We start from the raw sequence: 57671 nt of genomic DNA, 5'->3' as shown, positions 1-57671 counted from the left end.
TATAGTGTAGGTTGAATGTCGGATTTGTCGTCACGCCAAAAAGCGGGGATCTCGACGCTGTTAGTTTCGCTAACCGCGGTGGCGGGATTGGCGGGCATTTCGTTGAGCAAAGGCGGCGGCACGAGCACCCGCTTTTCGCCGGGCGACATGGTGGTGCAGATCGGCGGATCCGTGCGTAACCCGGGCACTTACAAGCTCGCGCCGGGGGCACGCATGGAGGATGCGGTTGCGCAGGCAGGCGGCCTGCGAAAGGACGCCGACCAGGATGGCGTGAACTTGGCAAAGCGAGTTCGCGATGGCGAGCGGATTTATGTTCCGAGCCTCGGCGAAGAGACTCCACCGGCGATGACCTACGTTCCGGATGGCGCGGCGACCCCTTCCTATAGTCCGCCGCGGAATTCGGGACCGACCGGTCCCATATCCATAAACACGGCGAATCAGGCGGATTTGGAATCGTTGCCCGGGATCGGCCCGGCTATGGCCACGCGCATTTTGCAGTACCGCGTGCAGATCGGCGGGTTCCGCACGATTGAGCAGCTCAACGATGTCAAGGGCATCGGCGACAAGACGCTGGCCAAGCTTCGACCATATTTGAAGCTGTAATTTCGTTCGGCACCCTAATGATTATTTAGAACCCAATCGGTCCATAAATACTTTAACCGGTTTGAGTTTGGCGGTCGTACCGGTTTTGGCGCGGACAATCACTCGCAGTTCATTGGTGGTGAATCCTTGGGTTTCAAGCAAGCGGCAATTACCAATGGTTGTGCCCTCGGCCAGCTTGACCCACTGATTGTTGATGTTGGCCTCCAGCCGGAATGCGCGCACCGCCTGCCCTTGACTCATGTCTTCGCGGAGTTCGATTAGGTTGCCCGTCACCGCTCGTCCAAAATTCACTCTTCCATCTTTGGGTGAGGTGGTGGCGATTGGCCGGAACGTTTCGTCGCGCCACTTGCGGAACTGTTGCAACGCCGCGACATCTGGGGCGGCGATTTGGCCGGTTCGATCCGGCGGAACGTTCAAGAGCAAGTTGCTTCCTCGCCCGACGGACTTGAGCCACAGGCTCCGCAGCTGAGCCAGGTTCTTCACTTTGCTATCCTCCTCAGGGTGATAAAACCACCCCGGACGGATGCTGACATCGCACTCGGCGGGCCGCCACACATCGCCATCCTCGTGGCCCGTGCCGAGCTCGACCGTGTGCGGCGTCGCCATTTCGAATCGGTCGCTACGCACCGTGTTCCAATTCGTCAGGCTCGCCTCGCCCGACTCGTTGCCGACCCAACGGATGTCCGGCCCGGCGTCGGAGAACATCACCGCGTCCGGCTGATTCTTGCGGACAATGCCCTGGAATCGCGGCCAATCGTACACTTGCCGCTTGCCGTTCGGCCCTTCGCCGTTCGCGCCGTCGAACCACACCTCGAATAGCTCGCCATAGTTGGTGGTGATCTCCTCCAACTGTCCGGCGTAAGCGTCGTTGTATTCCGGCGTGCCATAGAGCGGGTGGAACCGGTCCCACGGCGAGAGATATAACCCCAGTTTCAGGCCATACCGGTCGCACGACTTACGGAGCATGGCAATGAGGTCGCCGCGCACCGCGCTCTGCGTGATGTTGTGGGCAGAAAACTTGGTCGGCCACAAGCAGAGCCCATCGTGATGCTTGGCGGTGAGAATCACGGCGCGCATTCCGGCTCCCTTGAATGTCCGGCACCACTGATCGGTGTCGAGAGCGGTAGGCGCGAACAGGCTGGGAGACTCGTTGCCCAGACCCCATTCGCGATTGGTGAACGCGTTCACGCCAAAGTGTACAAACGCGTAGTAGTCCAGCTCGTGCCAGGCCGCCTGACTCGCGGTGGGAACGGGATTGGCCATCATGGCAGCGACGAATGCAAGGGCAGCCAACATTTTGAAACCATTTGCCTCCTAACTATTCAATAAACGAATCTTCGCTCGGCGGACGCTTGAGGAACGCCTCGATAAAGCCGTCGATGTCGCCATCCAAAACGGCGGTGGTGTTGCCGGTTTCGTGGCCAGTGCGGTGATCTTTCACCAATGTATACGGTTGAAGCACGTAGCTGCGAATCTGGCGACCCCATTCGGCGGGGCCGCTGTCGCCCTTCAGATCGTTCATTTTGCCGAGGTCGATCAGTCGCTGGCGCTCGGCCAATCGGGCGGCCAAAACGCTCATCGCGGCCGCGCGATTTTTGTGCTGGCTGCGCTCGTTTTGGCAGTTGACGACGATGCCGGTCGGGATGTGCGTGAGGCGCACCGCTGATTCCGTCTTGTTAACGTGCTGACCGCCCGCGCCACCGGCGCGGAGGGTTTCAACCTTTAGGTCGTCGGGGTTAATCACGACATCGGACTCCTCGACTTCGGGCAGAACCTCGACTTTGGCAAAGCTCGTGTGCCGCCGCGCCGCGCTGTCGAACGGCGAAATGCGCACCAGGCGATGCACGCCGCCTTCGGCTTTCAGGTAGCCGTAGGCGTTGGTGCCCGAGATCATGATCTGCACGCTGCGGTAACCGGTGACATCGCCGAGGGTTTCGCTCAGCAATTCGTACTTAAAGCCTTTGCGCTCGCACCAGCGCAGGTAGAGCCGGTAGAGAATGCTCGCCCAGTCGCAGGCTTCGCTTCCGCCAGCACCAGCGTTGATTTCCAAGATCGCGTTACGACCATCGTGTTCGCCGCTCAGCAGAGTTTCGAGTTCGTAGGCGTCCAGGTCCTTTAGGAACTTCGCGGACATTTGGACCACTTCGGTTCCTAATTCCTCGTTTGGCTCCAACTTTAGCAGTTCGCTTAGCTCAATTAGGTCGTCGCAAGTCTTGCTGAGTTTGTCATAAGGTTCCACTCGGTTTCTTAATCCCGAGAGAACCTGTAGAGTCTTGTTTGCGCTCGTGGGATCATCCCAAAAGGTCATGCTTGCGCTTTGCTCCTCCAGTTCAGCGATCTGCTTTTTCAGACGCGGCTGATCGAGGTGGTTGCGAATCATATCCAGCTTCGCGCGCGCCTCTTGAAGTTCGGAAAACTGTTCCGGAGTGAGCATGCCGACTTAGACCTCCACCACTGTGGGGACGACGAGCGGCCGCATCTTGGCCTTGCGATTCACGAAGATGCGAACCGTCTCGGCCGCCACGCGCTTGACGCTCGTCACGTCGTGCAAGTCGCTCGGCTTAAGCTCGTCGAGCGCTTCGGCGAGCACTTCCACGGCATCTTGCACAATCTTGTCCGGCCCAGCGAAGCCGCGCGTTTCGATCGTCGGCGCACCAAGAATCGCGCCGCGCTCCACGTCAACAGCGATAATCGGAATGAGGATTCCGTCCTTCGCAATCGAAAGGCGATCGCGCAGCACGTCATCGTCAATTCCCGTGTTGCCCGCGTTGTCCACCAGCACTTGACCGCAGGGCTGCAACTCACCCATCCAGGCGTCTTTGTCATCAAATTCCAAGGGATAGCCGTCGGTCATGGTGAAGATGCGGTGGTCGGGATAGCCCATGCGCTGCCCGAGTTGGCGATAGACAAACTGGTGTCGCGGCTCGCCGTGCACGGGCGCCAGGTAGAACGGCCGCGTCAGGTTGATCATCATCTTGATCTCCTCTTGATACGCGTGTCCGCTCACGTGCACCGGGTCGGTGTCGTCGTAAATTACGTTCGCTTCCAAGCGGAACAAGCGGTTGATGACCCGCCAAATCGCGCCCTCGTTCCCGGGAATCGGGCGCGCCGAATAGACAATCGTGTCCCCCGCCTTCAGGCGCAAGCGGCTATATTCCTCGCGCGACATCTGGCTCAGGGCGGCCATCGGCTCGCCTTGGCTTCCGGTCGAAAGGATCACCAGCTTGTTATCGGGAATGTTGTGCGTCTGATCGAGCTTCACCCACGTGTCCGCCGGAATCTTGATGTACTTCAGCTTATTGCAAAGGTCAATCGTGTTTTCCATGCGACGCCCGGCCACGGCCACCTTGCGACCGGTTTGGTGCGCCACAGTAAACGCCTGTTGCATGCGGTGAATGTTGCTGGCAAACGTGGTGAGCAACACGCGGCCCGGCGCGTTGAGAAACGCCTTTTGCAGACCCGCCGAAACGGTTGTTTCGCTAGGACCCCAGCCCGGACGATCCACGTTCGTGCTGTCGCTAAGCAAGCAAAGTACGCCTTGCTTGCCGAGTTCGCTCAGCCGCGTAATGTCGGTGAGCTTGCCGTCGACCGGCGAGAAATCGAACTTGAAGTCGCCCGTAAACAGCACGACGCCGAGCTCGGTGTGCACGGCCACGGCCCCGGATTCGGGAATGCTGTGCGTGATGCGGATGAGCTCGAATTCGAGCTTGCCGACCTTGACCATTTCGCCGAACTTCACAGTTTGGAAGTCCAGAGTACGCACGTCAAGCTTGTCTTCCAGCTTCATTTTGAGCATGGCGAGCGTAAACTCGGCGCCGTAGATCGGGCACTTAATGTCGCGCATAAGGTAGCTCACCGCGCCGATGTGATCCTCGTGCGCGTGAGTCAACACGAGACCGCGAATCTTCTCCTTGTTTTGGCGAAGGAACGTGAAGTCGGGGATGACAATGTCAACGCCGGGCATTTCTTCGTTCGGGAACGAGAGGCCGCAGTCGACGATGAGGATGTCATCGCCTTGGATGACAGCCGTGCAATTGCGGCCAATTTCGCCGCTTCCGCCTAAAGGCAGAATTCTGAGTTTTGGTTCTGTATTCATGAATTAGAAACTGAGTGGCTGAAAAGCCAGTGAGTAAGTGACCGGGTTGAGATATTGCATCCCGGCGGGAATGGCGGCCTTGGGGTCCAACTTGCGACCGTGGCTTGCCGTGCAGTAGCCACTAAACCCGCCAAAGCTAGGTACGAGCGCCTGGTACGATTCCACGACCGGGAATACTTGACCAAACAGTCCCTTAATATCTTCGAGCGAGTAGGGGCAGAAAACCAGGTTATCTGCCTGAGTGACAAGCAGCCCTTGCGGCTGCAACAAACGAGCTAAGTCTTGATAAAACTCCTTGGTGAAGAGCATCTCGCTGATTTCGCCTTCTTCATCTTCGTAAGTGTCCGTCGAATCCACGACGATAAGGTCGTAGGGTTTAAGGTCTTGCTTAACAAACGGAAACGCATCGGCGATGTGCAGGTGCACACGTGGATCGTCAAATGCGCCCGCGCTCAGCGAAGGCAAATGTTGCCGACAGGTATCCACGACCAGCTGGTCGATTTCAACCATGTCAATGTGCGTCATGCTCGCGCTTCGGCACAGTTCGCGAATCACGCCACCATCGCCTCCGCCGACCACGAGGGCGCGGCTCGGACGGTCCAGGTTCATCAACGGAATCTGGACGAGCCCTTCGTGGTAGGCCTTTTCATCGAACTCGGTGAGCTGAATGTGGCCATCCAAAAGGAGCATGCGCCCGAAGATTTCCGTATCAAAAATCTCAATGGATTGGTAGGGTGATTGGCCGCGAAAAATCACATCGCGAACTTCCACCGTCTGCGACAATTTCTCTCCGCGAATGGGGAAAGTAAATGCCGTCAAGTCAGTTGGCATGACCAATAGATTACCCGATTTGACCCTTTCCCCCAATCCAAAACCCTGCTAAAGTAGCGTTGTGGATTGGCTCCAGCGCGAACTCAACGAGGAGGAGATGAAGCTGATGACCCGCCGGCAACTGTTTAGCCGCGTCGGCTACGGCATCGGCTGGCTCGCCCTTGCGCACCTTATGGATGGCCAGGCGCTCGCCGCGCCCAGCATGCTCGATGTCCGCGGCCCGCACTTCGCACCGAAAGCCAAGCGAGTGGTGTTCATGTTTATGGCCGGTGCCCCTTCGCAGCTCGACCTCTTCGAGCCGAAGCCGGTGCTCATGGCCAACCACATGAAGCCGTGCCCCGACGAATACATCAAGGACGAGAAGTTTCCGTTCATCGTCGGCAAACCGAACCTGTTGGGCTCGCCTTATAAGTACAAACAGCACGGTCAGAGCGGCGCGTGGATCAGCGAAGTACTGCCCCACATCGCCCAGATTGCCGACGACATCACGATTGTCCGTAGCATGAGCACCGAGCAGGTGAACCACGCCCCCGCGCAGATTTTCATGAACACCGGGTTCCACTTGCCGGGTCGGCCAAGCATGGGTTCGTGGATGACCTACGGCCTGGGCACCGACTCGAAGGACCTGCCCGGCTTCCTGGTGCTTCTCTCCGGCCAAAACAACCCCGATGGCGGCAAATGCCTTTGGTCTAGCGGCTTCCTGCCGACGCTCTATCAAGGCGCAGAATTCCGTGCGAAGGGCGATCCGGTGATGTTTCTCAACAACCCCGATGGCGTTTCGGACGCCATGCGGCGGCGCGCGCTCGACACGCTCAAGGAGATGAATCAGCAGAACTTTGAGATGGTGGGCGACCCGGAGATTGCCACGCGCATTAACTCCTTTGAAATGGCGTATCGCATGCAGTCCAGCGTGCCCGACCTCGTGGACCTCAAGCAGGAATCGCAGGCGACCCTCGACATGTACGGCGCCAAACCCGGCGAGCAGAGCTACGCGAACAACTGTCTGTTGGCCCGCCGCATGCTGGAGCGCGGCTCGCGATTTGTGCAGCTTTATCACCGCGGATGGGATTCGCACGGGACCGGCGAAGGCGACGACCTGATGCACAGCTTCCCGCATCGGTGCCGCGAGGTAGACCAAGCCTCCGCCGCGCTGGTGAAAGACCTGAAGCAGCGCGGAATGCTCGACGACACGCTTGTCATTTGGGGCGGCGAATTCGGCCGCACTCCCATGAACGAGGCGCGGCACGGGTCCACCTACCTCGGGCGCGACCACCATGGTCGGGCGTTCACCATTTGGATGGCGGGCGGCGGCACCAAGGCGGGAGTCACCGTGGGCGAAACCGACGATATTGGTTACAACATCACCGCCGACCCGATTACTGTGCACGACCTGCACGCGACGATTTTGCACCTGATGGGGCTCGACCACACCAAGCTGACCTACCGATTCCAAGGTCGCAACTTCCGACTCACCGATGTGTTCGGCGAGGTCAAGGAGAAGCTGCTGCGATGAAACACGCCTACGGACTACTGGCGTTGGCCGCCGCCTTGCCGATCGCCGCGACCACCGTGCAGACCACGACCGCCAAGCCGCGCGTTTCGTTCAATGCCGAGATCGCGCCCCTATTCCGCGCGAATTGCCTCGGCTGTCATGGCGTCGAATCACCGGCCGCCGGGCTCAATCTCACCTCGACCAAAAGCATCGCACGAGTGGTGGTGCCCCACAATCCCGGCGCGAGTGTGCTTGTTCATTCCTTGCGTGGAATCAAAGGCAAGAATCTGATGCCCAAAGGCTTCCCAGCCCTGGCTCCGGCGCAAGTCGAATTGGTCTCGCGATGGATCAGTGAGGGCGCGCACTTCACCGACCCCGTGGACTTCGCGACGGAAGTGCAACCGATCCTTAAGGCCGCGTGTTACTCGTGCCACTCCGACGATCCCAAAGCCGGTCTCGACCTGCGCGACGCGAAGCAGCTGCTGGCTCAGCTCTCACCGGGGAATGCCGAAAAGAGCAACCTGTTTCGGCGGGTGATGGGTTACGACGGCAAGCCGCAGATGCCGCGCGGATTCCCGGCGCTGCTCCCCGCGCAAAGCGATACGCTCCGCCGCTGGATCAACGAAGGCGCGAGCTTCGCCGCGCAAGCCCGAGCCAAACCGAAGCATTGGGCGTATCGGCCATTGACCATGCCGGCGGTGCCCAAGGTTGCGGGCGTCACTCAGCCGATTGACGCCTTTGTGCGCCAACGGCTCGCCACCGAAAAGCTCGCACCGAGCCCGGCCGCCGATCGTTACACGCTGCTGCGACGAGTCTCGCTGGATATCACCGGGCTGCCGCCGAGTCCGGCGGACATCCGCGAGTTCCTGCGCGACACTTCGCCAGGCGCGTACGAAAAGGTCGTGGACCGGCTCCTCGCGAGCCCGCAGTACGGTGTGCGGCAAGCCCGGCCTTGGCTGGATTTGGCCCGCTACGCCGACTCCAATGGGTTCGAAAAAGACGAATCGCGCGTGATTTGGCCTTGGCGCGATTGGGTGGTCAATGCCCTGAACGCGAACATGCCGTACAACCAGTTTGCGATTGAGCAACTCGCCGGTGACCTACTGCCCAACGCGACCCAAGAGCAGCGCATCGCGACCGGGTTCAACCGCAACACGATGCAGAATATGGAGGGCGGCGTGGACGAAGGCGAGGCGATGTATAACGTTTTGATCGACCGCGTCAACACGACCGCGACGGCGTTTATGGGCAGCACAATGGCCTGCACGCGGTGCCACGACCACAAGTTCGACCCGCTCACCCAAAAGGACTACTTCGCGATGTACGCGTACTTCAACAAGCCGAACGTCCGCAAGGTCGGCGAGGGCTTTGAGGAGACCTGGTACGAAGACGAACTACCGGTTTACCAACCCGGCCAACGGGAGGCGATCGAGAAACTCCGCGCTGCTCGCCAAGCCGAGACCAATCCCGACCGCGCGAGGCAACTGGACGCCCAGATTCGGCAAGCCGAGCAAGCGGTGGTCAAGACCCTGGTGATGCGCGACGACCCGAGCATCGGCATCCCGAAGACCTACATTAAGCGGCGCGGCGAATACAAAGGCGATTCGGTGCCGGTGCAACCGGCGACCCCGGCCACGTTCGGCGCGACCCCCGCCGGTTTGCCGAAGAATCGCCTCGGCCTTGCCCGGTGGTTGGTGTCGCCGCAAAACCCGATGGCCGCGAGGGTCCACGTCAATCGCATTTGGGAGCAGGTCTTTGGCCGCGGCATCGTCGAAACGACCGAGGACTTCGGGACCCGCGCGAGCGACCCCTCACACCCCGAACTGCTGGAGTGGCTCGCCGCCGACTTCGTGCGCGGCGGTTGGGATCAAAAGCGGCTTCTAAAGACCATCGTCATGTCGGCGACGTATCGCCAGTCATCGCGAGTTTCTCCCTCGGCCCTGGAGCACGACCCGCAAAACGTGCTACTGGCGCGGGGTCCGCGCTTCCGCATGGAGGCGGAAATGATCCGCGACACGGCCCTCTTCAGCGCCGGTCTGTTGTCGCTCAAACGTGGCGGGCCTAGCGTGATGCCGCATCAACCCGATGGCGTTTGGAACACGCCTTACAGCGGCGAAACTTGGCGGCAGAGCACCGGTGCCGACCTCTATCGTCGCGGGCTCTACACCTTCGCCAAGCGCACCTCGCCCTATCCCAGCTTCGGCACGTTCGACGCGCCGAGTCGCGAGGAGTGCACAATCCGCCGCATCCGCACGAACACGCCGATGCAGGCGCTGGCCCTGATGAACGACCCCATGATGGTGCAGGCGTCGCGTGCGCTCGGGGCTCGCATGGCGGGCACGGCGGGCTCCATCGAGCACAAGCTCGGCACCGGAATGTTGTGGGCGCTGTCGCGTCCGGCGCGTACGGACGAAATCGCCAGTCTGCGGCGTCTGCTCACCGACCTCAAGGGCGACTGGTCGGTCGTCGCGAGCGTCATTTTGAACCTCGACGAAGCGATCACGAAGTCGTAAACAAACAAGAGCCACCCCCTTGCGGAGGTGGCGCTACGCGGCGCTGTTTGGCGATGTGGTAGTCAAAGTATCGCTTATTACTGTTGGCAACATGTTATGCTCCTTCAAGTAATTTAGCTTCTCGCCGTCAAAGCCGAAAACACAAACACTACCGCTAGAATTTGCACGAATAAAATGATACATGAAAAAATTCAAGATATCGGACGACAAGTTTCTGCCTGGCGTTTGGCGCATAATCACTTGCTCGTAGCAACATAATATTACTGAGATACCCTCCCGATGCTGCTTCCGCAGTGCGAGGATCCCCACATCTCTGAGCAATTCGGCGACACAGAGATTGTCACGCATTGACCCTTTACAAAGGGAGATGAGTGCATTATCATTCTTGAGGAGTAATGATATTACAGACTCTTCATCCAGCAAACACAACTCGAGCCAGAGTCTCATCAGAAGTGCTACGTCCTCAGGGAAGTCATTACTCGTACGAAGCAAACCATTCATCAACTTAGTGACTTCGCTTTCGGCCGCCTTCGCTTCCTGGTACTTTAGTAGCATGCTCCTAGAAATCCGGAGAGCAGCCACATGTGCGCCCTCATGAAGGCAAGAGTTCAGGCACTTTTGAATCCAGAACCGCGAATCATCATAATCACCCATTGCTAGACATATCCAGCTTCTTTGTTCCTGAGCCATCCACAGACTCCTCGCAAGCGGTATTGTCCTTCTCCCTTCTAGTGCGAGGTCAGAAAACTCAACTGCTCGCCGAAAGTCACCCTTTCTAAAGTAGCACAGAGCCAGGTTTGCCGGAACCGATGGATCGCAGCCTGGTCCAAAGCGCGGCTGTTGATCCGCGATGATAAAATCAAAATCACGCTTTCTGTAGGCCACCTCAAGTTGAATCCTATGCCATTCTCCCTCCATACCATCAATCTGCTGAACCAAGGTAACCTGATCGGCGAAGTTGCCCTCAAGCATAGCGCTTACCAACCGTCCGAGTTTGGTGAGATTGCTCATCACTTTGCCCCTCATTGCATCCGCAGTGTTAGGCCCAGAACGTGCGATCGAGATCGTATCTGCAACGATGCTTGAGAATTCGCGCAAAACATCTCCTTCGACTTTAGCGCTTCTGGCAATTTCGTCCGAGATTTCCCCTGCCCGTACCAACTTGCCCGAGTAAAGTGAAGTGGCGAAATCTGCGAGCAACTCGAGAGATTGGATGTGTAACTGATCGCGCATTTCAGAAGCTTCGCGATTGTAGACAACTGGTCGCGAAGCCAACTCCTTATTCGGATATTCTCCGGATAGATACTTCCGAACTAGTTCTTCAATATCATGCTGCAAGTGGTGATCATTTCGATACTTAGCAAAAATGAAGTCTGGAGAGACTTTCTCAACAAATTTTGAAACTCGGGAATCAGTCGTGTCGGATCCTCCTTCTCTTACGAAAAGTGCTATGTGGAGTGCCGCTGTTCCAGTATCTCTTATCTGTTTCGTCCGCAGGTCACAAGCAACGTGAAACTCTTCCTCGCAATAGCTTCCTATACCAGGTATATCGCTTTCGCGACCAAGAGAAAGTCCAACTGGTAGTAAGAAGAGTTCGCAATCTGCGATCAGCCCGTTAAAAACATCCTGAACTCGTTTCGGACTCTGAGGGAGTACGGCATTCCATGCTACCAACTCCACCTGTACATCACAACCCTCTGACATCTTCTTGAAGCTCTTTTTGAGCTTGCCCCTTAGGCGAGCGAACTCACTCGTGTGAGCGAAGAAGACGCGAAGCTTACGGTTAGCCATCTTGTGGACCGGGGGAGCACTCAGGTGAGCACTCCCCGCAGAATGGGTTTAGAAGCCCATGCCGCCCATGTCGTCCATTCCCGGACCCGCGGCGGCTGCCTTCTTGGGTTCGGGCTTGTCGGCGACAAGCGCTTCGGTCGAGAGCACCAGGTTGGCGATCGAAGCCGCGTTGGTGATCGTCGAGCGAGTCACCTTGGCCGGATCGACGATGCCCGCCTTGACCATGTCCACCATTTCACCGGTGGCGGCGTTGAGGCCGGTGCCAGCAGCGGCATTGCGGACCTTCTCGACGATGACGCTCCCTTCCAGGCCGGCGTTTTCGGCGATCGTGCGGATCGGAGCTTCGCAAGCGCGCTTGACGATTTGCACACCGGTGAGTTCGTCACCTTCGAGCTTAAGGCTGTCGAGCGCCTTGGCGGCAGTCAACAGGGTTACGCCACCACCCGGGACGATGCCTTCTTCCACGGCTGCGCGCGTGGCCGAAAGAGCGTCTTCGTAGCGGTGCTTCTTTTCCTTCAGTTCGGTTTCGGTGGAGGCACCCACCTTGATGACGGCGACGCCGCCGCTCAGCTTGGCCAGGCGTTCCTGGAGCTTCTCGCGGTCGTAGTTGCTGTCCGTGTTTTCGATCTGGCGCTTGATTTGCTCAATGCGGCCCATGACGGCTTCCTTGGTTCCGGCGCCTTCAATAATCGTGGTGTCTTCCTTGGTGATGACGACCTTCTTGGCGGTGCCGAGCATGTCGATGGTCACGCCATCGAGCTTGGTGCCCATGTCTTCGCTGACAAACTGACCAGCGGTGAGCACGGCCACGTCTTCGAGCATGGCCTTGCGGCGGTCGCCGAAGCCCGGTGCCTTCACGGCGGCGATTTGCAGAATCCCGCGCATCTTGTTGAGCACGAGGGTGGCAAGGGCGTCGCCTTCAATGTCTTCGGCAATCACAAGAATCGGCTTGCGCGCTTGCACGGCCTTTTCCAGGAACGGCAAGAAGTCTTGCGCGCTGCTGATCTTCTTTTCGTGAATGAGGATGAGCGGATTGTCCAGAACGGCTTCCATGCGCTCGGGGTCGGTCACGAAGTACGGGCTGATGTAGCCGCGGTCGAACTGCATGCCTTCCACGATTTCGAGGCTGGTTTCGCGCCCCTTCGATTCTTCCACCGTAATGACGCCGTCCTTGCCGACCTTGTCCATGGCTTCCGCCACTTGCTTGCCGATTTCGTTGTCGTTGCCGGCGATGGTGGCGACGAATTCAATTTGTTCCTTGTCCTTTACCGTCACGGCTTGCGACTTGATGGACTCGATGACCTTGTCGACGGCGGCATCAATACCGCGCTTCACGGCGATGGGGTTGCCACCGGCGGCCACGTAGCGGAGACCTTCGTTCACGATGGATTGCGCCAGCACGGTCGCGGTCGTGGTGCCGTCGCCGGCCACGTCGTTGGTCTTGCTCGCGACTTCCTTGCAGAGCTGCGCGCCCATGTTTTCGAGCGGATCTTCGAGTTCAATTTCCTTGGCGACGCTCACGCCGTCCTTGGTGATGGTCGGGCTGCCCCACTTCTTGTCGAGGACAACGTTGCGACCCTTGGGGCCAAGCGTCACCTTCACTGCATTTGCAACCTTGTTGACACCGCGCTCAAGCGCACGACGTGCCATTTCATCAAAAACGAGATTCTTTGCTGCCATTGTCTAGTCCTAGTGGCGCGGCAAACTTAGCAGTCAGCGCGCCTGTCTGCTAATTATACGACGATTCGGCCCTCGACGTCAACGGTCTGGGCAGATTTAGCGCGGATTTCGTGCACCTCGTCAAGTCCATGGAATGAATGCAAAATGCCGCTTGACAAACGCTGTCAAGCGGCGATAAGATAAAGTTGTCGGACGAAGCAACAAACGAGGAGAGGACACTATCCGAATTTGAATAAGGGGCGTCCGGCGCTCTGAACCCCGCGGTTATCGAATGATATCCACGGGGTTTCTTCCTACCCGCATCAGCGCCAAGTTGCGCTTAACCGCTCGGGCCCATACGGCATAGCCGTTTGCGTTCGGGTGAATCATGTCCGGCAGGAAAAGGTTGGTGCGCAACGTCCCGTTCGGCGCGACGAACGAGCGCGAGAAATTCTGCACGAACACGCGCTGGCCATCCCGCAGCCCAATCACGAGGTCGTTGGCGGCCGCGATTTCGCGGCGCAGCGGGTCGCTGGCCTGCGCTCCGCGCGGCAGAATCGCCTGAATGAGAATCCGGGCTTCCGGGAACCGCCTGCGCAGTTCGCCCACCACGGCTTGCGTGCCGAGGAACACGTCAAACTCCGATTGATTCCCCGCGCCGGCGTTGTTGGTGCCGATCATCAGCAGAATCGCCTTCGGATTCGTGCCCGCGCCTTCGCCCGATTGCAATCGCCACAAAATATGCTCGGTGCGATCGCCCTGAATGCCAAAGTTGGCGACGCTGGTGGTGCCGGTGCTGCTGCGGAGAGTCGCCGGAACCGCGTCCCAGTTGGCCGTAATCGAATCGCCGAGGAGCAACACCTCGGTGGAGCGCTGCGAAAGGCCCAGGTTGCGGGCGTGGCGCGCTTGCCAATTCGGGTCGGGATTGCTCACCGGTACGGTGGCAATCGAATCGGGGCTCATCAGAGCGAGCGTAGCGAGTGCGGTGGTTAACATATACCCAGGAGATTCCACCAGCTAGTTGGATTGCTAGACGGAAAATATACGAGGATTACTTCACCGTCCGACCAAACACACGAAGCAGACTAATCACGTCGCTGAAGTTGCCGATGCGCACCATCAATTGGTTCAGGTGATCAATGTCGCGCACCTCGATCACCACCTCAATTTCGGCGGTTTGGTTTGGCAACGTCCGAATCTTCGCCGCCACCACGTTGGTTTTGCTTTCGCCGAAAATCGTGCTCACATCCATGAGCAGGCCTTGCCGGTTCAGCGAAATGATGCGCAGTTGTACCGGGTACGGCGTGCCGTCGCTCGGCCAATCCATCGGGATCAGGCGTTCGCGCTCCTTGGTTTCGTAGTGCAACACGTTGGGGCAAAGTTTGCGGTGAATCAGCAGCCCGCGACCGCGGCTGACATAGCCCACGCACTCTTCGCCGGGTAGCGGATCGCAACACTTCCCGCGCCGAATCATCATGTGCTCGAGCGAGCCGGTGACCTTGAGCGTGTTGCCCTCGCTGGCCACCTTGGTCACTTGCAGCGTGTCGGCCTTTTTGTCGGGTTGGACGATGCCGCGCAGCTTCAGCACCACGCTTTGCACGGTGATCTGCCCTTCACCGACCTTGGCTAGCAGGTCGGTGGCGTCGCTCGAATTGTAGTGCTCGCGGGCGAGCGCGGTCAGGCGATCTTCGCCGAGCAGTTCGCGCGGCTCAATGCCCAACGTCTTGAGCTCTTTTTCCAGCGCTTCGCGGCCACGCGCGGCGTTGTCGCCCTTGTTCAGGCGACGGAAGTGCGCGCGCACCTTCGATTTCGCGTTCGCGCTCTTGAGAAACTCCAGCCAATCTAGACTCGGCTGCGCGTTGCTACGCGTGACGAGCTCCACCACGTCGCCGTTGCTTAGCTCGCGGTTCAGCTGCACCATCTGGCCGTTGACCTTGGCGCCCACCACCTTGAGGCCCAGCGACGAGTGAACCCGAAACGCGAAGTCCACCGGCGTGGAGCCGGCGGGCAGGTCAATCACGTCTCCCTTGGGAGTGAACGCGAACACTTGCTCGCTGAAGAGGTCTTGGCTGAGGGTGCGCAGGAAGTCGCTGGACGTGCGGTTGTCACTCGACCAGTCGAAAAGCTGCTCGCGAAGGCGGCTGAATTCACCGGGCTGCGACTTCTGCTCCTCGCCCTCCTTGTACGACCAGTGCGCGGCGACGCCGTATTCGGCCACGCGGTGCATTTCGCGGGTCCGAATCTGCACCTCGATCGGCTCTTCAAACGGTCCAAACACTTTGGTGTGCAACGATTGATAGCCGTTGGATTTTGGCTTGGCGATGTAGTCGCTAAAGTAGCCGGGCATCGGCAGCCAAATGTCGTGGACAATGCCAAGCGCGAGGTAGCAGTCGCTCACCGAGGGAACGATGATGCGGATCGCCATCAGGTCCAAAATCTCTTCGAATTTGAACCCCTGCTTCACCATCTTGTTGTGAATGCTGTAGAGGTGCTTGGGACGGCCATTCACCTCGACGCCCTTGATTCCCCGCCCCAACAAGCGGTCTTTAAGAATGGCGATGCTCGCGTTCAGTTGATCCGTGCGCTCGATGCGCTTCTTGCCGACCAAGTCGCTGATCTCCTGAAACTCCTTGGGATGCAGATACTTGAACGCAAGGTCTTCGAGCTGCCACTTGATCTGCCAAATGCCGAGCCGGGCCGCGAGCGGCGCGTAGATGTCCAGGGTTTCGTTGGCGATGCGCGTGCGCTTCTCGGGTGGCAGGCCGTCGAGCGTGCCCATGTTGTGCAGGCGGTCGGCCAGCTTTATGACCATGACGCGGATGTCCTGCGCCATCGCCAGCAGCATCTTGCGCAGAGTTTCCGCGGCGCGCGTGGTCTCGGTGAGGCGCGCTCCGCCATCGGCTTGCTTGAGCTTGAGCTTGGTGACGCCCTCCACCAGGTCCTTCACTACCTCGCCGAATTTCTCTTCCAAAAACTGCGACGTGAAGTCCTCGCTGTCCTCGAGCACGTCATGGAGCAGCGCCGCCACCACGGCCTCCTCGTCCATGTCGAGGTCCACCAGAATTTGGGCAACGGCTAGCGGGTGCGTGATGTACGGTTCGCCGCTGCCCCGCTTCTGGTCGCGATGCGCCTGCTCGGCGACGTAATACGCGTAGCGAATCTTCTTGATATTCGCTTCGGGATGCTTCGCGCGAATCGAGGTCAGAAGGTCGTGCAGACCTTCCGGATCTTCCCATTTATGGTCGATCTCGAACGCATTCATGCCGGAGCGGTTAGTGTACACCGACGAACGGCGAAACACAGAAAATCTAACTATACTTACGCCATGAGACTCGCGCTTTTTTGCGGGCTTCTGGCGGGTGCTCATGCCGCACGCGCCGAAGTCACCTTGACCATGTACATGGAGGACGCAGTGGTGGGCGAGGCCGTGATCAATCAGCGACTCCTGCCCGATGGCGGCAAGCAGCTGACCATGACCATGACGTTCAACCGGCCCAAGCCGGGCGCGGTGATCATTCGCAACGAGTCGGTGTACTCGGCCGAGGGCGCGCCAGTCCGCATGATCTACGAATTCAATCAGGTCGGGCAACCCAAGAACTTGGTGACGGCGCTTTTCGGCGACCAGGGCGCAAACCTCACCGTGCGCAAGGGCTCGGAGAGCCAGACTCGCGCGGTGAACAAGCCCGACGGCCCGACCAAGAACCAAGCCGAGCACTGGTTCATCTCGACCAAGCCCAAGCTGGGCACCCAAACCAGCGCCTACGTGTTTAGCGCGGCCGAGCAGGAATGGCGGCTGCACACCACCACCTACAAGGGCAAAAAGACCGTGACCATTGACGGCCAGAAGTTTGAAGGCCATTGGCTGATTAGCGGCACTCGGGGCAAGGAGATTTCCAGCATCGTGGACGACCGCGGCTTGCCGCTGGTGGTCGAAGGGCCGGTTCGGCTGGTGCGCAAGCTGGGGAGCGGAAAGTAATGCCAAAGCCAACGAATGTCGTAAAAGTCTGTCTGGTCGGCGCATGCGGTCGGATGGGTCAGGAAGTTGTCCGAGCGGTCGCCAACGACCTCGACGTGGAGATCGCCGTCGCCGTGGATCGCGAAAACGTGGGCCGGACCTTGCGCGACGTGGTCGGGCCGATCGCTCCCGATTTGGTGATCGGCGATAAAGTGGGCGCGGCCCTCGACGCGGAGGAGTGCCACGTGCTGGTGGACTTCACGCATCCGACGAGCGCCGCTGGGCACGCGCTCTCCGCGCTCAAGCGAGGGGTGGCAGTGGTCGTCGGCACCAGCGGAATTTCGCAGCCGGAGCAACGCGAGATCGCAATGGCCGCCGAGGAGTCGGGCACCCCGGCGATGATCGTGCCGAACTTCGCCATCGGTGCCGTGCTCATGATGAAGTTTGCCGCCGAGGCGGCGCGCTGGCTGCCAAACGCCGAGATTATTGAGCTGCACCACGACGCCAAGGCCGATGCGCCGAGTGGCACTGCGACCCAAACTGCGCAGGTGATTGCCGATGCGCGGCTTCGCGAGCCTGAAAAGCATCGCGACATCTTGAAGGTCGAAGGCGCGCGCGGCGGCGATGTGCGCGGCGTGCGCATTCACAGCATCCGCTTGCCGGGGTTGCTCGCCCACCAGGAAGTGCTGTTTGGGTCGCGAGGCGAAACCCTCACCATCCGCCACGACAGCACCGATCGCACGGGGTTTATGGATGGCGTGAAGCTTTGCTGCCGCCGAGTCTGGAGCCTGTCTGGGCTCACCGTCGGGCTCGACGCGCTCCTTCGCGACGTCGAATAAAAAAGGCGCCCTCGCGGGCGCCTTTCGCTAGTTCTGCTGGAACGGTCGAATCGGATTCTGCTTGGTAGTATCCAATTCGTGGTCGTCGGGATAGGCCGCTCGGGGCATTGCCGCCGGATGCGTCTTCTCCCAACCTTGCACGTTTTCGTAGGGGCGGCTGAAGTAGTCAATGAACATGATGGTCATGAACGTGACCCAGACAAAGCCGCCGACCGCGTACATCTTCGTGATTTCATCGGCGAACTTAACGCCCATGAAAATGCGGATGACCAAGGTCGCTTTGAACACCGCGATGCCGAGGGCGATGATGTTCATCACCCACGAGCCCCACGCCGTGGTGGCCAGCACCGGGGCGAACTTCGGCATGAACGCCGCCGCAATCGTCGCGCCCATCAGGATCGCCAGAGCAAAAGCCGTCTTGAAGTAGAGGCTTGCCGGCTGAACGTGATGCTCGGCGTGAAAGTCTTTCATTGTCGAATTTGCCATGGCGTTTACTTAGGAATCAGATAGAAGAGCGGATACAAGAAGATCCACACAAGGTCGACGAAGTGCCAATACAGACCGCAGAGTTCGAGCGGGATGTAGTCGTTGCGCACCAGTTTGTGGTTTTTGGCATAGAGCCCCGCGAGCACGGTGAAGATGATAATGCCGATGACGACGTGCACCCCGTGGAGGCCGGTCGCGGCGAAGTACAGGCTAAAGAACAGCTTGGCGATGCCCGCGTTGACCATCGGATCATGCCATTCGAACGTGCCGCCCGGAATGAGCATGAAGATGCCGTGATCGTATTTGGCTTTGTACTCAATGGCTTTGATGCCCATGAAGATAAAGCCGCAGAGAATCGTGACGCCGAGCCACTTGATCACCTTCTTGTTCTCACCGAGCTGGGCATGGCGAACCGCCAGAACCACGGCGAGCGAGCTAAACAGCAGGTTGGCCGTGTTGAGGCCGCCCAAGGCGATGTTTAGTTCCTCGTGCAGATGATAGAACTGGGCTTGGTACTTCCATCGGTAGAGGAAGTACGCCATAAAGATGACGCCGAAGAACATGACCTCGGTGACAAGGAACGACCACATGCCGAGCACGTAGGTCCGCTGCTGCTGATCGATATTCTCGAACTGCTCGAAGACTTCTTCGTTGCCGTGCCCGTGATTGTGTTCAATTGCGTGCGACATTAGAGCGTTTCTCCTCGGGCCGCGGCGGCGAGCTCACGCTCTTCCGCTTCGGCATCGTAGTTGTAAGCCTCTTCGGTGACAATCGGGGTGACCAAGAAGTTGTGCGGATCGGGCGGTGAAGCAGCACATTCCCACTCCAGACCCTTCGCGCCCCACGGGTTCGGGCCCGCATCTTCGCCCTTCTTCCAGCTATGCAGCAAGTAGAAGACCGGGAAGATGAGGCTTGCCCCCAGGGCAAGCGCGCCGAACGACGAGATGACCATCCAGACTTGATACTCTTCCGGATAGTAGTGGTAGCGTCGCGGCATGCCCAGGAAGCCCGCGGCAAACTGCGGCAAGAACGTGAGGTTGAAGCCCACGAACACGAGCACCGCGTTGTACTTGGCGTAGCCCCGGTGGAACATTTTCCCGGTCATCTTGGGCCACCAGAAGTGGATCCCGCCGAGGAAGGCAAGCACCGTTCCGCCGACCATGACGTAGTGGAAGTGCGCGACGATGAAGTAGGTTGCGGTCAGGTGGACGTCCACCGCCATGGCGGCGAGGTACAGACCGGTGAGACCACCGACGGTAAACAGCCCCAGGAAGCCGAGAGCGTAGATCATCGGCGCTTCTAGAATGACCGAACCCTTGTACATGGTCGCGGCCCAGTTAAAGACCTTGACCGCCGAGGGGATGGCCACCAAGAAGCTGAGCAACGAGAAGACCGTGCCCTGGTACATGGATTGACCAGCCACATACATGTGGTGACCCCACACCAAGAAGCCGAGGCCGGCGATGGCCATCGAGCTAAAGGCAACGAAGTGGTAACCAAAAATCCGCTTTCGGCTGAAGCAGGCAATGATCTCCGAGATCACGCTGAAGCCGGGCAGGATCATGATATACACCGCCGGGTGCGAATAGAACCAAAACATATGCTGGAACAGCACCGGGTCGCCGCCGAGTTCGGGGCTAAAGAAGCCGATGCCGAACGTGCGTTCGAGCACCACGAGCAGCAGCGTCATCGCGACAACGGGTGTTCCCAGGATGATGATGATGCTGGTCGCGTAGTGGCCCCACACGTACAGTGGCAGCCGATCCCAGGTCATGCCGGGCGCCCGCATCTTGTGGATAGTGGCGATGAAGTTGACCGCGGTGGCGATGCTACTGAAGCCGGCGATGAACGCGCCCATGATGACGAGCGTCACCTGGCCGTTAGAGTACATCGAGCTCAGCGGAGTGTAGAACGTCCAGCCGACGTCCACGCCGCCAAAGATCATGCCGAGCACGCCGAACGTACCGCCGAGCAGGTACAGGTACCAACTTAGCAGGTTCAAACGAGGGAACGCGAGGTCACGCGCGCCGATCATCAGCGGGATCAAGAAGTTCCCGAGGATCGCCGGAATGGCGACCAGCAGGAAGAAGAAGATCATGATGGCGCCGTGCGCCGTAAACATGCGGTTGTAGCCTTCGGATTGAAGGAGCGAGCCGCGCGGGAAGAGGAGTTCCGCCCGGATCATGCCCGCGGCCAAGCCACCAATCGCAAAGAAGATGGAGACCGAGAACAGATAGAGCAGCGCGATCCGCTTGTGGTCCTTGGTGAGCAGCCAACTGGACAACGTGTGGCTCACGTTGATATAGTTGACCGGCTTCTCGTTCGGATTCGGTTCCGGCGCGCCCTTGGCGGTCGATGGATTGCTGATCGTAGTGCTCATTGGGTTAGCGTTGTGCTCCCGGCGCAGCGCCCAGAGTCTTCATGTATTCGATGAGTTGACGAATCTGCTCTTCGTTGATCGCTTCCTTGTACTTGTAAACCGGCATGGTGTTGCCGTAGCCCTTGGTGAGCTTGTTGTACGGGTTGATCAGCGACTCGCGCAGATAGTCCTCGTCGGCCACCACGTTGCCCACGTTGGTGGCGCGGGTGGCTCCAAAAATGCCGTAAAGCGTTGGACCGTTCTCGATATCGCGATCGACGTGGCAGGTGCCGCACTTCATATCGTCGTACAGTTGCTTGCCTTTCTCGGCGACAGTAGAGGCGGTCGGCCTAAATCGGTTGCCCGCTTTTTCCATCCATTTAGCGAATTCGGCCGGGCTCAACACGTTAACCTTGCCGATCATTTCCGAGTGCTGCACGCCGCAAAGCATGTTGCAGAACAGGTGGAATTCGCCGGTTTTGGTCGGGGTGAACCACATGCTCGTGTAGCGGCCCGGAATCACGTGATACTGCATTCGGAACGCCGGAATGTAGAACGCGTGGATCACGTCTTGCGAGATCATGGTGAGCTTGACTGGCTGGCCGATCGGCACCGTGAGCTCGTTGTTTTCGCGAATGCCGTTGGGGTGCTGCACGTGCCACATCCACTGCTTGCCGATGACAAAGGCTTCGTAAGCGTGGTCGGGCATATTGCGCATCTTGACGTACACGGCGGTGCTCCAGAAGAAGATGCCCAGCGCCAGGATAAGCGGCAAGCCCGTCCAAAGCGCTTCCACCACTTGGTGATCGTGCACCGGGTTCGATCGGTCGGCGACCTTTCCGCGTCGGTACTTGATGATGCTGTAGAACAGCATGATCGCGACGAGGATGGTGAACACGACCGTGAGGGCCGTGATGACATAGAACATCAAGTCGACCGAGTCGGCCCAGTTGGAGGCCCTCGGCGGCTGCATTTCTAGCCATTTATTCTCCATGCTGCTCCTCCTTCACCTTGTGGTTGGCGGGAACCGGAGTCGTACGATACCGAATTGAGAGATACATAATGCCGAGGAAAGTTGCGATCACCATGGAGATCGCGGCCCATTTCAGTGCGTCGCTCGCCACCAGCACGTATTGCTTGGTGATCGGGTTGTATTGGAAACAACCGATCAGCACTCGTTGCTGAGTGAGGTTTTCAATCTTGTTTTCCTTCGCCGCGTTGAGGCTCTGCGCGACGAGTTTGGACGGGTATTCCGTGCCGTAGAAGTACTGCGAAACAATGCCTTCAGGACTCACCACCACAACCGCGGCGGGGTGATTGATCAGGCCGGTCTTTTTGTCGCGCGTGAACTTGTAGCCGATGCTGTCGGTGAGACTCTTGATCGAATCTTCGTCGCCAACCAAGCAGTGCCAGCCCTTTTCGGCGTTCGGTCGCGGCGTCTTTTTGCCGTACCATTCCAGCATGTAGTCGCGACGCTTCAGCGCGTCGACCGAGGTTTCGGTCGGGTCCAGGCTGAAGACCACGATGTCGTAGAGGGTGCCCGTGGTTTGCGGAATGCCAATCGCGGCTTCAATCGTGGCCTCGGAAATCGCCATGCACGCGCCCTTGCAGTCGTAGAACATCGGCACGAGCAACAGCGGGCGACCCTTGTTGAGGTAGCTGCTTAGCAGCACCTTTTCGCCGGTCTCGTTGGTGAACCGCAAGCCCGAAGGAAGAACGCGCTTCAGTTGCTCGTTCACGCCCATTTGGTTATCCATCGCCTTGGCTTTGCCACGCGCCGGGAACCAGATGGTCAGGCCGATCATGGCGAGCACCAGGATAAGTGCTCCCCAGAATCCAGCGGCGCCGAGTTTGTCCTTCACGTTAGCGAATACTCCCTTGCGCGGCGACGTCGTCTAATGCCTTGTCGAGCGGAATCGAAACCTTGCCGGTTGCTCCGTTCGAGCGATAGTTTTCAATCTTGTCGTTCTCGCCGGCGCGAAGATCAGCCATGTCCTTTTTGGCCGCCACACCGCTTTGGATCAGCGGCCCGCCGGGAAGCTCCTTGCGAAGTTCTGGCTTATGCGTGCGCGGCTCGGGGATGCCCATCAGCTTGGTGAGTACCTGAATCGTGCCGTACGAAATCAGCACCATCGCCACGAACATGAGGGACAGAATCAAGACCGACTTGCCCATCACGAAGACGCTGAGATCGCGCGGCTCGTAGTTGAGGCGCACCGCTTCGTCGTGGGCTTCCTGATCGATTTCGTGGTTAGTGTGCATGGTGTGCAATCTCCTGAAGTCGGGTGTCGTATTCCGGAACGATCGGTGCCTTGGTGCTCTCCTTGCCCATGATCGCCAGCCACAGCGCGGCGAACGCGCCCACGGCGACGATATCCCAGAACGAGAAAGTCACCCGCATGAACGGCATCACGCAGTAGTAAAGATCGAAGAATCGCACGAGGCAAGCGAGGATGCAGAACTTAATGAGCAGCTCCGGCTTGCGCTTGACCTTTGGAGTGAGGAACGCGAACCAGCACACGAAGAACCCAACCAAGATGTTGAGGCCGCCGAGATACAGGAACCAGCCTGCCTTTTGGTTTCGCAGCACGTAATAGCTCGTGAACTCCGGCAAGTTGCCCGACCAGATGATGATCCACTGCGAGAGCGTGAAATACGCCCACAGCATGGTGATCGCAAAGCACATGTTGCCAAGGTCCTTTTGCAAGTGGTGGCTCACGATCTCGTTGTACGGAGCCTTGTTCCGGTTCGAAAGCACCAAAGCCGTGGCAAACGTCAGCGCCATGAGCGCGCCGCTAATGGCAAACCAGACACCGAAAATGGAGCTCGTCCAGTGCGGGTCCATGGACATAATCCAGTCCGTGCTGGCGAAGGTCACCGTGAGGATAAACAGGATCAATCCGGCCACGCCGTAGTTGGTGCGGAAGTGCTGCTCGTTCAAGTCGCCGGACGTATCTTGTCGCCGCGTTGAATTGCGCATGGCTAGCGAGATGACGAACCAAATCGCGAGGAACATCACCGCGCGGATGGTCCACGAGGTCTCCGTGAAATACGCGCGCTTAAACCAGTGCGCGAACGGATGTTCCGGGTGAATCCAGTGGTGATAGAAATCGTTGCGGAAAATCCACAGCGGAATGAACGCGAGTCCGAGTCCGCCCACGGCGGCCGGGCCACCGCCCGCTTCCAAAATGCGCAGCACGCTGAGGCTCCACGACCCGCGGCACACATGGTGCAGCAGGGTCAGGCCGAGGCAGCCGAGCACCATCGCCATGTAACAGGCGAATCCAAACATGTAGGCTTGCTTGCCGACGGCACCAGTCGCGACTCCCACACCGACACCGATGATGCCGATGAGGGCCACGAGCACCGATGCGTTGCCGATCGGGCCGAAATTCACTCGCCCTTGAGCTTCTGTCGAGGCCATTAGTGCCCTTCTCCTTCGGCGTGCGTCGCCGCTTCTTCCTTCTTGTCCACCATAGCTCGTTCTTCCGGAGTGAGTGAGTTCGGGTCCACGTCTTGCGAGGCTTGCAGAACTCGAATGTAGGCGGCGATCGCCCAGCGATCATCCACCGAAACACGCGGTGCTTGGGCGAACATCGTTCCGAAGCCGTCCGTCATCACGTGATAAAAATAGCCGATCGGCATCTTGCGCAGGCGATCGTCGTGGTACGAGGCCGGCTTGCGTCGCAACACCAAACCGCGCTGCGTGATCATGCCGTTCCCGTCGCCGAGCTTGCCGTGACAGTGCGAGCAGTAGATGTCGAAGCGCTCTTGGCCGTGCTTGAGCACCACCTTGAGGTCCTTGCTCGTGCTCACCTTCTTATTCCAAATCGTCAGGGTTTCCGGCATCGCCGTCACGAATCCGCCCGCCGCGTCGCGGCCCTGGAATCGCGCCTTGTCCGTTTTCAGATGGCCGCGCGCCACCACGCCCGCTTCCAGCGGCCGCGCCGACTTGCCGTCTTCAAACATCTCCGACTCCTTATAGGTGGTCACCTTAGGTTGAGTCCACATGTCGGTGTGGCAACCGGCCAGCATCACCGCCGCCGCCCCGATCAAAAGTCCGTGTTTCGCGTTCATTACCAGCCCTCCTCGTCGGCGTAGACAAAGTCGACCTTAATCGCTCCGAGCGAGTCCATAAACTTCTTGGTTTCCACCTTGTCAAAGGCCTCGTCCTTGCGCTCGATGCACAGGAAGAAGCGGTCTTGCGAGGCGCGTTCAAAATTGTTCGCGTTGAACACCGGGTGGTTAGGTCGCGGCAGCCCGTTAAAGGCCAAGCAACCGAACACGGCGGTGATCCCTGCAAGCAGAATCGTGCACTCGTACATGATGGGGAAGAAACTCGGCCAGCTGAACTTCGGGCGACCGCCAATGTTGAGCGGATAGTCAATGACCGACGTGTAGTAGGTCAGCGCGAGCCCACCGAGGAAGCCCGCTAGACCCGCGAAGAAGATGCTATACGCAACTTTCGAATCGCGGAAGCCGATCGCCTCATCCAGCCCGTGAATCGGGAACGGAGTGTAGGCATCCATCACCTTGTAACCCGCCTCGCGAGCGCGATTCGCGGCTCGCATCAGGTCATCGGCGTGATCAAACTCCGCCGAGATGCCATACAACAGGTCCTTGGGCTCGTGTCCGTGGCCCATTAGTGCCCGCCTCCATCACGTTGCTTTTCCATGCGGTATTTCAGGTCCTTCACTTCAAAGATGTTGATGAACGGCAGGAATCGCACGAACAGGAACATCAGAGTGATGAAGAAGAAGATGGTGCCGGCGAACATCATGATGTCCCACACGGTGGGATAGTACATCTGCCAACTGGAGGGCAGATAATCCCGGTGCAAGCTCATCGGAATGATGACGAAGCGTTCCAGCCACATGCCAATCGAGACCCCCGTCGAGACCAGCAACAAGATTTTCGTATTGCGGCGATTCTTGGGAATGAACAGGATTAGCGGCAACAGGCCGTTGAAGAACCACAGCAACCAGAACAGCGTGGCGTAGGGACCGCTGAAGCGGTTCGACGTCATGAACATTTCGTACTCATTCCCCAGGAAGGAGTAATAGACTTCCATGAGGTAGCCGTAGAACACGATGAGGCCGGTGGTCAACATGATCTTGGCCATCCAGTCGAGGTGGAGGTCCGTGATCAGGTGATCCAGTTTGTAAATCTTGCGGAGCGGAATCGCGAAGGTAAGCACCATGGCGAACCCGGCAAACACGGCGCCCGCGACGAAGTACGGCGGGAACAGGGTTACGTTCCAGCCCGGCACGATCGACACGGCGAAGTCGAGGGACACGATGGAGTGAACCGACAGAACCAGCGGAGTCGAGAGGCCAGCCAAGATAAGGTACGCCGATTCGTAGCGGCTCCAGTGTTGCGCCGAACCGCGCCAACCCATGGCGAGCAAGCCATAAATCTTCTTGACCAGCGGCGTGGTCGCCTTATCGCGCAGAGTCGCGAAGTCGGGAATCAGGCCGAAGAACCAGAACAAGATCGAGATCGTCGCGTACGTCGAAACGGCGAACACGTCCCACACGAGCGGGCTGCGGAAGTTGGGCCACATCGCCAGCACGTTCGGATACGGGAACAGCCAGTAGGCGACCCAGGGCCGCCCGGTGTGCAACAGCGGATACAGACCCGCGCACATAACGGCGAAGATCGTCATAGCTTCCGCGAAGCGGTTGATGGAGTTGCGCCACTGCTGGCGAACCAGCAGCAAGACGGCGGAAATTAGCGTTCCGGCGTGACCAATCCCGATCCACCAGACGAAGTTGATGATGTCGAAGCCCCAGGCAACCGGCTGGTTGTTCCCCCAGACGCCGATGCCTTGCCACAGCAGCACGCCGATGGCGAGCAGTAGCAAGTGAGCCCCGAGAATGCCGATGGCAAGCATGGCCTGCCACGGACGCCCGTGCGCCGATTGGTGCAGAACCAGTCGCCCGATCTGCTCATCAAAATCGGCGTACGTATGTTCGCCGGTAATGAGCGGCTCGTTGATGGGTTCCTTTTCGACGGCAGCCATTAGACGTTATTCATCTCCGGGTTTGGATTTCGCATCTTTGCAAGATAGGTGGTGCGGTTGCGCGTGTTGAGCTCTTCCAGCAAGAAGTAGTTGCGAGGATTCTTGCGGTTCTTGCTGACCACACTGTTCGCGTCGGCGATGTTTCCGAACACGATGGCGTTGGTCGGGCAAGCTCCCTGGCAAGCCGTAATGATCTCGCCGTCGGCAATCGCTCGCTTGTCGCGCTTGGCATCAATGCGCGCGGCGTTGATGCGCTGCACGCAGTACGTACATTTCTCCATGACGCCCCGACCGCGAACCGTGACGTTCGGGTTGTTGAGTAGCTTCAGCATGGCGCGTCCGCTCGGCTTTTCGGTCGAAGTCACCGTCCAGGTGTACGGCACTTCGGTGCGATCCATAAACTGACCTTGGTTGTCGGTGTAGTTAAGGAAGTTGAAGCGGCGAACCTTATAGGGGCAGTTGTTCGAGCAATAGCGGGTACCGACGCAGCGGTTGTAAACCATTTGGTTCAGTCCTTCATGGCTATGAACCGTCGCCGCGACCGGACAAACCGGTTCGCACGGTGCGATTTCGCAGTGCATACACGCCAGCGGCATCATCACGGTCGAAATTTCGTCACCGTTGAACACGTCGCTCGCGTGATTCTTGGGGTCGAGTTGATCGTTCGGGTCCTTCGCCTCGTTCCCCGCGCCGACTCGGTAGTACCGGTCAATGCGGATCCAGTGCATTTCGCGACCCTTGAGCACCTGGAGCTTGCCGACCACGGGAATATTGTTTTCCGCTTGGCAAGCCGTCACGCAGGCGTTACAGCCGGTACACAGGTTCAGGTCAATGGTCATCGCCCACTGCGCCCCATCCCAAGGAAACTCGTCCTTGGTGTCGGGATACATGTTGGTGTGGATATCGAAGTGGTGCTCCGGAATGTCCATCGTGCCCTTACGGACATCCTCGACATCGAACGCGCGAACGATGTCGCGGCCCTGCATGGAGTGGTGAGTCTGAGTCAGCGCGAGGTCGGTGCGACCGCCGGCGAGTTCCACCGCGCCGTTCGCCATCCAAAATCCTGCGCTGTTGCGCACCGGGTTGACGTTGACCCCCGCGCCGTGGCCGACCGAACCCACTTCCTTGCGGCCGGAGCCGATCATCAGCGTGATGCAGTCGTCGGCGTGGCCAACGCAAATGAGAGCGGGAAGTTCGACCGACTTGTCGCCGACCACCACCTTGATGTGCGCGCCATCCTTGATGCCAAGTTGGTCCGCCATTCGCGGCGAAATCAGCGCCGGGTTATCCCAGGTAATCGTGGTCAGCGGCTTCGGAAGTTCTTGCATCCAGCCGTTGTTGGCGTAGCGACCATCCCACAGGGTGGGGTCGGGGCGGAACGCGATTTCCAGGCCGTTGGCCGGCTTCGGCGCCGCGCCTGGTTGACCAGTCACGGCCATGGTTTTCGGCGCGCCACTGTTGGCGATCACGCCGTCGTGCAAAGCCTTATCCCAAGCCGCCGTCTTGGCGATCGGGGCGTAGGTTTCCTTGACCAGCTCATGGCTGGTACGCGGACGACCCGCCAGCGACGCGATCATTTCCGAAGCTGTCTTCGTGTTGAACAGCGGCGCGATGAGCGGCTGTTGCACGCTGACGGTGCCATCGAGGGAACGGAGATCGCCCCAGCCCTCAAAGACGTGGCTGCAAGGAGCCTGGTACGTGGTGAGGAAGCTGGTGTCGTTGTAGTGCTCGGTTTGGTGAACCGAAAACGGAATCTTGCTCAGCGCCTCGGCGAACTTCAGGTCGGCCGGCGCATTGTAAACCGGGTCCCCGCCCAAAATCACGAGCGCGCCGACTTCGCCCTTGGCGGCTTGCTGCGTGAGCTTGCGAAGACCGGCAAGTTGGCTCCCCGGCTGCGGCATTAACGGCGCTTGGTATTGCACCCCGCTCAAGGCATCGTTGATGTGCGCGACGTGTGCGTGGCCCGCGGCGCTCACCGAGAACCCAGCGACCACGACGGCCTTTCCGGCGCCCTTGAGATCGGCGGCCACCTTCGCGACGAACGCGGCGTCAACGCCGGTCGGCGCGGACCCGCTTCCGCCCAGGATCGCCGTGTGCAGAGCCTCGAGATAGGCTTCCACCAGGCTCGGCTTCGCCGCCCGGCGGTGATCGGCCATCGCCCCCGCCAGGGTCGGCGTGGATTCAATGGCGTAAAGTCGGTTGGTATTTTCCAGCCCGCGACCGGCGGCAAATTCGCTCGCCAACCGGACCGAATCCGGCATGTCGCCAAAGAGGTCGGCGTCAACCGCGAGGATGACTTCCGCGCCATCGAGGCTCGGCACCGTGAGGGCAGGTTGACCCAGCGCCATGCGGTTGCCTTCCAGCATGTTGTCCGGCGACACCGCGTCGTATTGCATGACCTCGGCGTTCGGGTACTTCGCTTGGAACCGCGTGATCTGCGACTTCAGCGTCGGCGAGACAATGGTCTCGGTGAGGATGACGATCGCCTTGCCGTCCTTTGCCGCGGCGGTAAATGCAGCATCGGCGTCGCGACCGAGCTGATCCCAGGTGCTCGGGAAATTCTTCTTGTGAACTTCACGCGCGCGGTCCGGATCGTACATGTCCAGAATCGCGGCTTGAGCAAAACTGCTCGAGCGACCCTTGCTTTGCGGGTGGTTCGGGTTGCCTTCCACCTTCACCGGGCGACCTTCGTAGCTGGTCACCAGCACGCCGAGCGCGCTTTGGTTGTGACCGAGCACCGTCGCGAACTGCAGCGGGCGACCCGGAATAATGTCTTCCGGCTTGGTGACGTACGGCACCACCTTTTCGGTGGGGAGCACCAGCGAGCGGCAACCGGCGAGACCGGCCAGCATCATGCTCGCGCCCATGAACTTAATCAGGTCGCGGCGGTTGATGTCGAGCAGGCTGCTGCGGTTCGGAAACTCGTCTTCCACCCAGGCATGAAACTCGGGCGTCTCGGCGACTTCCTCGAAACTGCGCCAGTATTCGGGACCGGATTTCTTCGCCAGCTTCTCGCGGACGGCGGCGATGTCAAAACCTTGATTCTTCGTGTCGGCCATGTCTTCGTTCAATTCCTTAGTAGTGGCACACCGAGCAGTCTTCCATCTGCGCCTTCTTCAAACCGCGCTCGAGCACGATCTTCTTGCCTTCTTCGATGTCGCCGCCCTTTTGCTCCAGACCCTTGGCCAGGTTGCGCTCGGGAGCCGACCATTCCGCCGGATTGCGATCCAATTGGACCTTTTGGTAGAGGTTAAACACTTGCTGTCGCGGGCTCAAGTTGGGTTGAGTCTTGTCCTTGTACAGGTACTTCTCCGGCTCGCGGTGGCACTCCAAGCACCAGACCATGTGGAACGGGCGACCCTTGGCCGTGATGTGCATTTTCTGAATCGCGCCGTGGCAGTTATTGCAGTTGACGCCGCGATCGATGTGCAGGCTGTGGTTGAAGTAAACAAACTCGGGCGCCTTGTTGACCAGGTTCCACTTGATCGGCTTGCCGGTTTCGTAGCTCTTGCGGATAGGGTCAAGGAGCGGGCTGTTCGTCCAAATTTGCGAGTGGCACGTCATACAGGTTTCGGTTTGAGGCAAACCGGCCTTGGCGGAGATTTCCACCGACGTGTGGCAGTAGCGGCAGTCGATGCCGAGCTCGTCGGCGTGGTGCTTGTGGCTAAACGGAATCGGTTGGTCCAGCGCGACGCCGACCCCCGTGTTGGCCGAGGACCGACTGACGGCGGAACCAATCCCCAAACCGAGGACTGGCGCCGCAAGACCCAGCAGCAAGCTGAGCTTGGCCGCAGAGTTCGAACTTGGCTTAAAAATGTTAGGCATTCAACCCACCCATGCTAAATGACCAGTTTACCGAAAGGTTGTCTCCCATGATGATCGTCTTCACATCCACCGAGCCCTGTCCACCGCTATCATCAGGAACATTAAAGCCAAGTAAACCATAGAATACTTGAACACTTTGAACGCCTGAGGCCGCTCTGGACGTTGAATAAGTTTCGCCGTAAATTGGATCAAAAAGATATTCAAAACGACGGCTGACACCAGGTAAACGGTCCGCGCCTCGCCTTGCACGATCGGAATTAAACTACACGCCGCCGTCAAGATCGTGTAGAACCCGATCTGAATGACCGTCGCGCGCTCGCCCTTGACAACCGGCAGCATTGGCACCCCGGCGTCCTTGTACTCGTCTTTGATCATCAGCGCCAGCGCCCAGAAGTGGACCGGTGTCCAAAGGAAAATCAGTGCGAACAGCACCCAAGCGAGCGCCGGTAGTTGGTTCGCCACCGCCGCGTAACCCACAAGTGGCGGGAACGATCCCGCCGCGCCACCGATCACGATGTTCTGAGGCGTCCGCCGCTTGAGGCCCATCGTGTAGATGAACACGTAAAACAACAGTCCGGCGATCGCCATGCTCGCGGCCAACACGTTGGCCACCAGCGTGAGCAGCACGAAGCTAAACACGGTGAGCGCGAACCCGAAGATCATGGCGTTGCGCGCGGAGATTTTGGTGGTGACCGTCGGGCGCTTGGCCGTGCGCTCCATGCGAATGTCAATGTCGCGGTCGTACACCATGTTGAAGGTGTTGGCCGCACCCGCCGCCGCGTATCCACCAAAGGTGAGCGCGAGCAGCAACCAGCCGCCCGGCCAGCCACCCGCGGCGATAAACGCCGAAAGAAGCGTGGTCAGCAGCAATAGGCTGATGACGCGCGGCTTGGTCAGCGCGAGGTAATCGCGCCAGGTGGCGCCCGCCACAGCGGGTTCAGAAAGGGTTTCGGTCAAGGGTTGCTCTAAGCCTACTGCCTCGGGGCGTGCACAAGTCGTGAAAGCCGCGAGCAGCAGCGCAATCCAAATAGAATCCGCGACGACCAGGTGGACAATCTGCATCCAGACCGGCGCGAGGAGAAGCACGTTGATGACGCCGATGGCGAGCTGCGCGTAAACAATGCCGAGCACCCACTTAGCGTACTTTTTGCCCGCCGGAGAGATGTTCGAGCGAAGCAGGCCGCTCATGTAAACCACGATCATCACTGCGACCGAGACGGAGACCACCGGGTGCCACGTGCGCAGAATGAGTAGCGTCGGCGAATCCGCGGAGAAATCTTGCCGCAATCCTTGCGCGAGCGTTTTGGCCGGGAATAGGGTGTCACCGAGCGCGGCAATCGCGCCGCTGACGCTCGTGAGAATCAGCCCGACCATGGAGAACTGGAAGATCGTCGAAAGCTTTCCGGCACCGCGAATGCGCACCGACTCGCCGCCGCGGGCCAGCCACCAAAACGCGACCATAAAGCCCAGCAGAATGAGCGTATTGCACAGGTGCACGCCCATGACCGCCGCCCGCGTGAGGCTACTGTTTTCGCCAACCAGGCTGAACTTCACCAACACGGCGCCGAGCAGCGCTTCGATAAGGGTGAAAATGGCGACTTTGCGCGCCGTGCGCCGGAGAATATGGCCCGGCTCAGTAGCCCGGTTCGCGAGCACCCATAGCCAAAGCACCATCGGCATGACGAGTCCGCTGGAAATGCGGTGCGCGTACTCGATCCACGAGGCGATCGGCATTCCGCCGGGGTGAAACTCACCATTGCAAAGCGGCCAGTGAGCGCCACAGCCGTCACCCGACTTGCTGGCTCGCACAAACGCGCCCCAGGCGATAACCAAGAGGGTCCAAAGGATGACGCCAAGCGCCCAGCGCGCGGCGGGAGAAGAGGGGGTGAGAGGCAGAACTTGACGCTTTTGTGAAGATGAACGATCAACACTAACGGCGGCGTCAGGAAGGTCCGCGTCAGATTTTGGCCGTTCCGCCATGCCCTCATTCTACCTGGCGCGTTAGGACTGTGGGCCCGGCGACTACCAGTTTTTTGAACTTGAACGAAAGGGGGCCGTCCAATTTGGCACAAACCTAGATTAAACTACGATGCTTACTATGAAGGGGACCGCAATATCGCTCGCAATTGTGATCTCCGGCGCAAGTTGGGCCGGGACCACGAAGCCGATCGCGTATCGATCGGTGCTGAGCAATGGCGTCCGCTATCACGCCGTGGTTGCCGACATGCGCAGCAATCGCGTCGCGGTCGAGACCGCCGCGTCTTCCCGATTCCGGACGGCATCTTCGTTGGTGCGCGACAACAAGGCCACCGCTGCAATCACCGGCACCTTTTTTAACCCCGCCTCGGCCCTGCCCGTCGCGGACGTTCTCGTCGATGGAAAGCTCGTCGCCGAAGGAAATCGCGGCTCGGTGCTCGGCGTCACGTGGTTCGGCGACGTGCGCGTTTTTGATATTCCCTACCGCCAGACGTTCAACTGGTTCCCCTACCGGTACGCCTTGCGCGGCACCGTTCGCATCATGTCCGGTGGCGTCGTGGCCCCCAATCCGAAAGCGCAGAAGTTTCGCGATTCGCGGGTGTGGAGCAAGGCCAAGCGCACCGCGGCGGGCGTGACCAAAGACGGCAACCTCGTGTTTATCGCCACCAACAGCAATGTTTATTTGCGCGACATCGGCAACGCGATGAAGAAACTGGGCGTGGTGGACGCCGTCGCGCTCGATGGCGGAAGCTCGACGCACCTTAGCTATCGCGGCAAGAGCGTGATTTCGGCCGGGCGCAGCCTGACGAACATGCTCATTCTCAAGGAGCTTTCGGCGGATGCCGGTGACTGGGCGCAATATCCCATTCGCCGTCGCCACGCCGGGCCGGCGACATTCCTGGTCACTTGCCCGACGAAGTACTGGCCGTTGCCCACGGCAACCACCGCCAAGCCCACGAGCGAGCGCCAGGCGAGCCTAGGCAACCGGAAATAATCTGCCGATGATTGAAGCGTGAAGCAAGTCGCGCTGGCGGCGTCCGTCATCGCCGTGGTCGGCGGCATCGGCGTCCTCAAGTTTCGGGCGAGTTCAGAGCTACCCGAGGGCATGCTGGTGCCCGAGGAGCCGCGCCAAACTGCCACCATCGCCAAGCCGTTCTTTAGCGGGCGCTACCGCATCACGCCGCTATTCAATTACCGAATCCGCGCCCGCGTGCTGAGTGTCAAGCCGTACCCGCGCGAAGACGATTCCGACCTCATGCCGATTGACCTTGCGCTCGGTTGGGGGCCGATGAGCAACTCCAAGGTGATCCGCGACTTCCGGATCTCGCAAGACGTGCGGCACGTGTTCGTCTCGCCGCTGAACCAAGACGCCTTGCCCTACGAGGTGGTGGGCTCGAAACTCGCGAACGTGCACTGCTGCCCCGACCGCGAGTGGATTGCCGACGAACTCGCCGCGATCCAGCCGAACACGATCGTGACGCTCGAGGGTTGGCTGATCCGCGCGACGCGCAACGACGGCTTTCAGGTGACAAGTTCCATTAGCCGCGACGACAACAAGGGCGGCGCGTGCGAAATTCTCTGGGTGCGGAAAGTAACTCGCTAGCCGCCCGACATTCCGTCAATCAAGTCCTTGTACTTCTCGCGGACAACTTTGCGACGCACCTTGAGGCTGGGCGTAAGTTCCCCGCCGTCCACCGAAAACTCGTTCGGCAGAACCTCGTACTTGCGAAGCCGTTCGAAGTCGGCCAAGCCGCGGTTCACCACGTCAATCTCGGCTTTGAACATCTCGCGAATAGCGGGCAGCTTCACCAATTCCTTGGGGTCGGCAACCTTGATGCCGGCTTCCAGGGCGAGGCGAGTGAGGCGCTCGAAGTCGGGTACAACGAGCCCGCAGATGACCGACATGCCGTCGCCGAACAAGGCGACTTCCTTGATGAGCGCGCTCTCGCGGAGCTTGTTTTCGATCGGTTGTGGTGCGACGTTCTTGCCGTTGGCCAGCACGATGATGTCCTTTTTGCGATCGGTAATCCGGAAGTGGTTGCCATCCTGCACGCCGATGTCGCCGGTATGGAACCAGCCGTCGGCGTCTATGGATGCGGCGGTGGCTTCGGGCTGATTGTAGTAGCCGGTCATCACCGAGTAGCCTCGAATGAGAATTTCACCATCACTGGCGATCTTCATTTCCAGCCCGTTGATGGGCTCGCCAATGGTGTCCGGCCGATTGCGCAACGGGTGGTTAATGGAGGTTGCGGCGCAGGTTTCGGTGAGGCCATAGCCTTGCAACGCTTCGATGCCGAGCGCTCGGTAGAACCCGCTAACATGGGCGGGCAACGCACCGCCGCCGCTGACAAAGAACTTGAGCCGACCCCCGGTGCGCGCACGAATCTTGCTCGCGACGACCTTATCGAGCACGCCGTGGAAAGGCGCAAACCCGCCGGCGCGGGCGACCTTGCCTTGGGCGACCGCCCATCCAAATAGCTTGGCTTTCAGCCCACCCTGCTTGGCCGCGGCATCGCTGATACGGTCTTTGAGCGATTCCAAGAACCGCGGCACGCAAAGCATGATGGTGGGGCGATGCTTAGTCAGCTCCGACCCGAGCGAGGCGATGCCCTGGCTATGGGCGATCTGGCCACCGAGGGCCATCGGCAGAACGTGCCCGGCAAAACGCTCATACACGTGGCTCAACGGGAGCCACGAGAGGAACAAGTCGTTTTCATCCACCGGCAACTGGCTGTGAATATTCTCGCAAAGCTTGACGAACGCGCGATTGGGAAGCATTGCACCCTTCGGGCTGCCCGTGGTGCCGCTTGTGTAGATGATCGTCGCGAGATCGTCCAGGGAGGCGTTCTCAATAATCGCCAGAAGTTGCGCCTCGTAGTCGGCCGGCATTGTTGCGCGGCCCTCGTCCATCAACCGGAAAAAGTCTTCGGGGGCAGACCCGAGATACACCGTCGGCACCGAGATATGCGGCTCCACTTGGGCTTGGAGTTTTTCCGACCCGCAATAGATGATCTTGGCCTCAGAGTCGTTGACGATGAAGCCGGCTTGGTCGCCGGGGAGGCTGGGGTAAATCGGCACGAGCACCACGCCCAAACAGAAACAGGCCCAGTCGAGCACCGACCATCCGAAGCAGTTTTCGCTGTAGGCGCAGATGCGGTCGCCGCGCTTAATGCCGCGCGAATCCATGCGCCACGCCGCGATCGTCACGTACTCCCAGAGCTGGGCGTAGGTCACCTCGCCACGCTCGGCCCAAGGGACGATGTGGGCCACTTTGCCCGGATTCCGTTCTACCGAGCGACGCAACAGCGCGCCGACCGATTTCATCTCCGCCATATCGCGTTACTATACGCCGCGCGCCTGGGGAAATGCTTAGTTCAAGGTCAAATCGCGAGTCACCGGAACGTCCACGCTGGTGACGGTAACGCTCACGTCGCCGCTCGAAAGGGCCCCGTTTGTGGCGCGCAGGGTGTAGGTTCCGGCGCTCAGCCAAAACGCAAACTTGCGGTCCGAACCCGTGGTGAACTGCCGAATCGCGGTGCCGCTACCGTTAAGCACTTGCACGACGGTTCCCGCGCCACTGGCCGACGGATTGATCGTGCCAAACAGGTTGCCGGGCAGAGTCGGCGGCGTGTCGCTGCTGGTGGGCGGCAACTGAATATCGCCGACATTCACCACGCCCGCGGTGGCTCCGGAACTCGCGCCGAAAGTCACGGGCAGGTAGCTCGTCGCCGTGACGCGACCCGAAATCGTAAGGAAGTTCGCCAGCGCCGAGCTCGAATATCCGACGTCCAGCACGCTGAATTCGCCAGCACTGTTCGTCGTCGCGAACTGTCCGCCAAAGAACACGCGTGCCCCGCTGATCGGGCTGCCGGTATCGGCGGCCAGGATACGCCCGCGCACAATGACCTTTTCCGGGCCGAGCACAAGCTGGCCAAGATCAACATTCGCGGCGATGGCCGGGAATCTAAAGGTAAACGCGACGGGGGCGCCACCCGCCGGAACGTGGGACACCTGCATGGAGGCGGTGCCCGCCGGCGCGCTCTGCACAAAACTGCCGTCCACGAGGCTGGTGAGCACCGCGCGCGAACCGATTTGCGTCGTCGCGGCGGGGTTCGGAACATCGTTGCTTGGAAGCCAAATCACGGTGCCGGTCACGGCAAAGTTGGTGCTTGCACCGCCGCCTCCCCCGCCACAACCCACGAGGGCAAACAGGGCCGCAACCAAAAGGATCAGAAAGTTCTTCACTTGGCCACCATCACGCGGACTCGCTCGGTCGTTTTCTTGGCCGTGAACGTGTAGGTTTGGCCGAGGTCAAGCCGTGGCCCGCCCCTCGCACCGATAAACACCCGAATAGGTTTGGTCGTCGGCTGCGCCAGGTTCAGCGTGTAGGATTGCCCGACGCGCAGATTCTCGAACGTCACGTTGAACACTTGCAATTGGCCGCGTCGCCGCACCTCGCGCACGTATCGCAGCGAATTGCCCAGACTCACCTGCAGCCCGCCCAAGCTTGGCGGCAGCGCCGAATCCTCGCGCTTGTCCCAACCGCTCGTCGCCGTGGCGCTCAGACCCAACTCGGCAAAGGCCGATTCGCCTGGCCCGCTGAGGTTGAGGCGATAGGTGTCTCCGCTGGCCGGAGGTTGCGCGCGGCCCGAGCTCGGCCCGGGGAACACAAACGTGGCTCCTTCCGGCGCGAGCACCCGCACAAAGGCGGCCTGGCCCGGAGCCAGCGACGTGACGGGCAACAGCGATCCGGTTTCCGGAACGCCCGAGGCCACGTTCGGCGCGCTGGGGATGAATTGAAATACCTGCGGCCCAACCAGCGTGGAGGCAAGCGCATCGGCGTAGGTTCGCGGGAAGCTCGTGCCGACCACGACTTGCAAATCGCTCAGATTGATGACTCGCGAGGTCGGGTTGGCGATCAGATTCCATCCGGCCCGCGTGCGCACCGAATTGGGGATCGAGGGGAACTTGAAGCCGGGATAGCTGACCGTAAACGCGCTGTCGCTGCGCACGTAGTAGGCCTGTCCGGCCCGCGCCACGCCAGTCGTCGGCGCAAGATCGTACTTGCCGGTCGCGGCGTTCCAGCGCGCGATGAGCGCCGAGCCGCCGAGCAGGCCACTCACATCCGCCGAGTAGGGTTCGCCTTCGATGCCGAGAAGGTTCAATCCGGCGTTGAAGTTTCCGCCCGTGAGAGTCGACTCGGAGTTGACATTCAGGTTCAGCGCCAGCTCGCCCGGACCCTTGTTCACCACGCGGGAATACACGACGGTGGTGTTGCCTTGCAGGGTCTGCAACAGGTCCACTTGAACGCGGCGCTGCGTGCCGGTCCAGTTTCCGCTGGGAACGCGTCCGCCAAACGCAAAGTTGGTGACCGGCGTGGTGAAGGTGCCGCCACTCCACGTGACCCTCACTTCGTAGGTCGCGGAACCTTCAAGTTCGATGCCCGTGACCGTGCCATACAGGTTCGCCGGAACCGGGTTGGCGACCGTCGCCACGCCGCCGGCCGAAGCGAACACGCGCACGTTTTCGTCCTGAGCGCCAAAGTCCACGGTCACGCGGTAGGGGGTGCCGCCAAACGCATCGCCGAAGTTCGGCACGACGCTGCCATAGCCCTGCACCACGTCCACGCGGTCATCCTGGGCCGAGGCGAATACCCGGCTGAAATCGGAGCCCCAATAGATCGGATAAATCGTGTCCGTTGCCAGAGTTTCGTTGCCGTTTTTGTCGAGGTTAAAGGCGTGCGTTTCAAAGGCGAACACGCCGAAATCGTTGCCGCTGAGACCGCTCGTGATGGGGAACGACTTCACCATCAACCGGAATCCAGCCGCGACGCGTGAATCCAAAATGTATTGCGAGCGGGACCACTCCGACCAGCTTCGGCCCTCGACCGTGGCGTTTGCCACGCCGGCGGCGGCATCCACCGCTTGAGTTGCGAGCGTGTTCACCGCCGTGCTCGGCGCGGCGTAGTAGCGCGTCAGGAGTTCGCGGGCAAACGTCGGATACTCGACGAGCACCTTTTGCAGTGCGGACCCGGCCATTTGGAACCGAACCAGGTACAGGCCGCCGGTGGCGCCGCCGATCGGCAGGCTTACGTTGCGCAGGTTCGGCGCGATGAAATCGCGGCAAACCAGGCCCTTTTGATTGTTGAGGTCGTAGGTCGGGCCGAGGTCGTAGGTGGAGGCGAGCACCTGCTCAATCGCGGTGCTATCCAGCGTCGAAGGCAGCGCGCCCGGCGTTCGGCAAATGTTCATGGTGGCCGCGCGCACCAGACCTTCTCGCCACGCGTCGTTCGGCAACGTGCGGTTGCCCATGTAAGCCAGCAACAGGCAGTGCACAAAGTTCACGGCGACTGATTCAGCCTTGATTCCGACCGAATCCGAGTACACGGGGAACCGAATCTGGGCCGGAGTGGCCGCCGCGGGATCGTAGAGGAAGTAGCCACCCGCGACCGCGTCGCGATCGCCGATCTCGGCGTCGTAGTTCACCACGCGCACCGAGCCGCCCGCGAAGGGCTGCCCGAACACCGCCGTGAGTCGCGGCTTCACGGTGTTGAAAATGGACTCCAGCAGAGTCTTGTAATCGGTCGGAAACGCGCCGCTGCCGCTTGAATCAAAGGCGAGCGTAATCTCGTTGTCGCGCCCCCGGCTCCCCGCAGTGCCATTGAGAATCACCGTCACCGGCAAGCTAAATCGCTGCGGCTGACCATCGCGCTCGCGGCGAGTGAGTCCCGCGACCGACTTCGCAAAGCTGCGCACCGCCGCATCCGCCGCCACGACTCGATCGGCACTCCGCGAGGAGGGCAAATCCAGCCGAAGCAGGGAGGCTGAGCCGAGCGAACTCAGGCCCAGCAGACTAGCGAAAAGCAGACTGCGCATGGTGTTGGGAAGGCGAAACCGGACTCCGATTATTACCGATACACAAACGAATCAACCGCGCTGATGGTTCGGCTTCTTTGGCTATTCGCCAGCCCGAGCACCACGTAATAGTACGTGTTGTTGATGGCGAGCGCGCTGCCCGAGTAGTTGAGCACGTTCGAGGTGGTCGGCGAGGACGCGTTGTTCCAGATGCTTTGCACGCCCGGCCCCGGGTACTCATCAAAAAGGTACACCACGTAGCTTTCGGCGCCCGAACCGGCTTGCCACCGGAACTGAATGGAGCTATTCGGGGCGGTGCCAAAGTTCGGCGCGGTCAAGAACAGGTCGTCCAAGGTTTCCGCCGATACCACCGAGCTGCGCGGCCCTTCCGCATCCGGATCCTCCGGATAGCTCGTGCCGAGGGCGGTGATCTGATAGTTGTAGGTTCGGCCCGGACGCAAGTTGACGTCGCCATCAATGTAAGCGCCGCCGAGCGGCTCGCGCCAGTAGTCGCGGCCGACAATCGTGCCGCTGCCTTCGCCACGGTAGATGCCGTAACCCAAGAAATTGTTGCCTTGCAGCGGCGTCCACTCGACTTCCACCTCAATCGGCGCGGCTGAATTGGTAAGTCGCGTCTTGGCGGCCCGACGCGTGGCGTAGCCCGGGTCAAACAGGCTCTTGACCTGCGTCATCGCGGCGTTATGCCGAGCGTCGCGACTGGCCGGTTGCGAGGTCCAGGCGAGCGTTGTCAGACCGGTCGGCGCGGGCAACACCGGGAACCCGGCGTCGCCGAGCACAAACAGCATGCTACGCTCTTGGCCCGCGTTGAGCGTGGCCGAATCAAAATCGTTGCTGTAGCCGACTGCGCCCGCGTTCAGCTGATAATCCACGCCCGAAATCAGGTCGCGAATCACGAATCGGCCATTGTCGCCGCTCACCGCGCTGGAGCTACTGTAAGCGCCGCCACCGTAGGCAAACACCCGGGCTCCGACGATGCGGTTGCCGAAGCGATCTTCCACGTACCCGCTAATCCTGGCCAGCGAAGACGTGGGCGCGATCATCATGTTCACGCTGATCGTCTGCTCGCCTTCGGAAACCCGCGCGAGGTTGCGACCTCGGTAGGTCACGCCGTTGCCGTCCACATATTCCGCAATCACCGCTTGGTCAATGCTCAGCACGCGGTCCAGCACGTACGCGCCGTTGGTCGAGCTTGTGGTGGTCGCACTTCCGGCGGTCACGGTTGCGCCGCGAATCGGGGCTCCGTCCACGTCAGTGATGCGTCCGCTCACGGTTACGCTTCGCGTGGCGGTTTGTCCGCCACATCCGGCCAAAATCACAGCCGCCAGGGTCAACAGTCCAACATTCAATCGCTTCATCAGGGTTTCCGCTTAATGTATCGTCATAACGCCCCAGTTGGTGCCACGTTTCAACATCCCATTTTGGCCTAGGCCCAACTGAACACGGAGTACCAGTTTTGCGTTAAATAGTGGGAAAGATTTCGAAAACCTGGAACCCCATCAACAGAGGTCGAAGTCTTTTCGATTAGAGCAATGTCTCACACGATTGACGAGTTCACTACCATCTTCTCCGATGGCCTTCCCCAGTTCCTAGATATCCTACCGCCGGTGGTGCGAGAGCGCCTTCAGGTGGAGCCGGACCTTGAAAAGCTGGTCGAGGTCGTCCTGGATTACGGTCGGCCCGCTGAGGTCCGGCTTCGCGACCGCGTCTTCCGCATGGAAAACGTGATCGTCTCCGATTTGGACATCGAGTACGTGGTCAAGTCGCTCGGCGAATTCGGCGAGGACAACCGCGCCGGCATCGAGCGCACGCTCCACCGCATCTCGGCGATTCGCAACCGAACGACCAAGATCGTCGGTCTCACCTGCCGGGTGGGCCGCGCCCTCGAAGGCACCATCGACATTATTGATGACATCGTGCGGAGTGGCAAGTCCATTTTGCTGCTCGGTAAGCCCGGCGTCGGTAAGACCACCAAGCTCCGGGAAGTCGCCCGTGTGCTGGCCGACGAGGTCAATAGGCGCGTCATCATCGTCGACACGAGCAACGAAATTGCCGGCGACGGCGATGTGCCGCACCCCGGCATTGGCAACGCCCGCCGCATGCAAGTGCCGCGCGTGAGCGAGCAATACAACGTGATGATCGAGGCGGTGGAGAACCACATGCCCGAGGTCATTGTGATTGACGAAATTGGCAACGAGCCCGAAGCCCAGGCCGCCCGCACCATCAACGAGCGCGGCGTGCAATTGGTGGGCACGGCGCACGGTCAAACGCTCGAAAACCTAATGCTCAACCCGGCGCTAGCCGACCTCATCGGCGGCATCCAAGCGGTGACGCTCAGCGACGACGAAGCCAAGCGTCGCGGCACCCAAAAGACCGTGCTCGAGCGCAAGGCTCCGCCGACTTTTGATGTGGTCATTGAGTTGCTCGATTACGACCGCGTGGCCGTTCACCACAACGTGATGAAGACGGTGGACCTGATTCTGCGCGGCGTGCCGCCGCGGCCCGAGATTCGCGTCCGCAACACGTCTGGCCAGGTCGAGGTGGTGCAACAAGAAGCAACCGCCGAACTCAACGTTCCCGGGTTCAATGAGCCGTATCCGAGCTTGCCGAAAAACGCCGAGCAAGGCGTCTTGCCCGAAGCTGACCTGAAGCGACGCGAGCCCGCGCCGCCCCGCGACAAGGTGCAAACCGAAAAGCGGGCGACCGCCGTGTTCCGCGTATTCCCTTACGGAATCGCGAAGACTCGGCTGGAGCGCGCGATTCGCGAGCGAAAAATCAACGCCGTGATCGTGAACGACATCCATCAGGCGGATGGCATGATCGCGATGAAGACGACCTACAACAACCGCCCAGGCAAAATCCGTGAGCTCAATCGCGTGGTGCCGACCGAGGTTGTGAAGTCGAACACCTACGGCCAAATCGCCGCCGCTCTCGAGAACTTGGTGCGGAGCGGCGCGATGGCCGCCGACCACCAGGAGCGCGCGATTGCCGAAGCCATCACCGGCATCAGCCAGGTGCTACAAACCGGGAAGCCGGTGCATCTGAGCCCGCAGCCGGCGATGTTCCGACGCTTGCAAATGGAGCAGATTGAACAGCGACATTTGCGCTGCGAAGGCGTTGGGATCGACCCGGATCGCTACCTTATGATCCTGCCTCAAAAGCCTTAGGCTCGGCGAGGCGAAGCGGAATGGAGGACTCGCGCTGATGAACCTCCAGGTCCAAGGAAATCACCCGGCTCTCACGATCCGGGTGATTAATTCTATCGGTGATCCAAAGCACCGCCTGGCGAATCAGCGCCTCCAGCGGAGCATTGATGGTGCTGAGCGGCACGCGCGATTGCTCGCTTTCGGGGAAGTTGCCGTAGCCCCAAATCGCGCAATCCACCGGCACGCGGATGCCTTGGCGATCGAGCTCGCGGACCGCGCCGAGAGCGAGCGGATCGAGGAAGCCGAAAATCGCGTCGGGCGGATCGTTGTGGGCCAAAAAGTCGCGGATGGCCAGCTCGGCTTCGTGCGTGGATTCTCCGGTCGTCGGAATCAGCAGTTCGGGGCGCTTCACGGTTTCTAGTGCCGTGCGATAGCCGGTGCGGCGTTGCTCGTTGGGATAGTCTTCCAACACCCAGCGCGGCGCGAGATAGGCAATGCGTTTGCGACCTTGCGAAATGAGGCCCTGCACCACTCCTCGGACGCCGCCGGCCACATCCCAAGCGCAGGTGTCGCAGTTCTCAAACTCTTCGAGGCCGATGATGACCGTCGGGATGCGCTGGTTCATCGGGTCTTCGCGGAAAATGCGCACCGCGCGACCGGCATCAAACACGATCATCCCATCCACCGGCCAGGTGGTCGGCATCGTGCGTTCGGCGCCGTAAGCCACGTCGCTCGACAGGCCGACGATGTTGAGCTCGTAGCCCGCCTCGCGAACAAACCGACTGAGATATTTGACCACCACCATGTAGGCGGGGTTGGCGCGATCCACAGGCATCCACAGGCTCAGCACGTTGGTGCGGCCGGTTTTCATGGCGCGGGCCAGGCGATTGGGTTGGTAGCCGAGTTTGGCCGCGGCTTCGCGTACCCGTTGGCGCGTGGATTCAGGCAGCCGAACCGTCAGGTTCTCTGCCATCACATGCGACGCGGTCTGCACTGAGACACCCGCCTCCTTGGCCACGTCGGCCAAAGTAATTCGCTTCATTCGCCGCTTCTACTGTATCCCATCGGGCTCGCGATTCGGCACATTAGCCGCAATAATCGCGTAATAATGACTTGAGATGAAGCTGGGAAAAGCCATTGCCACCGTCGCTGGCGCGAGCGCGGGCCTACTGCTATACGGGGCGTTGGTCGAGGTGCATAAGCTCGAAGTCACCCGCAAGCGATTGCGCCTACGCCGCTGGCCGACCGCGCTGAACGGGCTGCGAGTCGGCTTCCTCAGCGACTTTCACATCTGCGACGCGGGCACCATCGCCCTCACGCAGCGCGCCGTGGCCAAACTTCTGGAGCACGAACCGGACCTGATTCTGCTCGGGGGTGATTTTGTCCATCGGTGGACGGCCGAGAGCCTCGACCAGCTTGAAGCCGCGCTTGGCGGCCTCGCGAATAGCGGCGGGCGAGTGTTTGCCGTGCCCGGCAATCGCGACTACTTGGGCGGCTACCCCGAGCTGCTAGAGCCGCTCTTCCGCAAGCTCGGCATCAAGCTATTGCGCAACGATGTGGCCGAGTTCAATGGCGTGCAGATAGTGGGAATTGATTCGGCCAACGCCAGCCAAGCCGACCCGATTGGCTCGATGGAACTGGCCGACGCCGAGCAGCCGACGATTGTGCTGTGGCACGAGCCCGACCTAGTGGACTGGGTTCCGGATGGCGCAGATTTGATGCTGAGCGGGCACTCGCACGGCGGGCAATTCACCACGCCCTGGGGGTACGCGCCGGTGACCAGCAAGAATGGCCGCCGCTATCTGCGCGGCTACTTCCCCGACGCCGCCACGCCGTTGTACGTGAATCGCGGGCTCGGCACGACCGGCCCTCCGAGTCGGCTGTTCTGCCGCCCGGAGGTGACGATCTTGGATTTGGTTCAGGGCTAAGCCCTACTTGCCGCCTTCCTTCTTCGCCGCCATTTGCTCCCTTACACTTTTCTCCGCCGCGATGTAGAAATCGCGGTGGGAGGTGCTCCACTCAACCCAGTACGGCGGAGGATCCTTGCGGGCCATCACCTCCGTCATGTTTTTGATGTTTGCTTGCGTGTGCCTGAGAACGAACGGTAGTCGCTCCTTGCGTACCTTGGTTCCATCTTCAACCAAGATGTAAAGATCCCTATAGCTGTCTAAGAAAGCAGTCATCCACGCCGCGCTGTTGCGACTGGCGAGCCTTTCTCTAAACATTCTCCAATACGAGTCCGCCTTTTTGATCTCAAACAACTTGTAATAACTGGTAATCACGGACGCTTGAAACTCGATCGCATTTGGGTACCAACGATCAAACAAGCCGATAATTTTCGGATCAGGTTTTCCTCCGTGTCGAATCAGCGTGCTGTAAGCAATCAGCGCGCGATCGCGGTCAATGTCCTTACGGTCCAACATGGCAAGAAAGAAGTCAGCGGTATTCTTTTGCGGCCACTTGAAGCTACTAGTGTAGCTTAAGAGGATCAGAAGCTCCAAAGAGTCCTGGTAGGACATGCTACTGCTGCTCCGGTTCGAAAGACGGTTAATCGCATCGTAAGCGTTCCGACGATCATGCTCCAGATTGTGCCAGCGCATAAAGGCAGATCGACTTCTCGTCGCGAGTTTCAGTTGGTCAACTTTCCACGAAGGCACTAGTTCTGACGATGATGTGCCATTCCCACCCAAAAACAATAGCCCGACCGCGATACTGACATGTCCAATCATTGTGGCTGCCTCTGATACTCCCACAACCGGGTTCCATGGGAGAGCTTATGCACGGGCCGCTCGAACAGGGGAATGGATGTTACGTACCCAACCTCATTCATATCCATCTCTGTAGCAACATCCTCTAACAGTACTCTAACCGTCATCGCAGGCGAATTGTAACAAATCACGTGACTTTTTTGAAAACTGGTGGTCTCCGGCGGCGACCAGGGCCAGATACGTTACTTCTTGAGGATGTACTTCGCGAGCACCGGCAGGTGGTCGCTGGCGCGGGCGCCCACCACATTCGCCTCCACCGGAACCAGTTCCGGCGAACTCCAGAGGTAGTCAATGCGCGCGGTGAGGAAGTAGTCGGGGAAGGTCCAGCCGAGGCCGCGCCCCGCGGCGGCAAAGGCATCCGTGTAGCGGTCGGCAAAATGCTGATAGATCGCGCCGCGCGGCAACGTGTTAAAGTCGCCTCCGATGATCACCGGACCCTCGGCGCGGATCGCGCCGTCCACCGCCTTAATCTGGTCCCAACGCTGCTTTTCGGCGTGGTCGAGCTTGCGCGGAAGGCCGCTGGGGCCCTTGAGCCAATCGGGGCGGAGCCCGTTGAGCAGGTGCACGGAATACAGCGTGACGACCTTGCCCTCGAATTCGATCTCGGCTTGCGGGACGAACCGTCGATGACTCGCCAGCGGAAGCTCGTTGACCCGCGATTCCCGGATCGGTAGCTTGCTCAGGATCATCGTCTCCTCGCCGCCGACGAAATTGTATTCCGGCAGCTTCTCGCGCAGCACCTGGAATGGACTGTCGCCCAGTTCGCCCTGATGAGTTTCTTGGAGCAGCAACACGTCGGCGTCAATCCGGCGAAGCTCGGCGACAATGGAGTTCATGCCGCGCTCGCCGTGGCGCAGGTTCCAGGTCAGCACCTTGAGCTCGGGCATCGAGCTACCAGTGACCAATGCCCAGCGAAATCCCATCTGCCCCAGATGCACCAAGGCGCAGGCAACCAGAGGCACCCAAATGAGCCGCAGGTTTTTGCCCGCCACACCAATGACCAGCAGCAGCGCGGTGGGGATGAGCCACACCTGCGGCGGCACCGAGGCCAGCGCGGTGCCCCACCACGCGCGATCGTTGCCGGCGGCGCTCACACCCCATATCAGCAGAACCAGCGCCGCCCAGGCATACAACCACGTGACAACACGCGGGCGACGCACCTGCTTGCGAGATCGAACTGGGGAGACGGCTGCCTTCATCCGCTACACTAAATTGTGACCGCAAAGCTCTATGTTGTGGCTCTTTTGGCCCAACGGAATGACCAAATCCTTGTGGTTCGTAAGCACGGCACAACGAAGTGGTTTCAGCCGGGCGGCAAACCCCTTACAAACGAAGCCCCCGAGGACGCGTTGCGCCGTGAACTCCGCGAAGAGTTGGGCTGCGAGTTGCGGGATGTGCAGTTTCTGGAGCGCGTGGTGTGCGCGCCGGCCAACGAGGCCAACACCGAGATGACGGCCGACGTGTTCACGGCAGAGGTAGTCGGCGAGGTCCTCGCGCAAGCCGAAATCGCCGAGGTGAGTTGGGCAAAATGGAGCGAAGTCAATGCGGTTGACTTCGCTCCGCTCATTGTCGATCACATGGTGCGCCACCGAGCGCGCCTGTGATTACCAGCCGCGCGAGGCGAGCTGCTCTTGCGGGGGCAGGCTGCTGCAGTTGATGCCGACCATGGCTTCGCCCAGGTTGCGGCTGATTTCGGCCAGCTTCTTGGGGTCGTTGTAGAACAGCACGGCTTCGACGCAGGCGCGGGCGCGCTTGGCGGGGTCACCCGATTTGAAGATGCCGCTGCCGACAAACACGGTTTCGGCTCCGAGTTGCATCATCAGCGCGGCGTCCGCGGGAGTGGCGATGCCACCGGCCGAGAAGTTGGGCACCGGCAGCTTGCCGGTTTCGTGGACAATGCGGATCATGTCCAGCGGCGCTTGAAATTCCTTGGCCAGCACGTAGAGTTCGTCTTCGCGCGCGCTGTGCACGCGTCGGATTTCGCGCATGATGGTGCGCATGTGACGGACCGCTTCCACGACGTCGCCGGTTCCGGCCTCGCCCTTGGTGCGCATCATCGCCGCGCCTTCGCCGCAACGTCGTAGGGCCTCGCCCAGGTTCTTGGCGCCGCAGACAAACGGCACGGTGAAGCCATGCTTATCCACATGGTTTTCGTGGTCGGCGGGGGTCAGCACTTCGCTTTCGTCGATAAAGTCAACTTCCAGGGCTTCCAGAATCTGCGCTTCGGCGAAGTGGCCGATGCGGCATTTCGCCATGACGGGGATGTCCACGCACGCCTGAATCCCGGCGATCATGTCGGGGTCGCTCATGCGGGCCACGCCACCATCGCGGCGGATATCGGCGGGCACGCGCTCCAGGGCCATCACGGCCACGGCACCGGCGTCTTCGGCGATCTTCGCCTGATCAGGATCAACGACGTCCATGATGACGCCGCCCTTAAGCATCTCGGCGAGACCGACCTTTTCGCGCCAGGTCTTGAGTCGGGTGGGGGGAAGGGTTGAGTCCAAAATGGTGCTCATCTCACGGCAAGTTTACCCGGCAGAACCCGCATTTTGAACGAACAACGAGGTCCTGGTAGCGTTACCAGGACCTCGCTTGCCGAACGTTGTTCGCGATTAGCGGCCGATGATGTTCAGGCCGAATCGATCGAGGATGAAGAAGAAGTTGGCCACCGACGTGGAGAGCTGAGCGATGCGGTTGGCATCCGGCGTCTTGCTATCGGCGAAGAACACGATGTCGCCCGGGCGAAGCGCCAGGTTCTGATTCGCGTCGTTCTTCTTGAGGAACTTGATGAGGTCGACTTGAATAAAGTCGTACTGCCCCGGCGAGCCCGGACGCGGTCGTTGAACCGTGGTCTTACTCAGTTGGGTGCGGTAGGGAATGTCGCCGCCCGATTCGACCAACGCCTCGCTGAGCGTCATGCCGTCGCGGAACAGCTTTGGACCCGGCTGTTGCACAGCTCCGAACACGAACACGCGGTTGTTCAGATTTTCCGGCACGGCGAGCACGTCGCCGTCCATCAATTCGTAGTTTTGCGAAAGGTCGCCGCGCTTGAGCAGGGCGTCTAGGTCCACGGGAATGAGTTCCTTGCTACCGCGACGTTGAAGCGTAGCGCGCTTGCCATCGGCGGCGTTCTGTGGGAACAGGCCACCACCCGCGGCGATGAGGTCCAGAACGGTGTCGCCCTGGCGAATCGGAATCAGACCCGGGCGGTTCGCAGCACCCGTAATCGAAGCCGTCATCTGGCGGAATTGTACGATCGTCACCGAGACGCGCGGGTCGCGAAGGCGGAGCTTCTTGACATACTCGCGGGCGAGCTCGGCTTCAAGTTCGCTGGCCGTCAGTCCTTCGGCGCGGATGCTACCGATGAACGGCGCGGTGACCTTTCCGTCGCGTCCGACTCGCACTTCAGCCGCGATTTCTTGCAGGCCAAAGACTTGAATGCGGAGAACGTCTTCCGCTTGCAGGCGGTAGGTTTCCGTGCTGGATTGGCCGAACGCCGAGGAAATCAGCGTCAGGACCATCAAAATCCAAAGTGCGAACTTTTTCATACTATGCAATTTCTTGCTGCGCAAGCCTACCCGAATCCCGAGTCGCGGCTCCGCTTGCCTTCTAAGACGATTGTGAACTCTCCTTTGGAGGGAACTTCTTTCTCACTGGGAATTATTGGCAACTCAGCGCGAAAAACTTGCTGGTGAGCCTTCGACATTTCTCGACAAATTGCATATCGCCTTCCGGGAAGCGCTTTTCCGGCGACTTCCAAGAACGCTCGCACCCTAAATGGCGACTCGAACACCACCAGCGTGAGCGTGCTTTCGGCGTAGGCTTCGAGCTCGCGGCCCATAGGTCCGGGCTTGCGGGGCAAAAACCCAAGAAAGGCGAATCGTTGCGCGTAAAATCCGCTGAGCATAAGAGCGGTGGTCACCGCGCTGGGACCCGGAATCGCGTCCACTTCAATGTCGTCTTCGCGGGCAAGGTCTACCAGTAGCGCGCCGGGGTCGCTAATCGCGGGGGCGCCGCCGTCGCTGAGCACGGCCCATGTTTGATCTTTGGCCACCTCGTCCACGTAGGCTTGAACGGCCCGTGGCGTGGTGTGCTCGTTGAGCGTGCGCATCGGCTTTTTCACGCCGAGCACGGTTTGCAGTTTGCCGCTGATTCGGGTGTCCTCCACAAACCAACCGTCGGCGTTGGCGAGCTCTTCCCGGGCGCGCGGCGAAAGGTCGCTGAGGTTGCCAATCGGCCCCGCCACAACGACCAGTCGCCCGCCCACGTTAGTTTCCGGTTTTCTCGCCGGTCAAGTCCTTGGAGCTAGGTGCCTTGTCTTTGGCCTTTGTGGCGTCGGCGGCCTTTTTCTCAGCCTCGGCGGCCTTTTTCTCGGCCTCGGCGGCTTTACGCTCGTCTTCGGCGATCTTTTCGCCCTGCTTCTTAATCTCCGCGCGCTCCTTGTCGGTCGCGAGCTTGTCTTGTCGCCACTGCTTGAGGAGGTCTTCGGCGGCCTTAATTTCTTCCGGCGTGCCGAGCTTCGCGTTTTTCAGCGAGAGCAAGGTCGCGCCCAGGTTGCCGAAATTGGCTTCGTTCACCGGCTCAAAACCGGAGTTGGCTTGGATTGCCTTGACGAGTTGACCTGCGGCTTCGGGCCGCTTGGCGGCAATGAGGTTCTTGGTGAGTTCAAGTCGAAGACCGACCGATTCGGTCGTCCCCAGATACTCCTCGGTGGTGGCCAGAATGCGCTCAATGTTCTTGGTCTTTTGCTCTTGGGTCCACGCTTTCATCAAACGTTGAAGAGCAATCTGTCGAGAGAAAATAGTGAGGCGTCGATCCGCTTCCGATTCTCCGCTGAGCGGACTTTCCAGGATGCCTTCGTACTTGGTGATCATTGCCGGATTCTTCGGGTCGAAGTTGTCGCTGTAAACCGTGAACAGGTTCTTCGCGCCGTCGCTCTTCCAGGTCACGCCTTCCTTGCGGACGGCGGCAATCTTTTCGGTGCGAATGGTGCTGGCGGCTTGGCCGACCACTTCGTCGCGAACAGACGCCTTGATCTTGTCGAATTCCTTAATCGGGTTGACCGTGCGCTTGACGATAAAGTAGATCGCCTGCCCTTCTTCGGTCGGCAGCGGGCCGACGGTGGAGCTTTGCTTGGCGCTCTTGAGCTCGGCCTTGGCCGTGCCCAGCACCATGCCCACGGGTAGATTTTGGGTCGAGTCTCGAAGCCGCTTGCCCTCTTCCGGCATGTCCTCCGAGTACTTCTCCATCACGTCTTCGAACGACTGGCCCGCTTTCAGATCCTTTTGCGCGGACTCGATCTTGGCCGGGTCTTTGCTGTAGATTCGCTTGACCATGAGGATGTCGCGCGACACCTTCAGGTCGGCATCGTCGAACGTAAGTTCGTCCTTCAGCTTCTCGCCGTACAGCGAAAGGCTGCCCTCGGCGATGATTGCTTCGCGCTTCGTGGGGTCAGCGAGCGCCTTGCGGAATCCATCCAGAGCCTCCTTGCGAGCTTGCTCCAGCGGACGCTTGGCTTCCTTTTCAAAGGCGGCGGCGAAATCTTGGTCGGTCGCATCGCTCTTGAGTTTCTTTTGGATGATCATTTGCATGCGCATCTGCTCAAGTTGCGAGTTGATGGACGCATTGAACTGGTTAATGATCTCTTCGTCGGTCGGCTTGAACCCAGCGCGCTTTACGGTTTCGAGCGCGTAGGCGGCTTCCACCGAATTGAAGAGCATGTTGCCATAAACATCCGGCACGATCTCGGCCGCCAGCGATTGGTTCGGCTGCTGCTCTTCGATGGCGCGGACGCGGTCGCTGACCTGCGAAAGCAAAATCGGCGTGGAGCCCACCATTCCGAGCGGAATCTCCTTACTCGCCTGATCGGCCCCGCCGCCGGTGCTGTTGCCCTGACACTGGAACATGCTCGTGCCGAGCGCAAGGATCATCAGGACCCCGATGGTCCACGAGCACCCTTTGTGCTCACTAAGTTTCTTAACCTGACTAATTGACATGGGCCAAAATTCGCTATTACGAAAACCCATTATGGCACTCGGTCGGTTCCCGCACCGAACAGTGACTCATTTTTATCGAAATAATTGTAGACACCCCCTTGCATTATGTAGACAAAGCCTGGGTAAAGTGGAGATGCCATGGCTAAGGGACTAACACGACGGCAGGAAGCAATTCTCGTTTTTGTCAACGAGTACATCAAGGAAAAGGGGTATCCGCCCTCGATTCGGGAAATCGGATCGCACTTTGAGATCGGCTCGCTGCGCGGGGTGACGGTTCACCTGGACGCGCTAGCCAAGAAAGGCTTTATCGCGCGGGCAAACACGCCCCGCTCCATCCGAATTACGCACCCGGCCTACGAGAATTCGGCGAACCGCACCGCGATGCTCCCGCTCGTCGGGACAATTGCCGCCGGGATCCCCATCACCGCCGACCAGCACGTGGAAGACCTGATTCCGGTACCCGCGCAAATGGTGAAGAACATCGAAAACGCGTTTCTGCTTCGGGTGCGAGGCGACTCGATGAACGGCGAAGGCATCATGCCGCGCGACCTGGTGGTAATCAAGCCCCAACAAACCGCGGTGAACGGCGACTTGGTCGCGGTTCTCCTCGGCGACGAAGCCACCGTCAAGCGCATTCGCTACGAGCCGAAGGGCACGTTCCTCATCGCCAGCAACCCCAACTACAGCCCGATTGCGGTGGATCGCGAAGACGCCAAGATCATTGGCCGCGTGGTCGGCCTCATACGCGACTACGCGGGCATGGCGTTCTAAGCAAAGTCGGAGGTCATCTTCTTGCCCGCCAACAGGTGGACATGAAGATGATCCACCACTTGGCCGGCATCCGGCCCCTGGTTGATCACGAGGCGATAGGTGGTCAGTCCGAGTTGCTCGGCGACCTTGCGAGCCGCGTTAAGAAGGTGGTTGTGGTCGCCTTGGTCGCCGGTCGCGGCGACGCCCTGCACTTCGGTCTTCGGAATCACCAACACGTGCGTCGGCGCTTGCGGGTGAATATCGCGAATGGCGAAGCAGTGCTCGTCTTGCCACAAGACTTCGCCCGGGATTTCGCCGTTGAGAATGCGCGTGAAAATCGAGGCCATGGGTAGAGTCTATCCCAGATGAAATCGCCCCTCATGATCCTAAGCCTGGCCGCCTCGGCGGTGCTCATTTGGCTTGGCGTCAGCGGGCGAATCCCGAATTCTTGGCAAGAGTGCGTGGGCGCCGTGGCGGGCGCTTGGTGCGTGTGGCTCGCCGCCAAAGAGAACATTTGGAACTGGCCCATTGGTTTGGTCAACGCCGTGTTCACTGGCATCGTGTTGTTTGAGGGCAAGCTTTTTGCCGACGCCTGGCTGCAACTCGTGTACTTCCTGTGCGGCATCTGGGGCTGGTGGAGCTGGGTCTACGGCGGTGCAAATCGCACCGAACTCCCCGTGACCCGATGCTCCCGGACCGAGCTGTTAATTGGGCTAGCCCTGGGGGCCATCGGCACCTACTTCGCCCGGCTCCTGCTCATCCGCTACAACGGCGCCTCGCCCATGCTCGACGCGGTGCTGACCTCGTTCAGCCTCGTCGCGCAGTACTGGCTCATCCGCAAGCGCATCGAAAACTGGGTGCTCTGGATTGTGCTCGACGTGGTTTACGTGCCGTGGTTTGCCTATCGCCAGTACTACCTGTTCGCAATTCTCTACTTCGTTTTCCTCGTTCTAGCCGTGATTGGATACCGCGACTGGAAGAATTCTTTAGAAAAACCTGCAATCGCCTCTACATTGTAATTGCAAGTTAGTTACAATAAGAATATGCGCAAGGCGTTTACTCTTATTGAACTGCTCGTAGTCATCGCGATTATCGCAATCCTCGCGGCCATTCTCTTCCCCGTTTTCACGCAAGCCAAGCTGGCCGCCAAGAAAACGCAGGACCTTTCGAACCTAAACCAAATCGGCAAGGCGATCATGCTCTACGCCAACGACAACGACGACCGCACGATGGTGGTCAACCATACGCTTGACATCGGGTGGTTTGACCCGCTGTTTGGGTACGTAAAGAGCAAGGACGCGTTCCGGACCCCCGCCTACAAGCGCAAGCCCCTGGATGAGGACGGCACGCTCGTGACGCCGGAAAGCGACTACAGCATCAACGGCCTTTACAGCCACGGCGAGGTGCTGGGCAACATCTCGCGGCCCGCCGACCAGATTCTGGTTTCCGTGCGCGACATCGAGGCCATTGACGCCGAGTACCACCCCTGGCCGGAGACGGCGGTTGCCGATCCGTTCACCAACGACTGGAACACACTGGCCGCCTACCAAGGGTCGGAAGCACCGGGCGCGCCAGTCGAAGAGTGGTTCCAAACCCGCTTGGCGCAACGAGCGTTTGGCAACGGCACCAACTTCACTTTCTCGGACGGGCACAGCAAGTTCTCGGCGTGGGAGCGCACCTTACGGCTGGACAACCAACTGCCGGGGCAGCACAATGTGGATCGCGTGGTGGGCAAGCTAAACTAGCGCGTGGCCCACTACGTGTTGCTGTACGAATTCGTGGACGACTTCCTGGCGCGGCGCGGAGCCTGCCGCCAGGAGCACCTCGACCAGATTTGGGCGGCCGTCGAGCGCGGCGAGATTTTGCTTGCCGGAGCCCTGGAGGAACCCGCCGATTCGGCCATTCTCGTGTTCGTCGGCGATGGCCCCGAGGCCGCGGAGGAATTCGCTCGCGAGGACGTGTACACCCGCGATGGACTCATCACCAAGTGGTCGGTCCGCAAGTGGAACACCGTCGCGGGAGAACTCGCGAGCAACATCACCCGGTAGATTTCTGGCAATTTTTTCGCCCAAATGGCACGAAACTGCCTTACAATAAGGGCGTGAAAGTTGTTTCTCTGTTCGTGGTCGCCAGCGCGGCGGCCAGTGCCTCGGCCTCGTTTGACCTCCTCTATGTGGCCGATCGCGGCAACGATATGATCCATCGGTTCGATGGCGGGAGCCGCGCATACCTAGGTTCAATCGGCGGGGGCGGCATGCTCAACAACCCGGCGGGAGTCTATGCCGATGCCAGCAACGGCAGGTTGGTCGTGACCGCGGAGAATGGCACGTTCCAGTTCGATTTGTGGAATGGCGCGTTGCTCAACGCAGTGGGCTTCTACGCGGGCGGTCACATCACCAAAGCACACGGCAGCTACACCTTTAACACGAATTTTAATGTGAACTACCTTGGCGCCGTGGTGCCTAATGTTGACGGTTGGTATGGAGCACCATCCCTGCCGCTGTCCGCCACTTACACGGCGACCGCATTTCGTAACAATGTCCTGGCAACGGTCCATGGCGGCACCAACTGGCGCGAATATAGCTACACCGCCCTGTTTGGCGCGGCAACCTTAACGCGCTCGGTTACGCTAGCAGCTCCCGCGACTGGCCAAATCGCCATGAGTCAGACGAGCAATCTCCACCTGGCGGCTTCGGGCACGACCAACCAAGTGATCTCCGCGTCGACCAGCAGCAACTTCTCGAGCACGTTCAACATACCAAATATCTCCGTCGTCAAAGGTGTGGCGTTTGGTCACGGCGACACCTTCTACACCTGCGGCACGGTATCCGCGGGCAATGGCCTGGTTCAGGTGATGAATACAAATATTGGCTACGGGCTCGGCACCTTTGGCGCTGGCATTCTCAGCGACCCGGTCGCGATCTCCACGATCATCGCGCCCGAACCGAGTTCGCTGTTTGCTATGGCCGCCGGAGCCTTACTGCTTCGCCGCCGCCGAAAGTCAGTACACTAAGCGAGTGGTTCAGGCGGATATTCAGCGACGATTTCATGGCCTTTCGCAGATGGTGGGCAACACGCCGTTGCTCGCCGTGCACTTCCGATTTCGCGGCGAAGAGCGGACCATCTACGCCAAGGCCGAATATCTGAACCTGACCGGCAGCATCAAAGACCGGATGGCTTACACCATCCTGCGCAAGGCGTACTGCGAGGGCGCGATCGCGCCCGGCGAAACAATCGCCGAGGCGACCTCGGGCAACACCGGAATCTCATTCTCGGCGCTCGGGCGGGCGCTCGGCCACCCCGTGGTGATCTTTATGCCGGATTGGATGTCCACCGAGCGGGTGAAGCTCATTCAGAGTTTTGGCGCTGAGGTGGTGCCGATCAGCCCGGCCCAGGGCGGATTTTTGGGGAGCATCCGCGCCACCGAAGACCTGCGCACCCAGCGCGGCGACGTCTTTTTACCGTGCCAGTTTAGCAACTGCGTGAACTGCGAGGCCCACGAACAAACGACGGGCCCCGAGATTTTGGAGCAGCTCCGCCTCATCGGCAAAAAGCCAAACGCGTTTGTCGCGGGGGTGGGCACCGGCGGCACCATCATGGGCGTCGGGCGATTCCTGCGGGAGAAGGTGCCGGGCGTACAGATTCACCCGATGGAGCCGGCCGAATCGCCGACGCTTTGCACCGGCCACAAAATCGGCAAGCACCGCATCCAGGGCATTTCTGACGAGTTCATTCCCGAGATCGTCAAGCTCGAACAGCTCGATAGCATCGTGGATGTCAATGACGGCGACGCGATTATCATGGCCCAGCAACTGGCCACGCGCATGGGATTGGCGGTCGGAATCAGTAGCGGCGCCAACTTCCTGGCCGCGCTGAAAATTCAAAACGAAATGGGCGGCAACGCCGTCGTCACGACCATTTTCTGCGACGACAACAAAAAGTACTTGAGCACCGATCTGCTCCGCACGGAACCCGTCGCCGAGGGTTATCTCGCGCCGGAAGTCGAGCTGATTGGTTGGGAAGCGATCCGCCGCGTAGCCTGTGGCGGGAGCGTGTAAGAGTCGAACTCACCTGACCCCGAACGAGGTCACAATCGGTTTTGAAGACCGCGGGGCACACCGGCACCCATGCGCTCCCGAAATCTTATCGGTCGGCCATTTTCGCCTTAATCGCCTTCATCGCCGCCTCGGTGCGGCTGTTCACCTGCAGCGCCTTGAGGATGTTGCTGACGTGGTTTTTCACGGTCTTTTCGGCGATGCTCAGCTTGTCGGCAATCTCCTTGTTGCGCAGACCCTCGGCGACCAGATCGAGAATCTCGGACTCGCGATCGCTAAGCGCAAAGAGCTCGGTGTCGTCGGTATCCACATCTTCCTTTAGGCGGCGGAAGTCGGCAATGACCTTGCTGGCGATACGCGGCGTGATGACCGCCTCGCCCTTGGCGGCGGAGCGCACGGCGAGAATCACATCCTGCGGCGTGCTGCTCTTGAGCAGATAACCCAGGGCGCCCGCGCGGAACGCCTCGAACACGATATCGTCGTCCTCGTTGACCGTCAGCACCACCACATTGATGCTGCGATCCTTCTTCAGCACCTTGCGAATGAGCTCGATGCCGTCCATTCGCGGCATGTTGATGTCGGTCAGAAGTACGTCGGGCGACTCGGCGAGGCACGCTTCCAGCGCGTCCATGCCGTCCTTGCACACGGCAAGAATCTCGCATTCCGTCATAAAGCCCAGCGTCTTTTGGATGGCGTGGCGATAGGCCGCTTCATCTTCCGCGACAACAACCTGGACTTTTTCGGACATACGTGCAGTATAGCAGGCTGTAAACTAGCGACCATGGCCGTGTTGGAAGTCGAAAACCTGAGTCTCGCGATTGGCGGAATGCCGATTTTGCGGGGCGTTAGTTTCCAGGTGGAAGCCGGTCAAACACTCGGCGTGGTGGGCGAATCGGGGTGCGGTAAAAGCATGACGGCCAAGGCGATTATCGGCATGGCGCCCCCTGGGTCGGCGGTCTCGGGCAGCATTCGCTTGGCCGGTCAAGAACTGGTCAGTTCGCCCGAGAAATCCTGGCAGCAGATTCGCGGCAAGCAGATTGCGATGGTGATGCAGGATCCCTTCACCAGCCTCAATCCGGTGCTCAACGTTGGCTCGCAGATCGCCGAGGTGTTTGAGCTGCACCAAAATTCCACGCGCCGCCAAGCCTGGACGCAAGCCGTGGACATGCTCGACCGCGTGGGCATTCCCGATCCGGCGGCCAGTGCGCGCAAGTTTCCGCACCAAATGAGCGGCGGCCAGCGCCAGCGCGTGGTCATCGCCATTGGGTTTGCCTGTCGCCCGCAGGTGTTGCTGGCCGACGAGCCGACCACCGCACTGGACGTGACCCTGCAAGCTCAGGTGCTGAGATTGCTGAAGGACTTGCAAACCGAGTGCGGCACGGCGGTACTGCTAATCTCGCACGACATCGGCGTGATCGCCGAGACGAGCGACGAACTCGCCGTGTTTTATGCCGGCCAGGTGGTGGAGCAAGGTCCGCCGACCATGCTGCGCGCGCCGCAACACCCCTACACGCAGGCTCTGCTCGGCGCGGTTCCGCAGCCCGGGCGCGACCGCTTGGCCAGCATTTCAGGGCAGCCACCGCGATTTGATGCGTTGCCGCCGGGGTGTGCCTTTGCGCCGCGCTGCCCTTAC

General features: G+C 59.9%; 51 protein-coding genes and 1 tRNA gene (1 of these 52 cut by a window edge). 17 read left to right on the top strand and 35 right to left on the bottom strand.

The features are described 5' to 3' along the window. The first annotated feature begins 15 nt into the window (after positions 1 to 15). Complete coding sequence (locus tag JNJ45_00550; protein ID MBL8047148.1) at positions 16 to 603, top strand: helix-hairpin-helix domain-containing protein; 588 nt, start codon at positions 16 to 18, stop codon at positions 601 to 603. Between the two features lie 21 nt (positions 604 to 624). On the opposite strand, the gene JNJ45_00545 is transcribed toward JNJ45_00550, so the two are convergent. Genes JNJ45_00545 through JNJ45_00530 form a run of 4 tightly spaced genes read right to left on the bottom strand, consistent with a single transcriptional unit; the run spans position 625 to position 5530 of the window. Then, a complete protein-coding gene (locus JNJ45_00545; GenBank protein MBL8047147.1) occupies positions 625 to 1899 on the bottom strand; it encodes an alpha-L-fucosidase in 1275 nt (424 codons plus the stop codon). Positions 1900 to 1921: 22 nt separating this feature from the next. Continuing rightward, positions 1922 to 3037 (bottom strand): peptide chain release factor 2, encoded by a 1116-nt coding sequence (prfB, locus tag JNJ45_00540; protein MBL8047146.1) that lies wholly within the window; start codon positions 3035 to 3037, stop codon positions 1922 to 1924. A 6-nt stretch (positions 3038 to 3043) separates the two neighbouring features. Further along, a complete protein-coding gene (locus JNJ45_00535; protein MBL8047145.1) occupies positions 3044 to 4699 on the bottom strand; it encodes a ribonuclease J in 1656 nt (551 codons plus the stop codon). 3 nt (positions 4700 to 4702) lie between these two features. Beyond that, on the bottom strand, positions 4703 to 5530 hold the full coding sequence (locus JNJ45_00530; GenBank protein MBL8047144.1) for a hypothetical protein: 828 nt from the start codon (positions 5528 to 5530) through the stop codon (positions 4703 to 4705). Between the two features lie 61 nt (positions 5531 to 5591). On the opposite strand from JNJ45_00530, the gene JNJ45_00525 reads away from it, so the two are divergent. After that, a complete protein-coding gene (locus JNJ45_00525) occupies positions 5592 to 7043 on the top strand; it encodes a DUF1501 domain-containing protein (GenBank protein MBL8047143.1) in 1452 nt (483 codons plus the stop codon). After that, the gene (locus JNJ45_00520; protein MBL8047142.1) at positions 7040 to 9535 is read left to right on the top strand and encodes a DUF1553 domain-containing protein; all 2496 of its coding nucleotides are present in this window, start codon (positions 7040 to 7042) and stop codon (positions 9533 to 9535) included. Before JNJ45_00525 ends, JNJ45_00520 begins: the two co-directional genes overlap by 4 nt. A 33-nt stretch (positions 9536 to 9568) precedes the next feature. Here the strand turns inward: JNJ45_00520 and JNJ45_00515 are convergent, their stop codons facing one another. The 4 genes from JNJ45_00515 to JNJ45_00500 form a co-directional block, all read right to left on the bottom strand. After that, positions 9569 to 11326, bottom strand: coding sequence for a tetratricopeptide repeat protein (locus JNJ45_00515; protein MBL8047141.1), 1758 nt, complete (start codon positions 11324 to 11326; stop codon positions 9569 to 9571). Positions 11327 to 11374: 48 nt separating this feature from the next. Further along, complete coding sequence (groL, locus tag JNJ45_00510) at positions 11375 to 13006, bottom strand: chaperonin GroEL (GenBank protein ID MBL8047140.1); 1632 nt, start codon at positions 13004 to 13006, stop codon at positions 11375 to 11377. 264 nt (positions 13007 to 13270) lie between these two features. After that, positions 13271 to 13948: a hypothetical protein gene (locus JNJ45_00505; protein MBL8047139.1), complete on the bottom strand. Its 678-nt coding sequence runs from the start codon at positions 13946 to 13948 to the stop codon at positions 13271 to 13273. A gap of 88 nt (positions 13949 to 14036) precedes the next feature. After that, positions 14037 to 16247 carry a bifunctional (p)ppGpp synthetase/guanosine-3',5'-bis(diphosphate) 3'-pyrophosphohydrolase gene (locus JNJ45_00500; GenBank protein MBL8047138.1) on the bottom strand — a complete coding sequence of 737 codons (2211 nt, stop codon included), beginning with the start codon at positions 16245 to 16247 and terminating at the stop codon, positions 14037 to 14039. A 63-nt stretch (positions 16248 to 16310) separates the two neighbouring features. Between JNJ45_00500 and JNJ45_00495 the strand changes: the two genes are divergently transcribed. Together JNJ45_00495 and JNJ45_00490 are read left to right on the top strand one after the other, a co-directional pair. Next, positions 16311 to 16961, top strand: coding sequence for a hypothetical protein (locus JNJ45_00495; GenBank protein MBL8047137.1), 651 nt, complete (start codon positions 16311 to 16313; stop codon positions 16959 to 16961). Continuing rightward, the gene (locus tag JNJ45_00490; protein ID MBL8047136.1) at positions 16961 to 17779 is read left to right on the top strand and encodes a 4-hydroxy-tetrahydrodipicolinate reductase; all 819 of its coding nucleotides are present in this window, start codon (positions 16961 to 16963) and stop codon (positions 17777 to 17779) included. Before JNJ45_00495 ends, JNJ45_00490 begins: the two co-directional genes overlap by 1 nt. A gap of 27 nt (positions 17780 to 17806) precedes the next feature. Here the strand turns inward: JNJ45_00490 and JNJ45_00485 are convergent, their stop codons facing one another. The 13 genes from JNJ45_00485 to JNJ45_00425 are packed head-to-tail and all read right to left on the bottom strand — an operon-like array spanning position 17807 to position 32304. After that, positions 17807 to 18250 carry a hypothetical protein gene (locus JNJ45_00485; GenBank protein MBL8047135.1) on the bottom strand — a complete coding sequence of 148 codons (444 nt, stop codon included), beginning with the start codon at positions 18248 to 18250 and terminating at the stop codon, positions 17807 to 17809. A gap of 20 nt (positions 18251 to 18270) precedes the next feature. Beyond that, complete coding sequence (locus tag JNJ45_00480; GenBank protein MBL8047134.1) at positions 18271 to 18954, bottom strand: cytochrome c oxidase subunit 3; 684 nt, start codon at positions 18952 to 18954, stop codon at positions 18271 to 18273. Beyond that, positions 18954 to 20645 carry a cbb3-type cytochrome c oxidase subunit I gene (locus JNJ45_00475; protein ID MBL8047133.1) on the bottom strand — a complete coding sequence of 564 codons (1692 nt, stop codon included), beginning with the start codon at positions 20643 to 20645 and terminating at the stop codon, positions 18954 to 18956. The genes JNJ45_00480 and JNJ45_00475 overlap by 1 nt, the downstream gene beginning before the upstream one ends. Before the next feature lie 4 nt (positions 20646 to 20649). Beyond that, entirely contained in the window at positions 20650 to 21597 is a 948-nt protein-coding gene (coxB, locus tag JNJ45_00470; protein MBL8047132.1) for a cytochrome c oxidase subunit II, read from the bottom strand. A 10-nt stretch (positions 21598 to 21607) separates the two neighbouring features. Beyond that, entirely contained in the window at positions 21608 to 22486 is an 879-nt protein-coding gene (locus tag JNJ45_00465) for an SCO family protein (GenBank protein ID MBL8047131.1), read from the bottom strand. Between the two features lies 1 nt (position 22487). Continuing rightward, the gene (locus JNJ45_00460) at positions 22488 to 22886 is read right to left on the bottom strand and encodes a hypothetical protein (GenBank protein MBL8047130.1); all 399 of its coding nucleotides are present in this window, start codon (positions 22884 to 22886) and stop codon (positions 22488 to 22490) included. Beyond that, entirely contained in the window at positions 22876 to 24048 is a 1173-nt protein-coding gene (locus JNJ45_00455) for a hypothetical protein (protein ID MBL8047129.1), read from the bottom strand. The genes JNJ45_00460 and JNJ45_00455 overlap by 11 nt, the downstream gene beginning before the upstream one ends. Beyond that, positions 24048 to 24701 (bottom strand): cytochrome c, encoded by a 654-nt coding sequence (locus JNJ45_00450; protein ID MBL8047128.1) that lies wholly within the window; start codon positions 24699 to 24701, stop codon positions 24048 to 24050. The genes JNJ45_00455 and JNJ45_00450 overlap by 1 nt, the downstream gene beginning before the upstream one ends. After that, a complete protein-coding gene (locus JNJ45_00445) occupies positions 24701 to 25267 on the bottom strand; it encodes a DUF3341 domain-containing protein (GenBank protein MBL8047127.1) in 567 nt (188 codons plus the stop codon). Before JNJ45_00445 ends, JNJ45_00450 begins: the two co-directional genes overlap by 1 nt. Next, entirely contained in the window at positions 25267 to 26646 is a 1380-nt protein-coding gene (gene nrfD, locus JNJ45_00440) for a polysulfide reductase NrfD (GenBank protein ID MBL8047126.1), read from the bottom strand. Before nrfD ends, JNJ45_00445 begins: the two co-directional genes overlap by 1 nt. Then, positions 26646 to 29705 carry a TAT-variant-translocated molybdopterin oxidoreductase gene (locus JNJ45_00435; protein MBL8047125.1) on the bottom strand — a complete coding sequence of 1020 codons (3060 nt, stop codon included), beginning with the start codon at positions 29703 to 29705 and terminating at the stop codon, positions 26646 to 26648. The genes nrfD and JNJ45_00435 overlap by 1 nt, the downstream gene beginning before the upstream one ends. Positions 29706 to 29721: 16 nt before the next feature. Continuing rightward, positions 29722 to 30471: a cytochrome c3 family protein gene (locus JNJ45_00430; protein MBL8047124.1), complete on the bottom strand. Its 750-nt coding sequence runs from the start codon at positions 30469 to 30471 to the stop codon at positions 29722 to 29724. Between the two features lie 60 nt (positions 30472 to 30531). Then, on the bottom strand, positions 30532 to 32304 hold the full coding sequence (locus tag JNJ45_00425; GenBank protein ID MBL8047123.1) for a protoheme IX farnesyltransferase: 1773 nt from the start codon (positions 32302 to 32304) through the stop codon (positions 30532 to 30534). A gap of 265 nt (positions 32305 to 32569) precedes the next feature. Between JNJ45_00425 and JNJ45_00420 the strand changes: the two genes are divergently transcribed. Next, positions 32570 to 33442 carry a phosphodiester glycosidase family protein gene (locus JNJ45_00420; GenBank protein ID MBL8047122.1) on the top strand — a complete coding sequence of 291 codons (873 nt, stop codon included), beginning with the start codon at positions 32570 to 32572 and terminating at the stop codon, positions 33440 to 33442. A gap of 18 nt (positions 33443 to 33460) precedes the next feature. Next, positions 33461 to 34051, top strand: a complete 591-nt coding sequence (locus JNJ45_00415) for a hypothetical protein (protein ID MBL8047121.1) — start codon at positions 33461 to 33463, stop codon at positions 34049 to 34051. Here JNJ45_00415 and JNJ45_00410 read toward each other — a convergent pair. The 4 genes from JNJ45_00410 to JNJ45_00395 are packed head-to-tail and all read right to left on the bottom strand — an operon-like array spanning position 34048 to position 40678. Next, entirely contained in the window at positions 34048 to 35781 is a 1734-nt protein-coding gene (locus tag JNJ45_00410; GenBank protein MBL8047120.1) for a long-chain fatty acid--CoA ligase, read from the bottom strand. The two genes, JNJ45_00415 and JNJ45_00410, sit on opposite strands and share 4 nt — an antisense overlap. Before the next feature lie 36 nt (positions 35782 to 35817). Then, a complete protein-coding gene (locus tag JNJ45_00405) occupies positions 35818 to 36693 on the bottom strand; it encodes a hypothetical protein (GenBank protein MBL8047119.1) in 876 nt (291 codons plus the stop codon). Beyond that, positions 36690 to 39323 carry a hypothetical protein gene (locus JNJ45_00400; GenBank protein ID MBL8047118.1) on the bottom strand — a complete coding sequence of 878 codons (2634 nt, stop codon included), beginning with the start codon at positions 39321 to 39323 and terminating at the stop codon, positions 36690 to 36692. Before JNJ45_00400 ends, JNJ45_00405 begins: the two co-directional genes overlap by 4 nt. A gap of 32 nt (positions 39324 to 39355) precedes the next feature. Continuing rightward, the gene (locus JNJ45_00395) at positions 39356 to 40678 is read right to left on the bottom strand and encodes a carboxypeptidase regulatory-like domain-containing protein (GenBank protein MBL8047117.1); all 1323 of its coding nucleotides are present in this window, start codon (positions 40676 to 40678) and stop codon (positions 39356 to 39358) included. Between the two features lie 174 nt (positions 40679 to 40852). Between JNJ45_00395 and JNJ45_00390 the strand changes: the two genes are divergently transcribed. Beyond that, on the top strand, positions 40853 to 42487 hold the full coding sequence (locus JNJ45_00390) for an AAA family ATPase (protein MBL8047116.1): 1635 nt from the start codon (positions 40853 to 40855) through the stop codon (positions 42485 to 42487). Here the strand turns inward: JNJ45_00390 and JNJ45_00385 are convergent. Then, positions 42462 to 43508, bottom strand: coding sequence for a LacI family DNA-binding transcriptional regulator (locus tag JNJ45_00385; GenBank protein ID MBL8047115.1), 1047 nt, complete (start codon positions 43506 to 43508; stop codon positions 42462 to 42464). The genes JNJ45_00390 and JNJ45_00385 overlap by 26 nt on opposite strands. Positions 43509 to 43584: 76 nt before the next feature. Between JNJ45_00385 and JNJ45_00380 the strand changes: the two genes are divergently transcribed. Beyond that, positions 43585 to 44394 (top strand): metallophosphoesterase, encoded by an 810-nt coding sequence (locus JNJ45_00380; protein ID MBL8047114.1) that lies wholly within the window; start codon positions 43585 to 43587, stop codon positions 44392 to 44394. A gap of 3 nt (positions 44395 to 44397) precedes the next feature. On the opposite strand, the gene JNJ45_00375 is transcribed toward JNJ45_00380, so the two are convergent. Both JNJ45_00375 and JNJ45_00370 read right to left on the bottom strand, forming a co-directional pair. Next, the gene (locus JNJ45_00375) at positions 44398 to 44967 is read right to left on the bottom strand and encodes a hypothetical protein (GenBank protein ID MBL8047113.1); all 570 of its coding nucleotides are present in this window, start codon (positions 44965 to 44967) and stop codon (positions 44398 to 44400) included. Positions 44968 to 45416: 449 nt separating this feature from the next. Beyond that, positions 45417 to 46433, bottom strand: coding sequence for an endonuclease/exonuclease/phosphatase family protein (locus JNJ45_00370; GenBank protein MBL8047112.1), 1017 nt, complete (start codon positions 46431 to 46433; stop codon positions 45417 to 45419). A gap of 15 nt (positions 46434 to 46448) precedes the next feature. Between JNJ45_00370 and JNJ45_00365 the strand changes: the two genes are divergently transcribed. Next, a complete protein-coding gene (locus JNJ45_00365; protein ID MBL8047111.1) occupies positions 46449 to 46838 on the top strand; it encodes an NUDIX domain-containing protein in 390 nt (129 codons plus the stop codon). Here the strand turns inward: JNJ45_00365 and pdxS are convergent, their stop codons facing one another. From pdxS to JNJ45_00345, 4 genes are all read right to left on the bottom strand, one after another. Continuing rightward, on the bottom strand, positions 46839 to 47753 hold the full coding sequence (gene pdxS / locus JNJ45_00360) for a pyridoxal 5'-phosphate synthase lyase subunit PdxS (GenBank protein MBL8047110.1): 915 nt from the start codon (positions 47751 to 47753) through the stop codon (positions 46839 to 46841). Between the two features lie 96 nt (positions 47754 to 47849). Then, entirely contained in the window at positions 47850 to 48785 is a 936-nt protein-coding gene (locus JNJ45_00355) for a polysaccharide export protein (GenBank protein ID MBL8047109.1), read from the bottom strand. 26 nt (positions 48786 to 48811) lie between these two features. Then, complete coding sequence (rsmI, locus tag JNJ45_00350) at positions 48812 to 49504, bottom strand: 16S rRNA (cytidine(1402)-2'-O)-methyltransferase (protein MBL8047108.1); 693 nt, start codon at positions 49502 to 49504, stop codon at positions 48812 to 48814. Between the two features lies 1 nt (position 49505). Continuing rightward, complete coding sequence (locus JNJ45_00345) at positions 49506 to 51233, bottom strand: hypothetical protein (GenBank protein ID MBL8047107.1); 1728 nt, start codon at positions 51231 to 51233, stop codon at positions 49506 to 49508. A gap of 138 nt (positions 51234 to 51371) precedes the next feature. Here JNJ45_00345 and lexA point away from each other — a divergent pair, with 138 nt between their 5' ends. Further along, positions 51372 to 52004 (top strand): transcriptional repressor LexA, encoded by a 633-nt coding sequence (lexA, locus tag JNJ45_00340; GenBank protein ID MBL8047106.1) that lies wholly within the window; start codon positions 51372 to 51374, stop codon positions 52002 to 52004. Here lexA and JNJ45_00335 read toward each other — a convergent pair. Then, positions 52001 to 52330, bottom strand: a complete 330-nt coding sequence (locus tag JNJ45_00335; protein MBL8047105.1) for an HIT domain-containing protein — start codon at positions 52328 to 52330, stop codon at positions 52001 to 52003. The two genes, lexA and JNJ45_00335, sit on opposite strands and share 4 nt — an antisense overlap. Positions 52331 to 52348: 18 nt before the next feature. Between JNJ45_00335 and JNJ45_00330 the strand changes: the two genes are divergently transcribed. The 5 genes from JNJ45_00330 to JNJ45_00310 are packed head-to-tail and all read left to right on the top strand — an operon-like array spanning position 52349 to position 56041. After that, entirely contained in the window at positions 52349 to 53002 is a 654-nt protein-coding gene (locus tag JNJ45_00330; protein MBL8047104.1) for a nicotinamide mononucleotide transporter, read from the top strand. Between the two features lie 24 nt (positions 53003 to 53026). Further along, positions 53027 to 53728, top strand: coding sequence for a prepilin-type N-terminal cleavage/methylation domain-containing protein (locus JNJ45_00325; GenBank protein MBL8047103.1), 702 nt, complete (start codon positions 53027 to 53029; stop codon positions 53726 to 53728). A 3-nt stretch (positions 53729 to 53731) separates the two neighbouring features. Further along, on the top strand, positions 53732 to 54031 hold the full coding sequence (locus JNJ45_00320; GenBank protein ID MBL8047102.1) for a YciI family protein: 300 nt from the start codon (positions 53732 to 53734) through the stop codon (positions 54029 to 54031). A gap of 53 nt (positions 54032 to 54084) precedes the next feature. Then, positions 54085 to 54996, top strand: a complete 912-nt coding sequence (locus JNJ45_00315; protein ID MBL8047101.1) for a PEP-CTERM sorting domain-containing protein — start codon at positions 54085 to 54087, stop codon at positions 54994 to 54996. Positions 54997 to 55000: 4 nt separating this feature from the next. Continuing rightward, positions 55001 to 56041, top strand: a complete 1041-nt coding sequence (locus tag JNJ45_00310) for a PLP-dependent cysteine synthase family protein (protein ID MBL8047100.1) — start codon at positions 55001 to 55003, stop codon at positions 56039 to 56041. Here the strand turns inward: JNJ45_00310 and JNJ45_00305 are convergent. Both JNJ45_00305 and JNJ45_00300 read right to left on the bottom strand, forming a co-directional pair. After that, positions 56026 to 56120, bottom strand: a tRNA-Sec gene (locus JNJ45_00305). The genes JNJ45_00310 and JNJ45_00305 overlap by 16 nt on opposite strands. Before the next feature lie 6 nt (positions 56121 to 56126). Continuing rightward, positions 56127 to 56786: a response regulator transcription factor gene (locus JNJ45_00300; protein MBL8047099.1), complete on the bottom strand. Its 660-nt coding sequence runs from the start codon at positions 56784 to 56786 to the stop codon at positions 56127 to 56129. Positions 56787 to 56819: 33 nt separating this feature from the next. On the opposite strand from JNJ45_00300, the gene JNJ45_00295 reads away from it, so the two are divergent. Beyond that, positions 56820 to 57671, top strand: the 5' portion of a protein-coding gene (locus tag JNJ45_00295) for an ABC transporter ATP-binding protein (GenBank protein ID MBL8047098.1). The gene runs 114 nt beyond the window's last position; 852 of the gene's 966 nt are visible here — the first part of the coding sequence; it begins with the start codon at positions 56820 to 56822; its stop codon lies beyond the right edge, outside the window.

Source organism: Chthonomonas sp., assembly GCA_016788425.1.
GTDB lineage: Bacteria > Armatimonadota > Fimbriimonadia > Fimbriimonadales > Fimbriimonadaceae > JAEURQ01.
The sequence above is the reverse complement of the archived record's forward strand: the minus strand, read 5'-3'. Positions and strand labels throughout refer to the sequence as shown.

Coding starts and splice junctions, on each gene's coding strand:
- JNJ45_00550 (MBL8047148.1), top strand. CDS start 16: ATGTCGGATTTGTCGTCACGCCAAAAAGCGGGGATCTCGACGCTGTTA.
- JNJ45_00545 (MBL8047147.1), bottom strand. CDS start 1,899: ATGTTGGCTGCCCTTGCATTCGTCGCTGCCATGATGGCCAATCCCGTT.
- prfB (MBL8047146.1), bottom strand. CDS start 3,037: ATGCTCACTCCGGAACAGTTTTCCGAACTTCAAGAGGCGCGCGCGAAG.
- JNJ45_00535 (MBL8047145.1), bottom strand. CDS start 4,699: ATGAATACAGAACCAAAACTCAGAATTCTGCCTTTAGGCGGAAGCGGC.
- JNJ45_00530 (MBL8047144.1), bottom strand. CDS start 5,530: ATGCCAACTGACTTGACGGCATTTACTTTCCCCATTCGCGGAGAGAAA.
- JNJ45_00520 (MBL8047142.1), top strand. CDS start 7,040: ATGAAACACGCCTACGGACTACTGGCGTTGGCCGCCGCCTTGCCGATC.
- JNJ45_00515 (MBL8047141.1), bottom strand. CDS start 11,326: ATGGCTAACCGTAAGCTTCGCGTCTTCTTCGCTCACACGAGTGAGTTC.
- groL (MBL8047140.1), bottom strand. CDS start 13,006: ATGGCAGCAAAGAATCTCGTTTTTGATGAAATGGCACGTCGTGCGCTT.
- JNJ45_00505 (MBL8047139.1), bottom strand. CDS start 13,948: ATGAGCCCCGATTCGATTGCCACCGTACCGGTGAGCAATCCCGACCCG.
- JNJ45_00500 (MBL8047138.1), bottom strand. CDS start 16,247: ATGAATGCGTTCGAGATCGACCATAAATGGGAAGATCCGGAAGGTCTG.
- JNJ45_00495 (MBL8047137.1), top strand. CDS start 16,311: ATGAGACTCGCGCTTTTTTGCGGGCTTCTGGCGGGTGCTCATGCCGCA.
- JNJ45_00490 (MBL8047136.1), top strand. CDS start 16,961: ATGCCAAAGCCAACGAATGTCGTAAAAGTCTGTCTGGTCGGCGCATGC.
- JNJ45_00485 (MBL8047135.1), bottom strand. CDS start 18,250: ATGAAAGACTTTCACGCCGAGCATCACGTTCAGCCGGCAAGCCTCTAC.
- JNJ45_00480 (MBL8047134.1), bottom strand. CDS start 18,954: ATGTCGCACGCAATTGAACACAATCACGGGCACGGCAACGAAGAAGTC.
- JNJ45_00475 (MBL8047133.1), bottom strand. CDS start 20,645: ATGAGCACTACGATCAGCAATCCATCGACCGCCAAGGGCGCGCCGGAA.
- coxB (MBL8047132.1), bottom strand. CDS start 21,597: ATGCAGCCGCCGAGGGCCTCCAACTGGGCCGACTCGGTCGACTTGATG.
- JNJ45_00460 (MBL8047130.1), bottom strand. CDS start 22,886: ATGCACACTAACCACGAAATCGATCAGGAAGCCCACGACGAAGCGGTG.
- JNJ45_00455 (MBL8047129.1), bottom strand. CDS start 24,048: ATGGCCTCGACAGAAGCTCAAGGGCGAGTGAATTTCGGCCCGATCGGC.
- JNJ45_00450 (MBL8047128.1), bottom strand. CDS start 24,701: ATGAACGCGAAACACGGACTTTTGATCGGGGCGGCGGCGGTGATGCTG.
- JNJ45_00445 (MBL8047127.1), bottom strand. CDS start 25,267: ATGGGCCACGGACACGAGCCCAAGGACCTGTTGTATGGCATCTCGGCG.
- nrfD (MBL8047126.1), bottom strand. CDS start 26,646: ATGGCTGCCGTCGAAAAGGAACCCATCAACGAGCCGCTCATTACCGGC.
- JNJ45_00435 (MBL8047125.1), bottom strand. CDS start 29,705: ATGGCCGACACGAAGAATCAAGGTTTTGACATCGCCGCCGTCCGCGAG.
- JNJ45_00430 (MBL8047124.1), bottom strand. CDS start 30,471: ATGCCTAACATTTTTAAGCCAAGTTCGAACTCTGCGGCCAAGCTCAGC.
- JNJ45_00420 (MBL8047122.1), top strand. CDS start 32,570: ATGAAGGGGACCGCAATATCGCTCGCAATTGTGATCTCCGGCGCAAGT.
- JNJ45_00410 (MBL8047120.1), bottom strand. CDS start 35,781: ATGGCGGAGATGAAATCGGTCGGCGCGCTGTTGCGTCGCTCGGTAGAA.
- JNJ45_00400 (MBL8047118.1), bottom strand. CDS start 39,323: ATGCGCAGTCTGCTTTTCGCTAGTCTGCTGGGCCTGAGTTCGCTCGGC.
- JNJ45_00395 (MBL8047117.1), bottom strand. CDS start 40,678: ATGAAGCGATTGAATGTTGGACTGTTGACCCTGGCGGCTGTGATTTTG.
- JNJ45_00390 (MBL8047116.1), top strand. CDS start 40,853: ATGTCTCACACGATTGACGAGTTCACTACCATCTTCTCCGATGGCCTT.
- JNJ45_00385 (MBL8047115.1), bottom strand. CDS start 43,508: ATGAAGCGAATTACTTTGGCCGACGTGGCCAAGGAGGCGGGTGTCTCA.
- JNJ45_00380 (MBL8047114.1), top strand. CDS start 43,585: ATGAAGCTGGGAAAAGCCATTGCCACCGTCGCTGGCGCGAGCGCGGGC.
- JNJ45_00370 (MBL8047112.1), bottom strand. CDS start 46,433: ATGAAGGCAGCCGTCTCCCCAGTTCGATCTCGCAAGCAGGTGCGTCGC.
- pdxS (MBL8047110.1), bottom strand. CDS start 47,753: ATGAGCACCATTTTGGACTCAACCCTTCCCCCCACCCGACTCAAGACC.
- JNJ45_00355 (MBL8047109.1), bottom strand. CDS start 48,785: ATGAAAAAGTTCGCACTTTGGATTTTGATGGTCCTGACGCTGATTTCC.
- JNJ45_00345 (MBL8047107.1), bottom strand. CDS start 51,233: ATGTCAATTAGTCAGGTTAAGAAACTTAGTGAGCACAAAGGGTGCTCG.
- lexA (MBL8047106.1), top strand. CDS start 51,372: ATGGCTAAGGGACTAACACGACGGCAGGAAGCAATTCTCGTTTTTGTC.
- JNJ45_00335 (MBL8047105.1), bottom strand. CDS start 52,330: ATGGCCTCGATTTTCACGCGCATTCTCAACGGCGAAATCCCGGGCGAA.
- JNJ45_00330 (MBL8047104.1), top strand. CDS start 52,349: ATGAAATCGCCCCTCATGATCCTAAGCCTGGCCGCCTCGGCGGTGCTC.
- JNJ45_00325 (MBL8047103.1), top strand. CDS start 53,027: ATGCGCAAGGCGTTTACTCTTATTGAACTGCTCGTAGTCATCGCGATT.
- JNJ45_00300 (MBL8047099.1), bottom strand. CDS start 56,786: ATGTCCGAAAAAGTCCAGGTTGTTGTCGCGGAAGATGAAGCGGCCTAT.